The organism is Paenibacillus timonensis, from assembly GCF_022427145.1.
Taxonomy (GTDB): Bacteria; Bacillota; Bacilli; order Paenibacillales; family Paenibacillaceae; genus Fontibacillus; species Fontibacillus timonensis.
Genome location: NZ_JAKSXN010000001.1, coordinates 115,344 through 173,014, shown reverse-complemented (window position 1 = coordinate 173,014; position 57,671 = coordinate 115,344). Strand labels below are relative to the sequence as shown.

At 55.3% G+C, this 57,671-nt stretch carries 51 protein-coding genes and 1 tRNA gene (2 of these 52 cut by a window edge); 40 read left to right on the top strand and 12 right to left on the bottom strand.

Annotation, left to right across the window (positions count from 1 at the left end; translation table 11 throughout):
• The 5 genes in view from nifN to MJ257_RS00815 are tightly spaced (at most 39 nt apart) and all read left to right on the top strand, a layout consistent with a single transcriptional unit that may run on beyond the window.
• Window positions 1–365, top strand: the 3' portion of a protein-coding gene (gene nifN, locus MJ257_RS00835) for a nitrogenase iron-molybdenum cofactor biosynthesis protein NifN (protein WP_178022589.1). It extends 961 nt beyond the left edge of the window; the window shows 365 of its 1,326 coding nt (coding positions 962–1,326); its start codon lies beyond the left edge, outside the window; the stop codon is at window positions 363–365.
• Entirely contained in the window at window positions 340–750 is a 411-nt protein-coding gene (locus tag MJ257_RS00830) for a NifB/NifX family molybdenum-iron cluster-binding protein (protein ID WP_240267493.1), read from the top strand. Before nifN ends, MJ257_RS00830 begins: the two co-directional genes overlap by 26 nt.
• Window positions 751–752: 2 nt before the next feature.
• Entirely contained in the window at window positions 753–1,232 is a 480-nt protein-coding gene (locus MJ257_RS00825) for a DUF269 domain-containing protein (protein ID WP_240267492.1), read from the top strand.
• A gap of 39 nt (window positions 1,233–1,271) precedes the next feature.
• Window positions 1,272–2,054 carry a HesA/MoeB/ThiF family protein gene (locus MJ257_RS00820; RefSeq protein WP_240267491.1) on the top strand — a complete coding sequence of 261 codons (783 nt, stop codon included), beginning with the start codon at window positions 1,272–1,274 and terminating at the stop codon, window positions 2,052–2,054.
• Window positions 2,055–2,071: 17 nt separating this feature from the next.
• Window positions 2,072–3,205: a hydroxymethylglutaryl-CoA lyase-like TIM-barrel protein gene (locus MJ257_RS00815; protein WP_240267490.1), complete on the top strand. Its 1,134-nt coding sequence runs from the start codon at window positions 2,072–2,074 to the stop codon at window positions 3,203–3,205.
• Between the two features lie 65 nt (window positions 3,206–3,270).
• On the opposite strand, the gene modB is transcribed toward MJ257_RS00815, so the two are convergent.
• Window positions 3,271–3,945, bottom strand: a complete 675-nt coding sequence (gene modB, locus MJ257_RS00810) for a molybdate ABC transporter permease subunit (protein WP_178022584.1) — start codon at window positions 3,943–3,945, stop codon at window positions 3,271–3,273.
• A gap of 6 nt (window positions 3,946–3,951) precedes the next feature.
• Window positions 3,952–4,821, bottom strand: a complete 870-nt coding sequence (gene modA / locus MJ257_RS00805) for a molybdate ABC transporter substrate-binding protein (protein WP_240267489.1) — start codon at window positions 4,819–4,821, stop codon at window positions 3,952–3,954.
• A gap of 157 nt (window positions 4,822–4,978) precedes the next feature.
• Between modA and MJ257_RS00800 the strand changes: the two genes are divergently transcribed.
• The 12 genes from MJ257_RS00800 (at window position 4,979) to MJ257_RS00745 (ending at window position 21,534) form a co-directional block, all read left to right on the top strand.
• Entirely contained in the window at window positions 4,979–5,968 is a 990-nt protein-coding gene (locus MJ257_RS00800) for a substrate-binding domain-containing protein (protein ID WP_240267488.1), read from the top strand.
• A 49-nt stretch (window positions 5,969–6,017) separates the two neighbouring features.
• Window positions 6,018–6,755, top strand: coding sequence for a class I SAM-dependent methyltransferase (locus MJ257_RS00795; protein ID WP_240267487.1), 738 nt, complete (start codon window positions 6,018–6,020; stop codon window positions 6,753–6,755).
• Between the two features lie 181 nt (window positions 6,756–6,936).
• The gene (locus tag MJ257_RS00790; protein WP_240267486.1) at window positions 6,937–10,641 is read left to right on the top strand and encodes a dynamin family protein; all 3,705 of its coding nucleotides are present in this window, start codon (window positions 6,937–6,939) and stop codon (window positions 10,639–10,641) included.
• 234 nt (window positions 10,642–10,875) lie between these two features.
• Entirely contained in the window at window positions 10,876–12,645 is a 1,770-nt protein-coding gene (locus MJ257_RS00785; RefSeq protein WP_240267485.1) for an ABC transporter ATP-binding protein, read from the top strand.
• Entirely contained in the window at window positions 12,642–14,498 is a 1,857-nt protein-coding gene (locus MJ257_RS00780) for an ABC transporter ATP-binding protein (RefSeq protein WP_240267484.1), read from the top strand. The genes MJ257_RS00785 and MJ257_RS00780 overlap by 4 nt, the downstream gene beginning before the upstream one ends.
• Before the next feature lie 179 nt (window positions 14,499–14,677).
• Window positions 14,678–15,229, top strand: coding sequence for a GNAT family N-acetyltransferase (locus tag MJ257_RS00775; protein WP_240267483.1), 552 nt, complete (start codon window positions 14,678–14,680; stop codon window positions 15,227–15,229).
• Window positions 15,230–15,518: 289 nt separating this feature from the next.
• Window positions 15,519–16,733, top strand: coding sequence for a branched-chain amino acid ABC transporter substrate-binding protein (locus MJ257_RS00770; protein ID WP_240267482.1), 1,215 nt, complete (start codon window positions 15,519–15,521; stop codon window positions 16,731–16,733).
• A gap of 38 nt (window positions 16,734–16,771) precedes the next feature.
• Window positions 16,772–17,755: a branched-chain amino acid ABC transporter permease gene (locus MJ257_RS00765; RefSeq protein ID WP_240267481.1), complete on the top strand. Its 984-nt coding sequence runs from the start codon at window positions 16,772–16,774 to the stop codon at window positions 17,753–17,755.
• Window positions 17,756–17,765: 10 nt separating this feature from the next.
• Window positions 17,766–19,061 (top strand): branched-chain amino acid ABC transporter permease, encoded by a 1,296-nt coding sequence (locus tag MJ257_RS00760; protein WP_240267480.1) that lies wholly within the window; start codon window positions 17,766–17,768, stop codon window positions 19,059–19,061.
• Window positions 19,058–19,858, top strand: a complete 801-nt coding sequence (locus tag MJ257_RS00755) for an ABC transporter ATP-binding protein (protein ID WP_240267479.1) — start codon at window positions 19,058–19,060, stop codon at window positions 19,856–19,858. Before MJ257_RS00760 ends, MJ257_RS00755 begins: the two co-directional genes overlap by 4 nt.
• A complete protein-coding gene (locus MJ257_RS00750; protein ID WP_240267478.1) occupies window positions 19,855–20,559 on the top strand; it encodes an ABC transporter ATP-binding protein in 705 nt (234 codons plus the stop codon). Before MJ257_RS00755 ends, MJ257_RS00750 begins: the two co-directional genes overlap by 4 nt.
• A 3-nt stretch (window positions 20,560–20,562) precedes the next feature.
• The gene (locus MJ257_RS00745; protein ID WP_240267477.1) at window positions 20,563–21,534 is read left to right on the top strand and encodes a DMT family transporter; all 972 of its coding nucleotides are present in this window, start codon (window positions 20,563–20,565) and stop codon (window positions 21,532–21,534) included.
• A 246-nt stretch (window positions 21,535–21,780) separates the two neighbouring features.
• Here MJ257_RS00745 and MJ257_RS00740 read toward each other — a convergent pair whose 3' ends face one another.
• Window positions 21,781–22,311, bottom strand: coding sequence for a C40 family peptidase (locus MJ257_RS00740; protein WP_240267476.1), 531 nt, complete (start codon window positions 22,309–22,311; stop codon window positions 21,781–21,783).
• A gap of 273 nt (window positions 22,312–22,584) precedes the next feature.
• On the opposite strand from MJ257_RS00740, the gene MJ257_RS00735 reads away from it, so the two are divergent.
• The 9 genes from MJ257_RS00735 (at window position 22,585) to MJ257_RS00695 (ending at window position 33,755) form a co-directional block, all read left to right on the top strand.
• Window positions 22,585–24,252 (top strand): response regulator, encoded by a 1,668-nt coding sequence (locus MJ257_RS00735; RefSeq protein WP_240267475.1) that lies wholly within the window; start codon window positions 22,585–22,587, stop codon window positions 24,250–24,252.
• Window positions 24,249–26,039 (top strand): sensor histidine kinase, encoded by a 1,791-nt coding sequence (locus MJ257_RS00730; protein WP_240267474.1) that lies wholly within the window; start codon window positions 24,249–24,251, stop codon window positions 26,037–26,039. The genes MJ257_RS00735 and MJ257_RS00730 overlap by 4 nt, the downstream gene beginning before the upstream one ends.
• Window positions 26,039–27,025 (top strand): substrate-binding domain-containing protein, encoded by a 987-nt coding sequence (locus MJ257_RS00725; RefSeq protein ID WP_240267473.1) that lies wholly within the window; start codon window positions 26,039–26,041, stop codon window positions 27,023–27,025. Before MJ257_RS00730 ends, MJ257_RS00725 begins: the two co-directional genes overlap by 1 nt.
• A gap of 266 nt (window positions 27,026–27,291) precedes the next feature.
• The gene (locus tag MJ257_RS00720; protein WP_240267472.1) at window positions 27,292–28,329 is read left to right on the top strand and encodes a galactose ABC transporter substrate-binding protein; all 1,038 of its coding nucleotides are present in this window, start codon (window positions 27,292–27,294) and stop codon (window positions 28,327–28,329) included.
• Window positions 28,330–28,496: 167 nt separating this feature from the next.
• A complete protein-coding gene (locus tag MJ257_RS00715) occupies window positions 28,497–30,002 on the top strand; it encodes a sugar ABC transporter ATP-binding protein (protein ID WP_240267471.1) in 1,506 nt (501 codons plus the stop codon).
• Window positions 30,003–30,025: 23 nt separating this feature from the next.
• Window positions 30,026–31,036 (top strand): galactose/methyl galactoside ABC transporter permease MglC, encoded by a 1,011-nt coding sequence (gene mglC / locus MJ257_RS00710; protein WP_240267470.1) that lies wholly within the window; start codon window positions 30,026–30,028, stop codon window positions 31,034–31,036.
• A gap of 137 nt (window positions 31,037–31,173) precedes the next feature.
• Window positions 31,174–31,713 (top strand): CAP domain-containing protein, encoded by a 540-nt coding sequence (locus MJ257_RS00705; RefSeq protein WP_240267469.1) that lies wholly within the window; start codon window positions 31,174–31,176, stop codon window positions 31,711–31,713.
• 830 nt (window positions 31,714–32,543) lie between these two features.
• Complete coding sequence (locus MJ257_RS00700) at window positions 32,544–33,215, top strand: PspA/IM30 family protein (protein ID WP_240267468.1); 672 nt, start codon at window positions 32,544–32,546, stop codon at window positions 33,213–33,215.
• 33 nt (window positions 33,216–33,248) lie between these two features.
• Window positions 33,249–33,755, top strand: coding sequence for a DUF4178 domain-containing protein (locus tag MJ257_RS00695; RefSeq protein WP_240267467.1), 507 nt, complete (start codon window positions 33,249–33,251; stop codon window positions 33,753–33,755).
• A gap of 149 nt (window positions 33,756–33,904) precedes the next feature.
• Here MJ257_RS00695 and MJ257_RS00690 read toward each other — a convergent pair.
• Window positions 33,905–33,977, bottom strand: a tRNA-Lys gene (locus tag MJ257_RS00690).
• Between the two features lie 179 nt (window positions 33,978–34,156).
• Between MJ257_RS00690 and MJ257_RS00685 the strand changes: the two genes are divergently transcribed.
• The 6 genes from MJ257_RS00685 to MJ257_RS00660 all read left to right on the top strand — a co-directional run bounded on the left by MJ257_RS00685 (window position 34,157) and on the right by MJ257_RS00660 (window position 41,871).
• Window positions 34,157–34,960 (top strand): GDSL-type esterase/lipase family protein, encoded by an 804-nt coding sequence (locus MJ257_RS00685; protein ID WP_240267466.1) that lies wholly within the window; start codon window positions 34,157–34,159, stop codon window positions 34,958–34,960.
• Window positions 34,961–35,004: 44 nt separating this feature from the next.
• Window positions 35,005–35,991 (top strand): ABC transporter ATP-binding protein, encoded by a 987-nt coding sequence (locus MJ257_RS00680; RefSeq protein ID WP_240267465.1) that lies wholly within the window; start codon window positions 35,005–35,007, stop codon window positions 35,989–35,991.
• On the top strand, window positions 35,984–36,973 hold the full coding sequence (locus tag MJ257_RS00675; RefSeq protein ID WP_240267507.1) for an ABC transporter permease: 990 nt from the start codon (window positions 35,984–35,986) through the stop codon (window positions 36,971–36,973). The genes MJ257_RS00680 and MJ257_RS00675 overlap by 8 nt, the downstream gene beginning before the upstream one ends.
• Window positions 36,974–37,047: 74 nt before the next feature.
• Window positions 37,048–39,033: a DNA topoisomerase IV subunit B gene (gene parE / locus MJ257_RS00670; protein WP_240267464.1), complete on the top strand. Its 1,986-nt coding sequence runs from the start codon at window positions 37,048–37,050 to the stop codon at window positions 39,031–39,033.
• Between the two features lie 19 nt (window positions 39,034–39,052).
• Window positions 39,053–41,485 carry a DNA gyrase subunit A gene (gyrA, locus tag MJ257_RS00665; protein ID WP_275693611.1) on the top strand — a complete coding sequence of 811 codons (2,433 nt, stop codon included), beginning with the start codon at window positions 39,053–39,055 and terminating at the stop codon, window positions 41,483–41,485.
• A 92-nt stretch (window positions 41,486–41,577) separates the two neighbouring features.
• Complete coding sequence (locus MJ257_RS00660; protein WP_240267462.1) at window positions 41,578–41,871, top strand: RNA polymerase alpha subunit C-terminal domain-containing protein; 294 nt, start codon at window positions 41,578–41,580, stop codon at window positions 41,869–41,871.
• A 43-nt stretch (window positions 41,872–41,914) separates the two neighbouring features.
• On the opposite strand, the gene MJ257_RS00655 is transcribed toward MJ257_RS00660, so the two are convergent.
• Complete coding sequence (locus tag MJ257_RS00655; RefSeq protein WP_240267461.1) at window positions 41,915–42,790, bottom strand: LysR substrate-binding domain-containing protein; 876 nt, start codon at window positions 42,788–42,790, stop codon at window positions 41,915–41,917.
• A 146-nt stretch (window positions 42,791–42,936) separates the two neighbouring features.
• Here MJ257_RS00655 and MJ257_RS00650 point away from each other — a divergent pair, with 146 nt between their 5' ends.
• Entirely contained in the window at window positions 42,937–44,004 is a 1,068-nt protein-coding gene (locus tag MJ257_RS00650; protein ID WP_240267460.1) for a branched-chain amino acid aminotransferase, read from the top strand.
• A gap of 120 nt (window positions 44,005–44,124) precedes the next feature.
• Window positions 44,125–44,535, top strand: coding sequence for a MarR family winged helix-turn-helix transcriptional regulator (locus MJ257_RS00645; protein ID WP_240267459.1), 411 nt, complete (start codon window positions 44,125–44,127; stop codon window positions 44,533–44,535).
• A gap of 68 nt (window positions 44,536–44,603) precedes the next feature.
• Here the strand turns inward: MJ257_RS00645 and MJ257_RS00640 are convergent, their stop codons facing one another.
• The 3 genes from MJ257_RS00640 to MJ257_RS00630 all read right to left on the bottom strand — a co-directional run bounded on the left by MJ257_RS00640 (window position 44,604) and on the right by MJ257_RS00630 (window position 47,309).
• The gene (locus MJ257_RS00640; protein WP_240267458.1) at window positions 44,604–45,374 is read right to left on the bottom strand and encodes an RluA family pseudouridine synthase; all 771 of its coding nucleotides are present in this window, start codon (window positions 45,372–45,374) and stop codon (window positions 44,604–44,606) included.
• Between the two features lie 3 nt (window positions 45,375–45,377).
• Window positions 45,378–46,241: a class I SAM-dependent methyltransferase gene (locus MJ257_RS00635; RefSeq protein WP_240267457.1), complete on the bottom strand. Its 864-nt coding sequence runs from the start codon at window positions 46,239–46,241 to the stop codon at window positions 45,378–45,380.
• A 228-nt stretch (window positions 46,242–46,469) separates the two neighbouring features.
• A complete protein-coding gene (locus tag MJ257_RS00630) occupies window positions 46,470–47,309 on the bottom strand; it encodes a GNAT family N-acetyltransferase (protein ID WP_240267456.1) in 840 nt (279 codons plus the stop codon).
• A 143-nt stretch (window positions 47,310–47,452) separates the two neighbouring features.
• Here MJ257_RS00630 and MJ257_RS00625 point away from each other — a divergent pair, with 143 nt between their 5' ends.
• Window positions 47,453–48,229, top strand: coding sequence for an ABC transporter ATP-binding protein (locus MJ257_RS00625; protein WP_240267455.1), 777 nt, complete (start codon window positions 47,453–47,455; stop codon window positions 48,227–48,229).
• 3 nt (window positions 48,230–48,232) lie between these two features.
• Here MJ257_RS00625 and MJ257_RS00620 read toward each other — a convergent pair whose 3' ends face one another.
• From MJ257_RS00620 to MJ257_RS00605, 4 genes are read right to left on the bottom strand one after another with little or no spacing between them, the layout of a single operon-like run.
• Window positions 48,233–49,360, bottom strand: a complete 1,128-nt coding sequence (locus MJ257_RS00620) for a GerAB/ArcD/ProY family transporter (RefSeq protein WP_240267454.1) — start codon at window positions 49,358–49,360, stop codon at window positions 48,233–48,235.
• 24 nt (window positions 49,361–49,384) lie between these two features.
• A complete protein-coding gene (locus tag MJ257_RS00615; RefSeq protein ID WP_240267453.1) occupies window positions 49,385–49,600 on the bottom strand; it encodes a hypothetical protein in 216 nt (71 codons plus the stop codon).
• A gap of 12 nt (window positions 49,601–49,612) precedes the next feature.
• The gene (locus MJ257_RS00610) at window positions 49,613–50,806 is read right to left on the bottom strand and encodes a Ger(x)C family spore germination protein (protein ID WP_240267452.1); all 1,194 of its coding nucleotides are present in this window, start codon (window positions 50,804–50,806) and stop codon (window positions 49,613–49,615) included.
• On the bottom strand, window positions 50,803–52,398 hold the full coding sequence (locus MJ257_RS00605; RefSeq protein ID WP_240267451.1) for a spore germination protein: 1,596 nt from the start codon (window positions 52,396–52,398) through the stop codon (window positions 50,803–50,805). The genes MJ257_RS00610 and MJ257_RS00605 overlap by 4 nt, the downstream gene beginning before the upstream one ends.
• A gap of 192 nt (window positions 52,399–52,590) precedes the next feature.
• Between MJ257_RS00605 and MJ257_RS00600 the strand changes: the two genes are divergently transcribed.
• From MJ257_RS00600 to MJ257_RS00580, 5 genes are all read left to right on the top strand, one after another.
• The gene (locus MJ257_RS00600; RefSeq protein ID WP_240267450.1) at window positions 52,591–54,159 is read left to right on the top strand and encodes a spore germination protein; all 1,569 of its coding nucleotides are present in this window, start codon (window positions 52,591–52,593) and stop codon (window positions 54,157–54,159) included.
• Window positions 54,156–55,262 (top strand): GerAB/ArcD/ProY family transporter, encoded by a 1,107-nt coding sequence (locus MJ257_RS00595; RefSeq protein WP_240267449.1) that lies wholly within the window; start codon window positions 54,156–54,158, stop codon window positions 55,260–55,262. Before MJ257_RS00600 ends, MJ257_RS00595 begins: the two co-directional genes overlap by 4 nt.
• A complete protein-coding gene (locus MJ257_RS00590) occupies window positions 55,255–56,424 on the top strand; it encodes a Ger(x)C family spore germination protein (protein WP_240267448.1) in 1,170 nt (389 codons plus the stop codon). The genes MJ257_RS00595 and MJ257_RS00590 overlap by 8 nt, the downstream gene beginning before the upstream one ends.
• A gap of 18 nt (window positions 56,425–56,442) precedes the next feature.
• Window positions 56,443–56,580, top strand: coding sequence for a hypothetical protein (locus MJ257_RS00585; protein WP_240267447.1), 138 nt, complete (start codon window positions 56,443–56,445; stop codon window positions 56,578–56,580).
• 169 nt (window positions 56,581–56,749) lie between these two features.
• Window positions 56,750–57,671, top strand: the 5' portion of a protein-coding gene (locus MJ257_RS00580; RefSeq protein WP_240267446.1) for an HD-GYP domain-containing protein. The gene runs 125 nt beyond the window's last position; 922 of the gene's 1,047 nt are visible here — the first part of the coding sequence; its start codon is at window positions 56,750–56,752; its stop codon lies off the right edge, out of view.

The following is a 57,671-nucleotide window of genomic DNA, read 5'->3' as shown; positions in this document are numbered from 1 at the left end:
ATCATCTGCGTTCGTCCGTAGCCTGGCTGGAGGAGATGGGCGTGGAGTTTAACGCCCTGGTCGTATCCTATGATGCGCCGTGCCTGAGAGACGCCGATCGGGACATCTGGATCGGCGATTTCGAGGATGCCGAACGGCTGGCGCAAGGCGCCAAGCTCTGGATCAGCAATTCCCACGGCAAAAGCGGCGCCGCGCGCTGCGCGGCCGCGTTTATGGCGGCGGGGTTTCCGATCGTTGACGAGCTGGGAGCGTACACGTCCCTAACGGTCGGATACCGGGGAACGATGGAACTGATCTATAAGGCGGGCAACCGGCTAATCCAAAGGGAGGAGAACCGCCATGCGAGTAGCGTTCGCCACGAATGACGGGCGGCTTGTGAACGCCCATTTCGGGCATAGCCCGATGTTTTCCGTCTATGAAGTACGGCCGGGATCCGCCGTTTTCTTGGAGGATCGCAGCGTACCGGCGCAGATCGCGCAAGACGAGCTCGGCAAAATCGACACGCGGATCGCCCTGATCGAGGATTGCACGCTCGTGTTTTTGGTGCAAATCGGGGCCTCCGCGGCGGCGCGCGTCACCCGGCGGAAAATGATGCCGGTCAAGGTGGCGCCGGGCGTTAGTATCGAAGATCAGGTCGGAAAGCTGCTGGAACTGCTGCGCGGCAAACCGCCGATGTGGCTGAGCAAGGTGCTGCTGGCCGAGGAGGAAGCCGGGAACGGCGGGAACCCTTTGAACGCGAAGGAGGGATAACGATGGAAGAACCGTTAGACGAAGTTAACGAATCGGACCGGCGGCTGCTGCGGACGTTCAATCAATCCCTGTGCGGCCTGATCGACGCTTATGACGCGTTTGGCAGAGGCGCCGGACTTCATCCCGCGGAGAAGATCGAACGGATGTTGCTGTTTTCGCCGGAGGAGAAGCGGGCATCAGGTCAGGATTGCGCGCCCAGCCTCAAGCTGCGCCGGCAGGTCGAGCAAGTATTTCAGGCCATGGCGGTGACGTTGGAGGCCGAGACCCGCTGTCTCGTGCAAAGCATGGTGGAAATGAATGCGGAAGGATTCGGCAGGGCGATCGTCTCCAGCGGCCGGCTCATTCTGGTCTCGACGACGCTGAGGGCGGGGCTGCGCTTCCCGTTTGCCTCCCGGGCCAAGCTGGAGCGGTTTGCGTTAACCTGCTTGAAGGAAGCGCTTGGATGGCTGACGCGTCATCGGGATCTCGCCTCAAGCGGTTAACCGGATCGCGCGAAAGGGAGAGAGGGAGGGGACGAAGGCATGGCGAAAATAACCGCACAGACGGCGTTACCCGGACTTAACGGCTTCCTCGCCGCGGGAACGGAGGAGTCTCTCCGGTACGAACGCCAGCACAAACTGCTTGGAACGGCGGGCCAGCGAAAACTCAAAGAAGCGACCGTGCTGGTGGCGGGCATCGGCGGACTTGGCGGGACGGCCGCGCTCTACTTGGCCGCGGCCGGCATCGGCCGCCTGATTCTGGCGCATGAAGGCATTATCCGGGAGCCGGACCTGAACCGGCAAATTCTGATGGACGCCGGTTGCGTGGGTAAGGAACGGATTGCGACCGCGGTGCGAAACCTGAAGCGCATCAATCCGGACGTCGCCATCGAAGGGCACAATGCCAAAATTACGGCGGAGAGCGAGCCGTGGGTGAGGCGCGCGGATCTCGTGATCGACGCGCGTTACGATTTTCCCGAACGGTACGAGCTGAACCGGCTGTGCGTCGCGAATGGCAAACCGCTGGTCGAAGCGGCCATGTACGGTTTTGAGGTATCGTTGACGATGATCGTTCCCGGGTTAACCCCTTGCCTCGCTTGTTTATATCCGGAGCGCGAGCAGGAGTGGGAGCCGTTTGGGTTTCCGGTGCTAGGCGCCACCTCCGGCTTGGCCGGCTGCTTGGCCGCGATGGAGGCGGTGAAGTGGATCACCGGAGTAGGCCGGCCGCTAATCCATCGTATGCTGCGGATCAACACGTTGGATATGAGCCAATATGCCGTGTCGCTGCGCCGAAATCCGGATTGTGCTTGCTGTAAAGGAATGTAGGGGGAGGAAGTGATCCGATGGACTTGTTGCGGATTTGCGATACGACGCTGCGGGACGGGGAGCAGGCGGCCGGCGTCGCTTTTACGGCGGAAGAGAAGCTGGAAATCGCCAAAAGCCTGGCCGCTTGCGGCGTCGAGCAGGCTGAAGCGGGAATTCCCGCGATGGGAGAAGAGGAGCGCGAGACGATCCGCCGGATCGTCTCGCTGGGGCTTCCGATCCGGTGGATCGCCTGGAACCGGGCACGCCGCTCGGATATTGACGCTTCGCTTTCGGCCGACGTCGATTGGGCGCATATTGCGCTGCCCGTATCGTCCATTCAGATGAAGGCCAAGCTGGGCGCCGGTCCGTCCGAGGTTATGGAGCTGGGGAAGGCGGCGGCGGGTTATGCCCTGGAGAAGGGACTTGATGTTTCGATCGGGTTTGAGGACGCCTCGCGCGCTGATCTTTCGTTTTTGCACGAGCTGATTGACGCCTTCCGCCGGGAGGGAATCGGCCGCTTTCGTTATGCCGATACCTTGTCGGTCCATCATCCCGGGGACTTGCATGCGCGGATTTCAGAGCTGCTTGCCGGCTGCCCGCCGGATATCGAGCTGGAGATCCATTGCCACAACGATTTTGGGTTAGCAACGGCAAATACGCTCGCCGCCATACAGGCCGGAGCCAAATGGGCCAGCACGACCGTGCTCGGCATCGGCGAACGGGCGGGCAATGCGCCTTTGGAGGAAGTGGTGATGGCCTGGAAGCATCTCTACAACGGGACGTGCGCGGTACGCACCGAGAGGATGAAGCCGCTGGCGGAGCTTGTGGCCCGGGCCGCCGGAAGGGAGATTTCGGAAACCCGGCCGCTGCTCGGCAGGCTGGCGTTTGCCCACGAATCCGGGGTCCATGTCGACGGCCTGCTTAAAGATCGCCGCACGTATCAAACGTTTGATCCGGCGTTGCTGGGAATGAACCATGAGATTCTGCTCGGCAAACATTCCGGCCGCAGTTCGGTGCGTCAGGCATTGCTGAAGGAAGGCTTTGAAGTAAGCGAAGGGATTATCCCGTCGCTGCTGAAGCGGCTGCGGCAGACGGCGGGTGAGCGCAAGCAACCGGTAGCCGGCTCAGAGCTCAAGCAATGGGCGATCGAAGAACAGACGCAGCAGCGTTAAGCACGAAACAATAGCGTAGAAAAAAACTCCCCGTCAAGCGATCGGCCTGGCGGGGAGTTTTGGGTTTAGCCGCTTTTCAGGCGGGAAGAGATCAACAGCAAACCGAAGGAGAGCAGGATGGTGCAGCCCGTCAGCGCCCAAGCCAGCGGCAGGTTTCCGGCGTCGACGGCAAAATAGATCGCGGTCGGAATCGTTTGCGTCCGGCCGGGGATGTTGCCGGCGATCATCATGGTCGCTCCAAATTCGCCGAGCGCACGGGCGAACCCGAGAATAAACGCCGCTTGCAGCGAACGGGCGGCGAGGGGCAACACGATGTAGGCGAGCACCTGCCATTCGCCGGCTCCTTGCGAGCGTGCAGCGTCCTTCAGCTCTTGATCCACCGCCTGGAAGCCCGACTTCAGCGTTTGATAGATCAGCGGGAAGCTGACGACGGCTGCGGCAACCACCGCGCCGAGCGGTTGGAACACGAAGCTCAAGTGCAACAGGGCGTCCGCGGCTCGTCCGATCCAGCCGTTCTTGCCCAGTACTACGAGCAAAATAAAACCAACAACGCTAGGCGGCAGAACAAGTGGAAGAAGAAAGGCGGTTTCCACCAGCGTTTTCCCGTAGAAGGAGGCGGAGGACATGCGCCATGCCGCGATCAGGCCTGCCGCAAAAGCGATGACGGTGGCGGCGATGGACACTTCCAGCGACAATACGACCGGCTCCCAAAAGGACTCCGGAATCCCAAGTGCATTCATAAGCGTTTACTCCGCTGGGGTGAACCCATATTTGCTGAATACCTGGCGAGCTGGGTCGCTTAGCAAGAAGTCATAGAAAGCCTTGGCTTCGTCGGGATGGCTGCTGTCCTTGAGCACCCCGATCGGGTATTCAATCGGGTCATGGCTTTCGGCCTCCGCGCTTAGGGCCACCTTCACCTTGTCCGAAAGGGCAGCATCGGTTTTGTAAACGAACCCGGCGTCGACGTTGCCGGTTTCTACGTAGGATAACACCTGTTTGACGTCCTTCGTCAGGACAAGCCGGGATTGCAAGGGATCCCAAAGCTGATGGTAAGTAAGGGCTTGCTGCGCGTATTTCCCAGCCGGAACGGACTCGGGTGTGCCAATGGCGATATCGCCGAGGTTGATCAAATCTTCCATGGTTTGTACCTCTACGGAACCGTCTTTGGGAACGATCAGAACCAGCTCATTGGTCAACAGGTTGGCCGTCAGGCTGTCGTTCATGAAGCCTTTGTCGACCAAAACGTCCATTTGCTTGGTCCCGGCGGATAGGAACAAGTCAGCCGGAGCGCCTTGTTCGATTTGCTGCTGGAGCGTACCGGACGCGGCGTAGTTAAAAATAAGCTTCACCTGGCTGTGCTCGGCTTCGTATACCGTCTTAAGTTCATTGAGGCTCTCGGTTAAGCTGGCAGCGGCAGAAACGAGCAGTTCGACCTCTTTGGCAGGTTCGGTATCTTTCTCCGCCCTCGCCGAAGTGCTGTTCGTCCCTTGACTTCCATCGGCATGGACCGAGGTTGCATTGTTGGATGATGCAGGGTTGCCGCCGCATCCGGCGGATAAGACTAAAATGAAAACGGTGAGCGCCGCCATAAAGGGGAGCTTCCAATGTTTCAGCATGGTTGATCCTCCCTGGATATATCTAATTATAACTAGATTATACGAAACATAACGATTTGCAAAGGTGGTTGGGGAGATTCCATTGAAAAAAGGGGAAATCCCCGTTAAGATGAGTCTAGTTGCATGAACTCTGGTGAAACGGATGAAGGAGTAAGCTATGACCGAACCGATCTCTTATACGGCCGAGGAAATCGCCAAGCTATTGAAGGTGTCCAAGTTAACCGTCTACGACCTGATCAAAAAAGGGGAGCTTCCCGCTTACCGGGTCGGCAAACAGATGCGGGTGGATTCTACCGACCTGGAAGCTTATAAGCAAAAAGCGAAAGGCGGAGCCGCAGCTTCCGCTACCGCCGGAATGCCGGCATTTCAGGTTCCCTATTCCGTGCCGTCCCGCCCGGATGCTGATGGCGGAGAAACGCGGGACGGCGCAAGGACGTTGGTCATTACTGGGCAGGATCCGGGGCTCGACCTGTTGGCCAAAGCTTTGGAATCGAAAGGCCGGACGTACCGGCCGCTGCGTTCCTTTGCCAGCAGTATGGACAGTTTGGTGGCGATGTATAGCGGCTCCGCAGATATCGTTAGCACTCACCTCTACGACGGAGATACCGGGGAATACAATTTGCCGTATATCCGCAAACTGTTTATCTCTCTTCCTTATTTAGTGTTGAATTTTGCGGTGCGCAGGGCCGGATTTTACGTCAAGCAGGGCAATCCGCTGGGGATCCGATCCTGGGAGGATCTGGCCCGGTCCGGAATTCGGTTAATTAACCGTGAAAAAGGCTCGGGCGCCCGGGTGCTGCTGGATGAACAGCTGCGCAAGCACGGGATCTCGCCGGCTTCCATCAACGGGTACATCCAGGAGGAAACCTCGCATATGGGGCTTGGTGGCCGGATTGTCCTGGGGCAGGCGGACGTAGGCATCGGCAGTGAACGGCCGGCCCGGATTGCCGGACTTGATTTTGTACCGCTCACTCTCGAGCGGGTGGATCTGGTCGTACTTAACAAGCCGGAAAACCGCGAGTGGATCGCCAAGCTGCGTGAGGCGCTGGAATCGACCGAGCTGCGCGGGGTGCTATCGTCGTTGGGCGATTATGATCTGTCGCTCACCGGCCAGGTGCTGGCGGATCGGGAGGCCGGATTGTATTAAATAAGGGATAAGGCATTGTAACCATTCGATAGGAAAGGGGGCATTCGCGATGAAGCAAAATAAATATGATGAACCGGCGTTTTTCGCCGAATACGAAAAAATGCCAAGATCGGTGCACGGATTGAAGGCGGCGGGAGAATGGCATGTCTTCAAAACGCTGCTACCCGAGCTACGGGGGAAAAAGGTGCTTGATCTCGGCTGCGGCTTCGGGTGGCATTGTCGATATGCCCGCGAGCAGCAGGCGGATCAGGTGGTTGGGGTCGACATCTCCGAGAAGATGCTGCGGAAAGCCCGGGAATGGACGGACGATCCCGCGATCACGTACATCAACAGCCCCATCGAAGATCTCGATGTTCCAGGCGGCGGGTTCGACGTGGTGATCAGCTCACTGGCTCTCCATTATATCGAATCATTTGCCGCCGTTTGCCATAAAGTGTCCCGCTGCCTTGCGGCGAACGGAGCGTTTGTGTTTTCCGTAGAGCATCCGATCTTTACGTCCCTCGGCGAACAGGATTGGCATTATGACGAGAGCGGGCGGCCCCTGCATTGGCCGGTGGACGATTACCAAGCCGAAGGGCGGCGGGAAACGTCGTTTTTGACCGACGGCGTGATCAAATATCACCGGACGTTTTCGACTTACCTTAACGACCTGATCGCTGCAGGATTTCGCATCAAGGCAGTGAAGGAGCCCGGCCCCTCCGAGGAAATGCTGCGGAACGTCCCGGGCATGCAGGATGAGCTCCGCCGTCCGATGTTCTTGCTGATTTCGGCGGAGAAAGGGATTTAGCATTGCCGCCATAGATTACAACCGAACCGCCTCTTCGAGGCGTTTTTTTTTGGGGTTGCCTTGGATTGCGCGGGAAAACCCTCTGGGGAGCGTTTCCAAGCGAACAGGGAAATGTTAAAATGTGAATAATCAAAATGAAAATGAAACTTGATTTCGCAGCGTGGAAAACGGAGGGGCTTAGATGGATCGGACGATGACGGAAACGGAGCACACCTTACAGGAACGCCTGCATCGGCTGCGGGACCTGCTGGATGGGGAAGGAGACCTCGCCGCGGCGGCGGAACTGCGGGAGGTTGGCGATAAGCTGGGGAGGCGGGAATTGGTTGCGGCGTTCTGCGGCCATTTTTCGGCGGGAAAATCGAGTTTGATCAACGCGTTAAGCGGGAAGGCGGTGATGCCGGCCAGCCCGCTTCCCACCAGCGCCAATGTGGTGCTCATTCGGGAAGGGGAGCCGCGAGCGCTGTTGACGCCGGCCGATCCGGCCAAAACCAAGGTGGAAGTGCCGGTGGAGCAGGTCGCGGCGTATTGCCGCAACGGCGAGGAGTACGCCCGCGTTGAGTTATGGGACCGGGTGGAGCTGCCGCCCCGCGGCGGGGTTCTGCTGGATACGCCGGGGGTCGACTCCAATGACGCCGGCCATGCGATGGCCACGCATTCCGCGTTGCACCTGGCGGACGTCGTTTTTTACGTGATGGATTATAACCACGTTTCTTCGGAGACGAATTTAAGCTTTGCCAAATCGCTTAGCGATTACGGGAAACCGGTATACATGGTCGTGAATCAAATCGATAAGCACCGGGAAGAGGAGCTGGCCTTCGAGGATTATCAAGCGTCGGTTAGCCAAGCGTTCAGGGCATGGAATATTGCGGCTCAGGGGATTTTTTACATCTCTTTGAAGCGGGACGATGCTCCCGGGAATATGCTGCCTCAACTGAAGGAGGTGATCCGTGTCCTGTTTGATCGGGGAGACGGATTATTGGAATACGGCGCTTACGCCTCGGCGGCCCAGTCGGTTGAAGGATATTTGGCCCGGGCGGCCGAAGCGGAACAAGCTCGTCGCGAGCAGCTTGAGGCGGAGGTCGGCGGCGAAACGGATGTAACGGCGCTGGAGGAAGAGTTGAGGCAGCTGGAGTCGGCTGATTCGTCGGGGGATCAGGCCTGGGAATCGCGGAGGCAGGAATGGCTGCGACGCATCGGCAGCTTGCTGGAGACGGCCCAGTTGATGACGCCGCCGCTGCGGGAGCTTGCCGGTCGATTCTTGGAAAGCCGGGCGCCGGGCTTTAAGGCGAAAGGCTGGTTCACCGGCGGGAAGACGGAGGCGGAAAAGCTGGGGCGTCAAAGTGAATTTCTGCAAGCCCTGGGAGAGCAGGTGCAAGCGCAGCTGGACTGGCATGTGCGCCAAGAGCTGCGGACGATCGGCCAGGAGCTGGAGCTCTGGGGCGAGGACTGGGAACGGCAGCTCGACGAGTGGATGCCGAAGCCGGCGGAGGCTTGGATTACGGAGCCGCTTCCGGGCGGAGCGATGCTGTCCGGCGAGTCGACGCTGCACTACGCGGCGGCGGTGGGCGCCGGCATCGTCGCGCGCTACCGCCGGGCGGCCGCGGGCGTGATCGACGCGCTGCTCGCCGCGCCGTCGCCGCGCCGCGCCGCCGAGGCTGCGGCGGCGCTCGCCCGGCGCGCCGAGCTGGCGGCGCGCCTGCCCGCGGCCCGCGCCCTGGCGCAGCTGGACGCGGCCGCCGAAGCGCGAGCGGCGCGCTGTGCCGCGCTGCTGGGCGCGCCCGTGCCCCTCACCCCCGGCCTGCTGCCGGGGGTGAGGGCGGGGATGGCCGCGCCGCGCGCAACTGGCCGCGGCGCGGGAGCGCCTGCGGCGGCGGCGAAGGCGGCTGCGAGTACCACCGCTGCCGCACCGCCGCCGCAGGCTGAGGCCGCCGGGGGCCATGCCCCGGCGGCAACGGCGCCCGCGCCTGCGGCGCCGCCGGCCGCCCCGGCGCGCGGGCGCGCGCTCGCCGCTGCCGCGCGCCTGACGGCCGCGGCCGAGCGGCTGGCTCCCCACCCGGCTTTCGGCACCGGGGTGCGGGAGCTGACCCGGCGCGCCGCCGAGCTGCGCGGCGGCGTCTTCACCGTGGCGCTGTTCGGGGCATTCAGCGCCGGAAAATCTTCCTTCGCCAGCGCATTGCTGGGCGAAGCTGTGCTGCCCGTGTCGCCGCATCCGACCACCGCGGCGATCATCCGCGTGATGGCGCCGGCCGGCGGCCAGCGCCATAACACGGCGGCCGTCAAATTCAAGAGCGCCGAAGCGATCCGCGAAGACCTGTCCTATTCTTTCCAAGCCCTCGGCTTGGGAGCGTGGTCGGAAACGGCTTGGCTGGAGGCGGTACGGCGCTTGAAACCCGAAGACATTCCGGCGGCAGGCCGTGCCCATTACAGCTTCCTGAAAGCGGCGGAAGCCGGATGGGCAGCGTCAGCCGAGCGGCTCGGACAGGTGGAGATCGTGGAAGTGGAGCAGTTCCGCGGCTATGCCGCAAACGAAACGAAAGCCTGCTTCGTGGCTGAAATCGATTTTTACTACCGCTGTCCGTTGACCGAACAAGGCATCGTTCTGGTGGACACCCCGGGGGCGGATTCGATCCATGCCCGACATACGGGGGTCACGTTCCAATATATGAAGGACTCTGATGCGATCATTTTCGTGACGTATTACAATCACGCGTTTTCGCGCGCCGACAAGCAGCTGTTAAGCCAGCTGGGGCGGATGAAGGGCAGCTTCGCCCTCGACAAAATGTTCTTCGTCGTGAACGCCGCCGATCTCGCCGCCTCGGAGGAAGAGCTAGGTTCCGTCGTGGAGCATGTGCGGGACGGCCTTCGCTCGGCCGGCATCCAGCAGCCGAACGTGTTTGCGGTATCCAGCCTACGGGCCATGGCGGCCGGGCGGGAGAACGCCGCGGACGACCCGGGATTCTTCCTCTTCCGCCAGCGCTTCTCGGCTTTCCTGGAGCAGGATCTGGGAAACCTGGCCGTCTCGTCCGCTGCCGAGATGATGAAGCAGATGCAAGATCGGTTGTTCAAATGGACGGAGGCCGCCGGACAAAACGCGGAAAATGCGGAGCAGATGCTCGCCGCCTTGCGCGGACGCCGGGATATTTTTGAGCGGGCCGTTGCCGAGTTTGTCCAGGTTGATGTCGGCCGGGAGTGGAGTCAGGAGAACGCCGAGCTGTTGTTCCACGTCGTGCAGCGAGTACGGTTGCAGGCGCTGGAGCTGTTCGCCGAATTTTTCCACCCATCTCTGCTGCAGGAGCATAACGGTCCGCTCAAACGAAATTTTACCGTCGCGATGCGCGGCTGGCTAGATCAAATTTCAGGCGAATTGGAGCGCGAGCTGCTCGCCACCACGCTGCGCCTGGAACGGAAAGCGGAGGCGCTGCTTCGCCGCGAGGCGGAGGCTTGGTGCCGCCGGCATGAGGCGGCCCTGGATATGCCGCTTAGCTATGCGAAAGGGGATACGGGCTGGAACACGCCGGCAATCCCCGAGGGTTTGCTGGACGCCGGAACGCTGGCACCGGAGACGTATTGGTCTTACTTCAAAAATCCGAAAGCTTTTTTTGAGGGAGGCGGCCGCATGGTACTGCGTGCTAAGCTTGAGGAACCCTTGCTCGCCAAGCTGAAGGAAATCGTCGAAGGGATGGAGACGTTTTTCCGGGAGCATTATGAACGTGAAATCGCGTTTCGCAAGGAGCAAACCGCCGAAACGTTCCGCGGGCTGTGGGCGGAATGGGAGCAGAGCATCCAGGACTCCAAAGCCTCTCCGGAGGAGCTGGCGCACTGGAAGGGCATCCTCGGCCAAATCGGGCGGGATGTGGAGGAAATGGAAGCATTTTATGAAAAATAAGCCGGTTTGACCTGCGATAGAGGCCTAATATTCCAAATTTAAGGGATATTAGGCTTTTCTTCGCTTTGCCGCGGGAAAATCCTGATGATAAACTGCAAGGAGCTAAAGCCATGAAAGCGCATGCTTTCAGGCGGTGACAGGTTTCGCGGCGTTCAGACAGCTCCTCGTTGTATCGCAGCCAATACGTCCGGAACCGTTGGTTTTTTGATGACAAACGGATGTAGGAGGAGTGACATGGAGGTTCTCAGGCAACTTCGGGGATATTACCAGGCTAGGTTGAATTACTTGGTATTGTCGATTCTCTGTTTGGCGGCTGCTACCGGGCTTGGCTTAGTTTATCCGATGCTGCTGCGCAAGCTGATCGACGACGTGATTCGGCCGGGGAATTACGGGGAAGTGGTTTGGATTGCCGCGACGGCGGTTTCCGTTGTGGCCGTAAAGGCGCTGCTGCAGTTCCTGCACGGATTTTTCGGCGGAAGGCTGGGAAATTATCTCGCGTACCGGTTGCGCAACGCGTGTTACGAGAAGCTGCAGTTCTTATCGTTCCGCTATTACGACACGGCCAAAACGGGGGATTTAATGTCGCGGTTGACGGGGGATTTGGAAGCGATCCGCAACTTCGTCGGATTTGGCTTCGCCCAACTGCTGAATCTCATTCTGATGGTGACGTTCGGATCGGCGGTCATGTTGTCCATTCACTGGCAGTTGACCTTGGTAACGATGATTACGATTCCGTTCCTGGCCGGCGTGGCCCTCAAATTCGAGTCGAAAATTCATCCGGCGTTCCAGGAAATGCGCCAAGCGCTGAGTTCCTTGACGACCGCGGTGCAGGAGAACGTGACCGGTGTGCGTACCGTCAAATCGTTCGCCCGGGAGCCGCACGAAGTGGAGAAATTCTCGCACCGAAACGAGCGATACAAGGATAACCAGATTTTCGCGGCGACCTTATGGAGCAAGTTCTTTCCGGTGATGGAGCTGCTGGCTTCCGTCAGCGTCGCGGTGCTTCTATCGGTCGGCGGAGCCCTGGTGATCAAAGGGCAGTTGTCGCTCGGCGATCTGGTCGCCTTCTTCAGTTTAATCTGGTTTATCATCGGCCCGATGTGGGGTCTGGGCTTCCATATTAATAACTATACGCAATCCAAGGCGTCCGGGGAGCGGGTGCTGGAGATTTTGAACCAGCCGATCGACGTCAAGGACGAGGCGCAAGCCGAGGAGCTTGATCCGGAGCAGGTTCGCGGCGACGTTCGGTTCGAGCGGGTCACGTTTGCTTACGGGAACAAAATGCCGGCAGTGGTCGACATCGAGTTCCATGCCCCGCCCGGATCGGTGATCGGTTTCCTCGGCGGTACCGGTTCCGGCAAGTCGACGATCATCCAGCTGTTGATGCGCGCTTACGACGTGAATAAAGGTCATATCCGCCTGGACGGCAAAGATATCCGGGATCTCAGCGTGCGCAGCCTGCGCAGCCAAATCGCCACAGTGTTTCAGGAGACATTCCTGTTCTCGTCGACGATTAAGGGCAATATCGCTTACGGCATGACCAACGTATCCATGGAAGAGATCATTCGCGCCGCTCAATTGGCCAAGGCGCACGATTTCATCATGGAGCTGCCGGAGGGTTATGATACCGTGGTTGGCGAACGGGGCCTTGGTTTGTCCGGCGGGCAAAAGCAAAGGATTGCCATCGCCCGCGCCTTGCTCAAGAACCCGAAAATCCTGATCTTGGACGATGCCACCAGCGCGGTGGACATGGAGACCGAGCAGGAGATCCAATCCGGCTTTCAGGAGGTCATGCGGGGCCGAACGACGTTTATTATCGCCCATCGGATCTCTTCGCTGCGGCACGCCGACGAAATCCTCGTCTTGAACGAAGGGCGGGTTGTTCAACGCGGGAGACATGAGGAGCTGATTGAAGCTTCGGGTCCTTACCGGGACGTGTACCGTATCCAATACGCGGACCACTTGGCCGGAGCGGCCCGGCGCGAAGGGGAGGGGAACGCATGAATACGCAAACGGCAACCCGGCCTAAGCCGGCGTCCGGCAAGGAAGCCGCCCGGGGAAGAATCGAAGAACGTTTCGTCTACCAGGATGACGAGGTGATCGACAAGGCGTTTGACTGGCAGCAGTTCCGCCGGCTCTTCGCCTATATGAAGCCCTATGCCAAACAGATGCTGCCCTTGATCATCCTGATGACGGTGCTTGGTACGGTGACGAAGCTGACCGTGCCTTATTTGACGAGTTTGGCGATCGACCGCGCAATCGCGCCGGAGAACGGCCAGACCAGCTTAACGCTGCTGTACGGCATCACCGCAGCCGTCCTTATCCTGTATCTGATTCAATGGGCCTCCGGCGTATACCGGATCAAATACACGAACATCATCGGGCAGAAGGTCATCTATGACTTGCGCGCCGATTTGTTTAAGCATATCCAGAAGCTCTCGTTCAATTTCTTCGATAAGCGTCCGGCCGGTTCGGTGCTGGTACGGGTCACCAATGACGTCAATTCTCTGCAGGAGCTGTTCACCAACGGGGTCGTCAACCTGATGATCGACTGCGTGCAACTCGCGGGAATCGTCGTGATTTTATTGCTGATCAACTGGAAGCTGGGCCTTGCGGTGATGATCACCGTACCCATCATGTTCCTGATCTCCACGAAACTGCGGCAAAAAATCCGGATGGCCTGGCAGGAAGTCCGCATGAAAAACTCGCGGATCAACTCTCATCTGAACGAATCGATCCAGGGCATTCGCGTGACCCAGGCTTACACGCAAGAGCGGGAGAACATGCGTTACTTCGATTCGATGAACCTGAGCAGCAAGAAATCGTGGGACAAAGCGTCGGCGATGAACCAAGGGTTCGGTCCATTGATCGAAATCACCGGGGGCGTCGGTACGTTCGTGCTGTTCATGCTGGGCGTTTACCTGATTCAGTCCGGGGAATTGACGATCGGCTTGCTGGTGGCCTTCAGCAACTATGTGGGCAACTTCTGGGATCCGATCAATCGCTTGGGGCAGATGTATAACCAACTGCTGGTGGCGATGGCCTCGTCCGAGCGGATTTTTGAATTTATCGACGAGGAGCCGAATATCGCCGATAAGGCCGGGGCCAAGCCGTTGCCGACTATTACGGGGGAGATCCACTTTAACCATGTTGTTTTTGAATATGAAAAAGGACGCCCCGCCTTAAAAGGCATTGATCTGGACGTGCGTCCCGGCCAGTCGATCGCGCTCGTCGGCCATACGGGCTCGGGAAAAAGCACGATCATCAACCTCCTCAGCCGTTTTTACGATCCCAGCGGGGGTTCGGTCGTCATCGATGGTCATGACATTCGCGACGTCACCGTTCAAAGCCTTCGCAGCCAAATTGGAGTCGTGCTGCAGGATACGTTTATTTTCTCAGGCACGATCCGGGATAATATCCGGTTCGGCCGGTTGGACGCGACGGACGAGGAAGTGGAGGCTGCGGCCAGGGCGGTGGATGCCCACGACTTTATCATGAAGCTGCCGAACGGCTACGGTACGGAGGTGGAGGAACGAGGTAACGTGCTGTCGATGGGTCAAAGACAGCTGCTGTCGTTCGCCCGGGCGCTGCTGGCGAATCCGCGGATTTTAATCCTCGACGAGGCTACGGCCAGCATCGATACGGAAACCGAGCTGAAGATCCAGGAAGCGCTGAAGGTGCTGCTCAAGGGGAGGACATCGTTTATCGTGGCCCATCGGCTCTCCACTATCCGCAGCGCCGACAAGATCATCGTGCTGGATCATGGCGAGATCAAAGAAACGGGCAACCACCGGGAACTTATGGAACAAAAGGGAATCTATTGCGGCTTGGTCGAAGCACAATTTCGTTATTTGTAACTTTTTATCGAAAAATATTTACATTTTTAATTAGAACTATTGCAATCCTGCTCATAAAACCGGAAAATAGAATAGGATTGTTAACCTAGCGTTAAGGAGATCAAACCCTGCATGGGGGCTCCTGCATCAAACCGCCCAAAGCGATCCCTCTGCCGGTCAGCGGGGAGCTGGGCAACGAAGTGATCATTGGAGCACGGCGGAAGCTGTTGAATCAGGTCGCAGCCGCGCCTAAACAAAGCGGCAAATTTATTAAAGGTGGTTTGGTCCAATTGAGTATTGAGGCGTTAGCTCCGGCTTTGGTCATTCGCAACGGTTGTTGCGACGATGTTCAACACATGCTTCCTTTAATGCGTCAACTGCGCTACCCGATGACGGCTAGCGTGCTGAAGGAGCGCTTAGCGATGCTGGAAGGCCAGCTGCTGCTAGGCAATCTGGTTGCGGAACTCGACGGCGTGGTCGTCGGGACGGCTTTTCTCAAACAGCATCAGACGCATGACATGAGTAAACCGGTCACCCGGATTACGGCATTGGTCGTTGACGAGAAGCACCGCGGTGCGGGGATCGGGAGACGGTTGATCGAAGAAGCGGAGAAGTGGGCCCGCGAACGGGGCAGCACGGATTTGGTGTTATCCACGGCCCGCGAGAACCATCTGTCCGCCAAAATGTTCTATGAACATTGCGGCTTCGGCTGCACCGGCTACCGAATGAATAAGCCGTTAAATCAAGCCTGATACAAATAACTTTCCAGCAAACTGCGATTCAAGCTCCGCCCTGAAGAAGGGTGGAGCTTTTTTGTGTTTAGAGAGAGGCGGGACGCCTTTGAAAAATAAATTCACGTTCTTGTCTTAAGATCGAGTCGGAAATCGTAGGTTTTCGTAGCCGATAGAGTAAGGTGATTTCAAATGTCACGAATACTAACACGTGTAGGGTTGAGAATCGTTTAGTGTTAGTAAAGATGACGTACACATAACGCCGAGCGGGGGACGCCCTAGGGAAAAGACCTATATTAGGAGGATGTGTATGAAGGGGAAAAAATGGTTCGCATGGCTTGCATGTACTTGTCTCATGATCGGTTTGCTCTCGGCGTGTAATTCGTCCGGCGACAAGACGAAACCAGCGGATGGCAATGCTGCCGCTGCCGGAGGCGAACTCACGGTCATCAAGATCGCTTCGCAATCCCCGTTATCCGGAGGATCGGCCATCCAGGGGGAATCGATCAAGCTCGGGGGGCAGATGGCGTTAGAGGAGCGCCAAGCGGAATTCAAGGAACTGGGATTCGACCTGCAGTTCGTGCCTTACGACGACCAAGGGGACTCAAAGAAAGGCGTCGCCAACTCCGAATTGATCGGTGCCGACCAAGCGGTATTGGCGGTACTGGGGCATCTGAACTCCGGGGTATCGATTCCGAGCTCGGTGGTGTACGAGAAATACGGGATTCCGATGGTCTCCCCGGCCAGTACGGCAACCGACTTCACCGACCGGAAGCTGAAAGCGGCCAACCGGATTGTCGCCCGAGACGACTTTCAGGGACCGGCGGGCGCCGAATATGCCGTGAAAACGGTGGGAGCCAAAAATATTTTCGTCATCCAGGATAAAACGGCTTATGGGCAAGGGTTGGCCGACGCTTTCCGCAGCGCGGCCGAAGAGCTGGGCGCGACCATCGCCGGGTACGAGGGCATTACAGTTGGAGAAAAGGACTTTAACGGCGTACTGAACCAGGTGCTCAGCAAAAAGCCGGATTTTATTTTCTTCGGCGGGATGTATGCGGAGGCTGGATTGATCGTCAAACAGGCCCGGGAGAAGGGGATCACCGTGCCCATTATGGGTGGTGATGCGCTGGATTCCTCGGGCATGGTGGACATTGCCGGCGACAAGCTGACGGAAGTGGCTTACAGCTCCGTGTCTACCGACGTAACGAAGTCCAACAAGGAATGGGCGGACAAATATAAAGCGAAGTTCGGCAAATCCGTCGAGAACTATTCGGCATATGCCTATGATTCCATGAACGTGATATTGAATGCGGTGAAGAAAGCAATCGAGGACAATAGCGGCAAGCTGCCGACTCGCGAGCAGGTCCGTGATGCGGTTCGAGCCACGACGGACTTCGAAGGAATCGCTACGAAAGTCAGCTTTGACGACAAAGGCGATAATGAATTTGCCAAGGTCTTCATCTATAAATTCGACTCGCCAACCTACCCTGGCACGATGGTATCGGAAATCGAACAGCCGAAGTAATCGGATTTTCGGCAATAACGCAGAAGGGGTTAGGACTTATGGATATGATCCTGCAAACACTCCCTCAGGTATTGGTGGACGGATTCACTTTGGGCGCCGTCTACGCGGTGGTGGCCATCGGTTATACGATGGTTTACGGCATTCTCGAATTCATTAATTTTGCGCACGGCGAAATCTTTATGACCGGCGCGTTCGTAGGCACCGCAGCCTTGCTGACGATGAACTCGGCAGGTTGGTTGACGGGACTGCCTGCCGGACTCGCCTACTTCCTCATCCTGGCGACGGCGATGCTGTCGACCGGGATGTTGGGGATCGGAATCGAGCGGGTGGCCTATCGGCCGCTCCGCCGGGCGCCGAAGCTCATCTCGCTGATTTCGGCGATCGGGGTCTCTTTCCTGCTGCAGGATATCGTCCGATTTATCGCGGATATCCGTACCGGGAATTTTATCGTGACCGGCATTTCGCTGTACGGCGATAACCTGAAGCTAGGCGCTTCTTCCTTATGGAGCGGGTTTGACGACGCGTTTCTGAAGACAAATACGATCATCGTTGTGGCGGTGGCTGTCGTTCTCATGGTGGGTCTCGATTTTTTCGTGAACCGCACCAAATGGGGAACCGCCATGCGGGCCGTAGCCCAGGACCGGGATACGGCGTCGCTGATGTCGATTAACGTGAATAAAGTGATCGCGCTGACTTTCTTTATCGGATCGGCGCTGGGCGGCGGGACCGGCGTCCTGTTCGCCCAGCAGTATGGAACCATCGATCCGTACATCGGGTTTATCTTAGGGATGAAAGCTTTCACCGCGGCTGTCCTAGGCGGCATCGGCAATATCCGGGGCGCCATGTTCGGCGGGTTGTTCATCGGCCTATTGGAAATGTTCTCGTCCGCCAACCTGTCGGTCATGACGGGCGGCGCACTCGGCGGGGAGTATAAAGACGTCGTCGCTTTTCTGATCCTGATCGCGGTGCTGATTTTCAAGCCGGAGGGGTTATTCGGCAAAGCCGTGAAAGAGAAAGTGTAGGTGGTCTCCCATGAATCAACTGAAGCTCAGGTTAGGGCGGAGCCAACCCGCCCAAGCCTTGTTGTTAACGCTGTTTGTCCTGGTCACGTCGGCCAGCGTGTATTTTTCGGACAAATCGGTAGTTGCTTTTCTGCTCCTGCTCGGCTCCTTGCTGCTGCTGTATTTGACGACCTTCCGAACCTCGATCAAATGGGGGATCGGCGCGGTACTTCTGCTGGCCGTCATCCCGTTTGCTACTTCCGGCGGCCCGGCCCATCAGTCGTATATGGAGGTGGCCACGCAGTGCGGCATTTACATCGCCATGGCGTTAGGGCTTAACATCGTGGTCGGATTCGCCGGACTGCTCGATCTTGGATTTGTGGCTTTCTTCGCAGTTGGGGCTTATACGTACGCGATATTTGCTACTCCGCAGGCAAACGAGTTCATCTCTGGCCAGCTGTTTCCGCTGCCCGGAGGTGCGTTCTGGATATTTATCGTGCTTGGCGGCTTTATGGCTGCGTTGTTTGGGCTCTTGCTCGGGTTGCCGGTACTTCGGGTCAAGGGCGACTATCTGGCGATCGTCACGCTGGGGTTCGGGGAAATCATCCGGATTATCTTTAACAATCTGGATAAACCGGTGAACATCACGAACGGGGCGATGGGGCTGTCTTCGATTCAACCGCCGAGTTTGTTTGGCCTCTCCTTCACGTTTCCCAACCAGTTTTACTTTATCGTCCTTTTTATCTTGGCAATCGTTATTTTCAGCGTGAAACGGTTGGAGCATTCCCGGCTTGGGCGGGCCTGGAAGGCGATTCGGGAGAACGAGATCGCCGCGCAATCGATGGGCATTCCGCTCATTCGCACCAAATTGACTGCTTTTGCGATCGGCGCATCTTTTTCCGGCATGATGGGGGTGGTATTTGCGGCGAAACAAACGTTCATCGATCCGACCAGCTTTACGCTGCTCGAATCGATCACGATTCTGGTCATGGTGCTGCTGGGCGGGATGGGCAGCGTGCCCGGCGTCATTCTCGGCGCGGCTTTGGTGACGATCCTGAACCTGCAGGTGCTTACGGAGCTCACTAACTGGTTAAACCAGTTGACGCTGCAAGGGGTCATTCATCTCCCCAACTCGATTTCGCCGTCCAAGATGCAGCGGCTCATCTTCGGCGCGATCCTGGTGCTCGTCGCCATCTTTAGGCCCAACGGGCTGATTACCGCCAAGAACAAGAAAGTGGATGTCGAGCGGCTTAAGGCGCAGCGTTCCGGCAAAACGTTATCCGTTGTGCCGCCGGCGAACCAACAAAGCGGAGGTGTAGGTCCATGACGATTCTGAAAGTCGGCAAGCTGGTCAAACGCTTCGGGGGATTGACGGCGGTTGGAGGCGTCGACTTTTCGTTCCCCTGCGGCAAGATTTCCGCCGTGATCGGTCCCAATGGGGCGGGGAAAACGACCTTCTTTAACATGATCACCGGTATTTATACCCCCGATGAAGGCACAATTGAACTGGACGGGGTGTCTATCGTTGGCGTCAAGCCCCATCAGATCGTGAGCCTGGGGATAGCTCGGACGTTTCAGAACATTCGTCTGTTCGGCAGTATGACCGTGCTGGAAAATGTCATGGTCGGTATGCACATCCATTTGAAGGCGGGGATCCTCGGCACGCTTCTTTCCCTACCGACCGCCCGGCATGAGGAAGAGTTGGTGCAGCAGGATGCTTACCGTTTACTCGAGTTCGTCGGTTTGCAAGACTTGTTGAATGAACAAGCGGCCAATCTGCCGTACGGCGCTCAGCGGCGGCTCGAGATCGCCCGGGCGCTCGCGGCAAAGCCGAAGGTGCTGCTCCTGGACGAACCGGCAGCCGGGATGAATCCGCGCGAGACGGCCGAGCTGATCGGGCTGATCCGGCGGATTCAGAAGGAGACGGGGATGACGATTATCCTCATCGAGCATGACATGAAGCTGGTCATGGAGTTATCCGACCATATCCTTGTATTGGATTACGGTACGAAAATCGCCGAAGGCGGGCCGGAGGATATACGTTCCCACCCTAAAGTGATTGAGGCTTACCTGGGCAAAAGCGCGGCCCAACACGAAACCGTCCGACTCGAGGTGATCTCATGAGCCTGCTGGAGCTGAGTGGGGTACACGCGTATTATGGGGCGATCGAAGCGTTGAAAGGCGTCACCTTAACCGTGGAGGAGGGGGAGATCGTTTCGCTGATCGGCTCCAATGGGGCCGGAAAGTCCACCACGCTCAAGGCGATTTGCGGCCAGGTGAACATGACCGGCACCATCCGTTTTAACGGGACCGAAATGTCGAGCTTGCCGCCGCACCGCGCGGCGTTGGAAGGGATCGCGCATGTGCCGGAAGGACGGCGCATTTTCCCGCGGTTGACGGTGAAGGAAAACCTGGAGATGGGCGCTTTTTCCGTAAGGGACAAAAAGACGATCAAGCAGCGGATGGAGAGGGTGTTCGATCATTTCCCGCGGCTCCGGGAACGGCTGGCGCAAACGGGCGGGACGATGAGCGGCGGGGAGCAGCAAATGCTGGCCATCGGCCGGGCGATGATGATGCAGCCGAAAATCCTATTGCTGGATGAGCCATCGATGGGGCTCGCTCCGATTATCGTCGAGCAGATTTTTGACATCATCCAACAGTTGAACCGCGAAGGGATGACCGTGCTGCTCGTCGAGCAAAACGCTTTTCAGGCTTTGCAGATCGCCCACCGCGGCTATGTGATGCAAACCGGGGAAATTTTGATGGAGGACGAGGCCGATTTGCTGCTCGCCAACGAGCAAGTCAAGGAAGCTTATTTGGCTTAACCGATGCGGCCGATGATGTATGGTCTGCTAGCCTCTTTGTTCTTCTCGTCAACGTTTGTGTTGAACCAGACGATGAAATGGTCGGGGGGTGACTGGTTGTATACGGCTTCGCTGCGTTTCTTGTTTATGATTCCGCTGCTGCTTGCCGCCGTTACGATGCGGAGGAAGTGGACGCCGCTTTGGGCGGAGATGCGCAAGCGGCCTTGGGCTTGGGCGGGTTGGAGCTTCGTCGGTTTCGGGGTGATGTACGTTCCCGTTTGCTTTGCTGCCGAATATGAGCCTGGCTGGCTGATTGCCGGCACGTGGCAAACTACGATCGTGGCCGGCCTATTGGTGGCGCCGGCCTTTTCCAATGTCCGCTTCACGCCGGCAGGCCCGGTCAAGGTCCGGGAACGGATTCAATGGAAAGGATTGGGGTTGTCCGTTATCATTCTGCTAGGCGTCTTCATCATGCAGTTTAGCCAGGCTCGTACCCTCTCGGTTCGAGATCTTCTGCTGGGGGCCGTGCCGGTCATCGTGGCCGCCTTCGCGTATCCGCTGGGCAACCGCAAAATGATGGAGATTTGCGAAGGAAGGCTGGACGCGTACCAGCGAGTGCTCGGGATGGCGCTGGCTACCCTGCCGTTATGGCTGCTGCTTGCGGCTGCCGCATTTTGGCGCAGCGGACCGCCTAGCGCGGACCAGGCCGGCCAAGCCCTCGCGGTTGCCGTGTGTTCCGGCCTGATCGCAACGGTGTTGTTTTTTGCCGCCACGGATATGGCCAAAGGTTCCCCGCATCGCCTGGCGGCCGTCGAAGCGACGCAAGCCGGGGAAGTCGTTTTTGCGACGGCCGGCGAGTTGCTGTTATTGCCCGTTCCGAGGCCTTCGACTGTGTCCATAATCGGCATGGGGTTGGTCATCGGGGGGATGGTCCTGCATAGCCTGTTATCTCGGAAGAAGCCCCCCCTTCGCGAGGGAGCGCCATTTGCAGGATAGGTCTATGCCTATCCTGTTACAATTAACGCCACAAAATCACCTTATTTGCCCGAGAATTTCGAGAAACGGCAAAATAGGGTGATTTTTTCGTCTTATCTCATATGAAAACAGCCTATCCAGGCTTTATAGATGCAAATAAGGTGATTTACTCACTCTATTGATCAAAAATAGCGCTATTTCCACCGAATAAGGTGAAAAAATAGCGCTATTTATACGCGATCGGTTTGGCTCTCCTATCCCTCGAGCTTAATTCGCCGCATAATACCGGCTCTGCTCATACGCCAATGCCGTACGGCGCGAATAGCAGTACAGCTCGCGGTACGTTTCGAGGCGCCCGCGGAACTCGAGCTGGAGATGCGAGCAGCCGCAAAGATCGGACGGGGTCGTTAATCCCGCGGATTTCTCCAGAAGCTTGACGCCGGCTTCTTGGAACACCCGGCTGACGAATTGGGAACAGAAGTAAGAGTTTTCTCCGCCAAGCTCCATGTTGAGGATAATGCCCAAGAGGCCCAGAAAGTTATAATTGTATAGTTCGCCGTTATCCTCGAAGGTTTTCACGAAATTTCTCATGCGCATGTAGTTCTCCGCGCTAACCTTGCAGCTGTATACGGCGCAGGTCGCTTTCTCGAATACTCCGCAGTGAATGTCCTCCTTGACGAAGCCGCCGAAGATCGGAATGAACGGGTGTTTGCGCCCGAAGCTATAGACCTCCCGCAGTTCGGGATCAAACGCGATGGAAGCGTGATTATAAGGCGCTCGGGTATATAATCCGATCATTTTGGCAACCTACGTCTTCGGATTGCTGAGCAGGACATAGATTTTCATCTCATTATTCATAAATTCGACCACCATTTAGAGTTGATGATAGTTCCTTTGGATAATAACATGGTACTTGGTTTATGGGAATCCCAAAACGGACCGAAGGCGGAAAACAAACTGGACTAAGGTCTTGGTTCCTTCCGTCCGCTCCGGGTGATCCGCGATTTACTTTTGCGGACCGATACGTTAAAATCGGGGGGAAATCAGGGCATAGAAGAGGATGGTCCATCGATGTATAAATTGATATTGGCCGATGACGAAGAGGATGTACGGGAAGGTTTGCTAAGCCTGATCGATTGGGAAAGTCTCGGTTATGCCGTCATGGAGACGGCGGAGAACGGCAAGGAAGCGGCAGAGCTGGTGGAGAAGCATACGCCGGACGTCGTCGTGACGGATATTCAAATGCCGTTCATGAACGGCTTGCAGCTCTCCGAGTGGATTCGCGAGCAATACCCGGCAACGAAAATCATTATATTGACTGGATACGAGGAGTTTGAATATGCGCAGAAAGCCATCCGTCTTGGCATCGACGAATATGTGTTGAAACCGTTTTCGGCAGGGGAATTAGCCGAGATCTTGAGAAAAGTCAAAATGCAGCTCGACGAGGAGATGGCCGCGAAGGAAAACGTGCAGTTATTGACCGAGCACTACCGCAAGAATCTGCCGATCCTGCAGAGCCTGTTTTTATCTTCGCTCGTATCCCGCCGGCTGCAGGAAGCGGAAATCCGCGAAAAGTGCGAGCATTATGATCTGGACCTAAGCGGTGACCGGTACCTGGTCTCCGTCATCCGTATCGATTCTGCGGGGGCAGCCCGGCGTGAACCCGCCGAAAGCGGGGAAGCGGGAAAAGGGCTGGCGTCCGTATCCCTCAAGAATACGAACGATACTCAGCTGCAGCTGTTTGCCGTGTTTAATATCGCCGAGGAGATCGTTCGTCTCCATCCGGGGGATCGGGCGTTTATCCATCATGACGAGGTCGTGGTACTCAGCTTAGCGGAACCTAACAGGGAGGAGCAGCTGGCTAACCGAACGCTGCAGTTATTGGAAGAGATCCGTTTTAGCGTGGAGCGGTTTCTCAAACTGACGGTGACCATCGGCGCCGGTTCGGAGGTGGAACGGCTCAGCGAGCTCGCCGGCTCCTATGAGGAGGCGGTCAAGGCGCTGGATTACCGCGTGATTCTCGGCGGAAATAAAGTGATCTGGATCGAAGACGTGGAGTCGCGGCAAACCGTGCCGTTATCGATGGACGAGCTGAAGGAGAAGGAGCTGGTCCGTTGCCTCAAGGTCGGCAGCGACCAGGAACTGATCAACCTGCTGGAAGAACTGTTCTCGGCATTGACCGACAGCAAGGCGTCGTATCAGGATTTTCAGGTATATCTGCTGGAGATGTTGACCTCGGTGATCAAGGTAGCGAAGGACATCCGCGTCGACCTCGACAAATTGTTCGGCGAGGGAGCCGGATTCCTGGGTCAATTCGTCAAATTCTCGCATGCCGATGAAGCGAAGGCCTGGTTCCTGGATATCTGCATGAAGCTGAAGCATTCGATCGCCTCCGACCGGCAATCCAGCTATAACAAACTGGTGGATGAAGCGAAGGAGTACATTTTGGCGAATTACAGCGACAATGACATCTCCATCGCCAAGGTATGCCAGCACCTTCATATCAGTACCGGATACTTCAGCAACATCTTCAAGAAAGAGACGAAGACGACCTTCGTCAACTATTTAATGGGCGTACGAATGGACGCGGCACAGGACCTGCTCGCCACAACGGACCTGAAAGCTTTTGAAATCGCCGAGCGCGTCGGGTTTGCCGATCCGAACTATTTCAGTTTTTGCTTCCGCAAAAAATTCGGCATTTCCCCGAAAGAGTATCGGACCGGAGCGAAAAGCCAATGAAGCTGTGGCGCACCGTCAAACGACTGGTTCAAGGATTCCATGTGCGCAACATCCAGGTGTTGATCTCCTTGTCATCGATTGCCGTTACCGTTCTGGCGGTCGTGCTGGTCAGTACCTTGCTGTACAACCGTTTCTCCCGGGCCGCGGAAGAGAACGCCTACTTAAGCCTAGAGCAGATCATCGAACAGGTTCATTCCAACCTGGAGCTTTACGTTAGCGGAATGCAGGACATTTTTGACCTGGTGGAGCAAAAAATCGCCGTCGTCCCGGATCTCCCCACCAACGATCAGTTGGGAGAGCAGCTGGAGACCGTGCTCAGCACGCGCGAGGACCTGGTTTCCATGGCGCTGTTTACCGAGGACGGGAAGCTCGTGCGCAATATGCCAACCCTGCCGATGCGCCAAAACACGCGGCTTCAGGAGCAATTGTGGTTCGAATCCGCGATTCAGAACCCCGGGAAGCTGCAGTTTACTCCGCCGCATATCCAAAACCTGTTCAAATGGCAATACCGCTGGGTCGTTTCGATGAGCAAGACCGTGACCTACCGGGATCAGGGGAAGCTGAAGCAAGGCGTGCTGGTGATCGACATTAACTTCCGTACCATCGACGAGTTAAGCGGACGCATCAGCCTGGGCAAAAAGGGTTACGTGTATATCATCGATGCGGTAGGGAACATCGTATACCATCCGCAGCAACAGTTGATCTATGCCGGGTTGAAATACGAAAATTTGGAACCGGTGCTCAATTACGCGTACGGACGATACTCCGACGAGTCGGACGGGGAGCAGCGGATCATTACGATCCAGACGGTGAAGCCGGCCGAATGGAAAATCGTCGGGGTGGCCTATGCGGATGAGTTTTTGACGACCAAAAGGGAAGTCGGGGACTTTCTGTCCTGGTTCCTGCCCCTTGCCATCGCGATCATCCTGGTCATTAGCATTTATGTTTCGGCCCGAATCTCGCAGCCGATCCGCAGGCTCGAACGCTCCGTACAAATGGTGGAACGCGGGGATTTCGGGACGAACGTCTACGTGAGCGGCGCCTACGAAGTCGAACAGCTGTCCAAGCGGTTTAACTTGATGCTGCGCCGAATCCGCGAGTTGATGGATCAAATTATCCAGGAGCAAGAGGCCAAACGCAAAAGCGAGCTGGACGTGCTGCAGTCGCAGATCAATCCGCATTTCCTCTATAATACGCTGAATTCGGTCACCCGGCTCGCCGAGCTGGGCCGTAACGAGGAGGTCGTCACGACCATTACGTCGCTTTCGCGCTTCTTCCGGATCAGCTTAAGCAAGGGGAACCACATCATCAGCGTGCAGGACGAGTTGGAGCATGTACGCCATTACTTAATCATTCAAACGATCCGGTTCAAGAACAAGTTCCGTTACGACATCCAGGCCGAGGAAACCGCGCTGAAATGTTCGACCTTGAAGCTGATTTTGCAGCCGCTCGTCGAGAATGCGATCCACCACGGAATCGAGAAATCGGCCGAGGAGGGGTTCATCCGCGTGGAGGCCTGCTTAGAGGGGGACAACCTTGTTTTCCGCATTTGGGATAACGGAATCGGGATGTCGCCGGAAACGGTCGAGAAGCTATTCAGCGGGACGATCCGCAGCGAAAGCGGGTCGGGCGTTGGCGTCCGCAACGTGCAGGAGCGCATCGCGTTGTATTATGGCGCGGGCTACGGGCTTCATTTCGAAAGCGAACCGGAGGAAGGAACGACGGTGACGATCACAATCCCGGCCGTATTGCCGGAAAGTCTGGAACAAAGCGGGGGGGAGGCATGATGCGGTTGACGAAATACGTGAAGCCGGCCTGCTTGCCGTTGATCGCAGTGCTGATAATTACACTGCTGTCTTCCTGCGGCAGCCCTGGAGCCAGAGGAGACGATCATCAGGTGACTGACGTGGATATGATCGTCAAGATGGACCGCGGCGATTATTGGAAAACAACCAAGCTGGGTGCGGAGATTGCAGCCAAGGAGTACAACGTGCGGTTGAATTTTCTGGCACCGGAGAACGAAAACGACGTCGAAGGGCAGATTCTCCTGATGGAGGAGTCGATTGAGCGGCGACCCGATGCCATTATATTGGCGGCTTCCGATTATGAAGCGTTGGGTCAGGTGACGGACCGGACGTCCTATTACGACATTCCGGTCGTTTCGATGGATTCGGAGGCAGCCTCGACCAAGGTGAAAACCTTTGTGGGTACTAATAACTACGAGGCGGGTCAAAAAGCGGCCGAACGGCTGGTCGAGCTAACCGGGCCGGAAAGCGAAATCGGGATCATCAATTTCGTGAAAGGCGCCCGTAATGCGAACCAGCGCGAGGAAGGGTTCCTAGATTACGTCGCCCGGTTTCCCAATGTCCATGTCGTTGATATCCAATACTGCGGCTCAGATGAGAACCTGGCCTACAGTCTGACGGCAGACATGCTGAAGCGTTTCCCGGACCTGGACGGCATCGTGTCGCTCAGCGCCGAATCTTCGATCGGCGCAGGGCGCGCCGTTGACGAGCTCGGTTACGGCGGCAAGGTGAAGATGATCGCCTTCGACAATCCGCCTGAAATGCTTGAGCTCCTGCAGGAGGAGAAGGTACAGGCCATGGTCGTGCAGAACCCGTTCAACAACGGGTATATGGCGGTTGCCGCCGCCGTCCAGGCTGCCCGCGGCGAGAAGCTGGAGGATCGGATTCCGACGGATACGAAGCTGATCGATCTGAACAATATGCTGTGGCCGGAAAACCAGAAGCTGTTGTTCCCGTTCGTGAAGTAAAATCAGTGGCGGGCGAGACCTTCCAATCTAATAGTTGCTGGAATGAACTAAACAGCAAGCGGTTTCCGGAGAGGCCGGGAAGCTTGCTGTTTTGCCGTTTTTTAAGCTTATCGAAAAATATGCCGTAAATCCTCAAATGGACATCATCAGAATTTTGATAGAAACACCTTAGAATTTTGGATTCGCAATCCTTGAAAAACCATGCATAATGAAAACGTATCCAAGAGGATAACTCACAGAAATACATTTTTCAGGAGGTCAAAGATATGAAGAAGTTGACGACAGTCATGCTGGCCGCAGCGATGCTCGGAGCAACCATGGTAGGATGTTCCAACGGCGGGGATAAAGAGAGCAGCGGAGGAAATGGCGGATCCACTCCAAGCGTAGGCGTGGCGATTTACAAATTCGACGATACGTTCATGACGGGCGTACGGAACTCGATTGAGAAGAACGCGGACGGAATCGCCAAAGTGGATGTCGTAGACAGTCAAAACTCTCAGCCGACGCAAAACGATAAAATCGACTTGTTCTTGACGAAAAAGACGAACGCGTTGATCGTAAACCCGGTTGACCGGACGGCGGCTGGCGTAATTATCGATAAAGCGCAAGCGAAAGAAACGCCGGTTGTATTCCTGAACCGCGAACCGCTGCCGGAAGATATGAAGAAATGGGATAAAGTTTACTACGTAGGCGCGAAAGCCGAAGAATCCGGCACCCTGTCCGGACAAATCGTCGTAGACTACTGGAAAGCCCATCCGGAAGCCGACAAGAACGGCGACGGCGTTCTGCAATACGTCATGCTGAAAGGCGAACCTGGACACCAAGACGCCGAACTGCGTACGCAATATTCGATCCAAGCGATTGAAGATGCCGGCATCAAGGTTGAAAAAGTGGCTGAAGACACAGCGATGTGGGATCGTGTAAAAGGTCAAGAGAAAATGGCGGCTTTCCTGGCTGCTAACGGCGACAAAATCGAAGCCGTGCTTGCAAACAATGATGACATGGCTCTCGGCGCTATCGAAGCTTTGAAAGCTGCCGGATACTTCACAGGCGACAAATACATGCCGGTTGTAGGCGTAGACGCAACGGCGCCAGCACTCCAAGCGCTGGAGCAAGGCACGATGCTGGGTACGGTATTGAACGATGCCGAAAACCAAGGGAAAGCAGCGGTTACTCTGGCTTCCTTGCTGGCTAAAGGCGAAGCCATCAGCAAAGACAGCGTAGGTTTCGATATTACCGACAACCAATATGTATGGATTCCTTACCAAAAAGTAACGAAGGAAAACGCTGCTGACTTTAAATAAGAGGACGGCAAGCAGGTAATCAGCAGGACTTCTCATATTCGCAAGGACTAAATGGGAGGTTCGATGCCGAAGGGTACGGACCTCCCGGTTTTTTCGCAGGGATAGGAACACCGGAGGAAACCATGCTGTGCCTCTAAAGCGAAAGAAATGATCAGGGGGCGAAATCAATGTCTGAATACATGCTCGAGATGAAGGGCATCACCAAGGAATTTCCCGGCGTCAAAGCGCTGGATGGCGTAACGCTGCAGGTTAGACCCGGTACCGTTCATGCGCTGATGGGCGAAAACGGGGCCGGCAAATCAACGCTGATGAAATGCCTGTTCGGGATTTACAAGCCGGACGGGGGCGAAATTGTTCTGAATGGTCAGAAAGCGGAAATCAATAATTCCAGCGATGCGCTGAAGCTCGGGGTTTCGATGATTCACCAAGAGCTGCATCCGGTGCCTTTCCGCAATGTCATGGAAAATATCTGGCTCGGACGTTTCCCGTTGAAAGGATGGGGGCCTCTCCAATTCGTTGACCATAAGAAGATGTACCGGGATACGGAAGAGCTGTTTAAACAGTTAGATATCGATTTAAATCCGGAAACGATCGTCGGCAAACTGTCCGTTTCGAAAATCCAGTCGATCGAGATCGCCAAAGCGGTATCGTTCAACTCGCAGATCATCGTCATGGACGAACCAACCTCCTCTTTGACCAGCGTCGAGGTGGAGCACCTGTTCCGGATCATTAATGATTTGAAGAAACGCGGCGTGTCGATCATTTACATCTCGCACAAAATGGAGGAAATCCTGCGGATCTCCGACGATGTGACGATCATGCGTGACGGCAAGAAGATCGGCACCTGGCCGGCGGCGGAAATGACCACCGACCTCATTATTTCCAAGATGGTCGGCCGCGATTTAACGCAGCGGTTCCCGGACCGGCATAACGTGCCGAACGGCGTCATTATGAAGGTGGAGAAGCTTACTTCCAGTAACCCGAAATCGTTCAAGGATGTATCGTTCGAGCTGCGCAAAGGGGAGATCCTTGGCGTAGGTGGCCTGGTCGGAGCCCAGCGTACCGAGCTGATCGAAGCTTTGTTCGGCCTTCGCGAAATCGAGTCGGGCACGATTTCGATTAACGGCAAAGCGGTTAAGATCCGCAGTGCCGGCGAAGCTAAAAAGCACGGATTGGCGCTGTTGACGGAGGAACGCCGCACGACCGGTATTTTCCCGGTACTGTCCGTGCATGAAAATGCGGCGATCGCCAATCTGGATCGTTATGTGACGCCTTACGGCTTGCTGAATGACCGGAAGAAAAAAGCCGAAGCCAACCAAATGGTCGAGAAGCTGCGGACGAAAACGCCGTCACCGAAAACGCTGATCATGAACCTTTCGGGCGGGAATCAGCAAAAAGTGCTGCTGGCCCGCTGGCTGCTTACCGAACCGGATATTTTATTACTGGACGAACCGACGCGCGGGATCGACGTCGGGGCAAAATACGAAATTTATTCCATTATTGCGGATTTGGCACAGCAAGGCAAAAGCATCATCATGATTTCATCCGAGATGCCTGAACTGCTTGGGATGTCCGACCGTGTCATGGTAATGTCCGAAGGCCGTCTAACGGGAATCGTGGATGGAGACAAGGCTACGGAAGAAGAAATTATGCGTCTGGCAGCCCAGCACTAAGGATTTCGGAGGAGGAGAAAATCATGAATACCAAAAAAATGCAAAGTTTTGTAACCGAAAATGCCATTTATATCGTTTTAGCCGTGCTGCTCGTCGGCATCGCTGTTTATGATCCAAGCTTTATCGGATTGAATACGTTACGCGATATTTTGATTCAATCGTCTACCCGGGTCATTATCGCCCTCGGGGTAGCGTTTATCCTGATCACGGGCGGCACCGACTTGTCCGCCGGCCGGATGGTCGGGTTGACGGCAGTCGTCTCCGCATCCATGCTGCAAGAAGCCGATTATGCCCGTCGCTTCTTCCCGAATTTGCCGGAGCTCCCCATGTTCGTTCCGGTTTTGATCGCCATTGCGGTAGGCCTGCTCTTTGGTCTGATTAACGGCGTCATCGTTGCCAAATTCAAAGTTCCTCCGTTTATCGCCACGCTGGGCACGATGGTTGCGATTTACGGGATCAACTCGCTGTACTTCGATACCGAGCCGAACCAATCCCAACCGATCGGCGGCTTGCGCAGCGACTTTACGAACCTTCTTGGTTCGGGTAGCATCGGCAAGGGAGATTTCTCGATTCCTCATATTGTCATTATCGCCATCGTTGTCTGTGCCATTGTTTGGGTGATGTTTAACAAAACACGTCTCGGTAAAAACATGTACGCCATTGGCGGTAATGAGCAAGCGGCTAAAGTGTCCGGGATCAACGTATCCAAAAACTTGATCCTCATTTACTCCATCGCAGGCGCTTTGTATGGCTTGGCAGGTGTGATGGAAGCAGCTAGAACCGGCGGTGCAACAAACAACTATGGTAACATGTATGAGCTTGACGCGATCGCAGCCTGTGTCGTAGGCGGCGTCTCCACTACAGGCGGTATCGGTACCGTTCCGGGCATCATGGCCGGCGTGCTGATCTTTACGGTTATCAACTATGGCTTGACCTTCGTTGGCGTAGGTCCTTACTGGCAGCAAATCATCAAGGGCGCGATTATCGTCGCTGCCGTAGCATTCGACATGCGCAAATACGCAAACAAGAAATAAGATAGGTTAAGGTGTTGAAAGAGCGACTCTTGAGTCGCTCTTTTTCCATTTTTTAAGCAAGCGGATCTCCTCGAAATATGTTAAAATGTGACAAGAAACGGCAAAACGGGGAAAACGGCTAGGAGGAGCAAACCATCATGAAGAAATGGAGCAAAAAAATCGGCTCGGCCGGGCTGCTGATGGCGGTCTTGGCATTGACTTTGACGACAGCGCAAGGAGGCGGAATTCTCGGCATGAGCACCGCGCAGGCAGCGGCGAAGGCCGGCGGCACATCGAAGTCGCTTGCGGTTGTATACGCGGAAATCCAGACGCAAAACGCGTCCAAGGTCGTCGCGCTCGTGAACAAGGAGCGGAAGAACGCCGGGCTGAAGCCATTGATGGTGCATACTAATTTAGGGAAAATGGCTAAGACTAAAGCCATCGACATGTTCAAAACCGGGTATTTCAGCCACACGTCCCCCCAATACGGCTCTCCTTTCGATATGATGGATGCGTCCAATATCACGTATCTCTACGCGGGCGAGAACATCGGCAAAGGCCAGCGCTCCGCCGAGGAAGTGGTCAAGGACTGGATGGACAGCCCCGGCCATAAGGCGAATATCCTCAACCCTAAATACAAGCTGATCGGCGTCGGGTATTATAATGGGTACTGGGTGCAGGAGTTTATCGGGAAATGAGAAGTTTCCTTCGTCCTATTGCGGACCAATGAAAAAGATAACGACCACGGGCCGCTCTTGTCCGCCGCTTGCCCAATGATGAGATGGAAGGAAGACAAGCGGCTCTCAAATGCGGACGTAGACTCCCTTAGGTTCGTTATTCTTTTTCTTCAAGCAATAGGACATCGGAATTGTAGGTGGAATTTGTAAGAGCCTGGCGAGTCGCCAGGCTCTTTGTCGTTAGCGGAGTCAGCGAAAGCGAATATCGACCACGGGCCGCTCTTGTCCGCCGCTTGTCCAATGATGAGTTAGAAGGGAGACAAGCGGCTCCCAAATGCGAACGTAAACTCCTTTAGGGTGTGTTTTTAACGGAACTGAGAGGCGTTATTTGGGTGCATACGCAAGATCAGGAACTCTAACGGAACGAGGAGACCTTATTTGCGCCCAATATGCTCCTGTAGCTCCATTTTAAGGGGAATAACGGCCGCTGGTTCCGTTAGAACGGGAAATGACCGGGAAATGTCCTAATAGCGGCTCTACGTTCCGTTAGAAAGCAGATGGAACTGCAAACGACAAGGTTGAAAGAGCGTAAAAGGCCAGAGGGTGAAATGATTCTGAAGAAACGAAGTGGTCGCCTTTGCGAGAGGATTTCTACTGTGTATGAATTTACTGGATCATAGAAATCCGCGAGCAACAGCGATCGTAAGAACATTTCACACGGCGGCCTTCCGGAGCTCATATCCAAGAAATCTTCCATGCGACCCCAATCCGAGATATTTTATTGAAACCTCCCGAATTCTGCAGCGTAAACATAAGCATAATCTGATATTTCAATCGGGAGGAAAAAACAAATGTCCATTTTTAAAAGATTGCGCGATTTGACGATGTCCAATATCAACGCTTTGATCGACAAGGCGGAAGATCCGATCAAGTTGACCGACCAATATATCCGCGATATGTCGGAAGATCTCGAAGACGCGGAGAAGGCGGTTGCCGCCCAGATCGCCATCGAGAAGAAGTTTAAGGGTTTGTTCGAAGAGCAGGAAGCTTTGGTGGAGCGCCGCACCCAGCAAGCGCATCAGGCGGCTCAAGCGCAGAACGTTGATTTGGCTCGCCGCGCGTTGGAGGAGAAGAAAGCGGCCGAAACGAAGATGGCGGAATACAAGGCCAGCTATGATCAAAACAAAGCCGCGGCCGACAATCTTCGTGCGAAGCTCGAGGAAATGCGCAAACAGCTGACGGAGATGAAAAATAAACGCGAAACGCTGGTCGCCCGTTACAACGCGGCCAAGGCACAGAACGAAATCAACAAGACGATGTCCGGGTTTAACGCCGATTCCGCGTCAAGCGGCCTGAAGCGGATGGAAGAGAAAATGCTGCAGATGGAAGCCCAGGCTGAAGCCAGCAATGAACTGAACGCCAAAGGCAAGTCCCTCGACGAAGAATTCGAAGGCTTGAACAAGGACGCCGCCGTGGAAGCGGAATTGGCCGAGCTGATGAAGCAATACGAGGATAAAAAATAAGCGAATCGATCCTAAAGCGAGGCTAGACTTAACATGAGCGTATGGAAAAGAATCGGCAACCTGTTTGCCAAACCGGAACCGCCGATCGCGGAGAAGAGCATGCTTGCCTTGGCTCCCGGCGATATCTGCGAGGTATCGCTCGTCTCGTACGAGGTGACCGGCCGGGTCGGTAACCGGAGCCGCAATGCGGTCGTCCTGACGCTTCAGGACGGCAGCCGCATCAGCTATCTGCTGGTCGAAGAGCGCGAGACGCTGCAGTACCAGCTGTATCAGCCGATCGACGGACGGCTGGACGATCCGTCCGAGGTGCCGTCGCAAATGGAACTGGACGGAACCTTGTATTTCCTGGAGGAAGAGTACGGCGGTTATGTATCCGTCGTCGGCAAGACACCGTTCCTGCAAGGCGGGGAGCAGCATGTCTGGCAGTACCAATCGGACGACGGCAAGCTGCTGCGCATCGAGTGGCAAAACGGGCGGTTTATGTTGTACGAAGGCGTCAAGGTGATTCCGGCCGACGTTAAAGTCATTCGAGCCAACTAAGGCGACACCGTTGGGCGGGAACCCTTGGCAAGCTGCGCGATCAAGCGCGAGAACGAGGCTACAACCTCGGTTCCCGCGCTTTTTTGCGCCGTAGGCGGACAAAAAATAACATCCCCCAGGCTGCAGTTTGCAGTGGAGGATGCTATAAATGGGTTATGCAGGGGTCGAACCTGCGACCTGCCGATTAAGAGTCGGCTGCTCTACCAGCTAAGCTAATAACCCGTAATGTGAAGTTTTTTAGGAACGATTAATATTATAACTCCGTAACTTACAAAAAGCTAGTCCTTTTTTCGTGAAAATTTGCATCTCTTCACAAGAAGTTTTATGTTATTTACATAAGTTGGAGAGTTTATCTAAGTGAGCGTAGATGAGGGGACTCAGACGGAACAGGGGGAAGTAGCATGAACAGGACGTCCCGAATCTGGAGATGGGCGGGGATGGCTTCCGCCGCATCAACCATACTACTGCTGGCCGGCTTCGTTTATGCGGTGTCGGATATTGCCAATCCGTCGGCGGCAGCCGGAAATCAGGCAGTATCGCCGCCCCGTACGGAACAGGCCGCAAAAGCCGGAGCTTGGGATGTGACGTCCATCGGAGATTCTTTGGCCAAAGGAACCGGAGACGATACGGGCAGCGGATTTGCCCGCCGGACGGTGGATTTATTGAATAAGGAAGGCGCGACCTCCAAACTGGTCAATAACCTGGGAATCAACGGGTTAACCACGGAAGAGCTTCTGCCGATGCTGGAGGATCCCGGTGTGAAGTATGCCTTGCAGCAGGCGGGAATCATCCTGTTGTCCATTGGAGGCAATGATCTGTTTAACGGCACGGAAGCGTTGACTTCGGGAGAGCAGGTCCCGACCCAAGCGGAAATCGACGCGGCGATCGACAAAAGCTCGGCGAATTTCGAGCAGGTCGTTGTTCAAATCAAGAAGATAAACGTTCAGGCACTGCTCGTCTACGTTGGTTTATATAATCCGTTCAGCGACCTGGAAGGGATGCGGGAAATCGGCAATGATGCGGTGGCGCGCTGGAACGCGATGGCGATGAAAGCGCTCGGGGAATATGAGGGTACCTTGGTGGTGCCGACCTATGACTTATTCACGAATAACTCGTCCCGTTATTTGTCGAGCGACCATTTTCACCCGAACGGTGATGGCTATCAAGCGATTGCCGATAGGATGGCTCAGGGCATCGCGCGCTAAAACGCGGTCTATTGCCGGAGAAATAAGGAAGGAGTGAGGCGGCGATGGGAGCACGGCAGCCGATCCAAGCCGAGCAGCGCCAACCTGTCCTAAAGGTGCAGGGACTCAAAAAGAAAATCGGAACAAAGTGGATCGTACACGAAGTGAATTTCGAGGTATATGCCGGGGAGATCTTCGGGTTTCTCGGTCCCAACGGGGCCGGTAAAACGACCACGATCCGCATGCTCGTCGATTTGATTCGGCCGACCGAAGGCCAGGTGCACATTTGCGGTTACGACGTGCAGCGAGAACCCGAATCGGCGCTTCGCTGCGTCGGGTCCATCGTGGAAAATCCCGAGGTATACGGTTATTTGACCGGACGGGAGAACCTCGAGCATTTCGCTCGCATGATCCCGGGCATCGACGCGAAACGGATCGAGGAAGTCGTTCGAATGGTTGGCCTAACGGGCCGGATCGACGATAAAGTCAAAACCTACTCGCTGGGCATGCGGCAGCGGCTGGGAATTGCCCAAGCGCTGCTAGGCCGGCCGAAGCTCCTGATTCTGGATGAACCGACGAATGGCCTCGATCCCAAGGGAATCAAAGAGATGCGCGGTTTCATCCGCCGGCTGGCGGAAGAAGGCATGGCCGTATTCGTATCGAGCCACCTGCTCAGCGAAATTCAACTGTTATGCGACCGGGTGGCGATTATCGGGCGGGGCCGCGTATTGGCCGTCGGCAAAGTCGAAGAGCTGATTCAAGCGAATAGGAGTTACGTGGTATGGGAACTGGAGCCTCGGGAACCCGGAGAGCGGCTGCTGCGTTCAGCGGCCGGGGTCAACGTGGTGAACGAAGCCGCAAACGTACTGGACGATACGATCATGGCGGGAATCCGTGGTCAGGCGATCGTGACCCAAATGCAGCCGGAGTTAATCCCAGGCCTCGTACAGCGGCTGGTGCAGGAGGGGGTCCGGGTAGAAGCCGTGCAGAAGGTCAATCCGACGCTCGAGCAGCTGTTCCTGGAGATGACGGAAGGTGAAAGCATTGAATAACATTCTTCCTTTAGTAAAAAATGAAACGATCAAGATGATCAAAAAGAAACGTTTTTACGTTATTTTGCTTGTCCTGATCGTGTTGGTTCCGATGTTTGCCTACGCACAGCTGCGGCAGGCCGAGGACAAACGGGAGAAGTTCGGGACGGATTGGCGCCGGGAGGTGCAGCAAGCGATCACCGACAACCAGAATTCGCTGGGCAGCGACCGGGTGCCGGAGGAATGGAAGAAATACCGCCAAATTTATATTCAACAGATGAAATATTATTTGGAACACGACGTGAACCCCAAAGAGCCGGGCGGTGTTTCGTTTACCCGGGAGTTCTTGGATAACGCGGCCACGCTGTTCATTCCCTTATTAATTATGGGCGTGGGGTCGGATATCGTGTCTTCCGAGCGGACGAACGGAACGGTGAAAATGCTGCTGACTCGGCCGGTAAGACGGTGGAAAATCCTGCTGAGCAAGCTGTTGACCCTGATGATGTTCGTGTCCTTGATCATTGTATCAACCTGTTTGATATGCTATTTCATCTCAGGGCTATTTTTCGGTTATCGCGGATGGAATTTGCCGGTATTTACCGGTTTTCAGCTGCGTGGGGCCGAGGTGGACATCTCGGGCGTGCACGTGGTGCCGCAATGGCAGTATATCTTCATGCAGGCTGGCTTGATCTGGTTTGTGAGCATTGTCGTGGCCGCTCTGGCGTTCATGGTGTCCGTGCTCGTGCGCAGCACGTCGGCGAGCATCGTGATTATGATGGCCACGCTGATCGCCGGCAACATTTTGACGAATATGGCTTCCTCCTGGACGAGCGCCAAGTACCTGTTTATGGTGAATCTGGGTTTAACGAATTATTTGGCGGGAACGCCGGCACCGATCGAGGGGATGACGCTGGGATTTTCGCTGCTTGTACTAGCGGTTTGGGGCGTTTGCTCGCTAGTCGTTTCATTCCTTGTCTTTACGAAACAAGATATTTTGAATTAAAATGGACAAAGGCACCAAAACATCTGTTCGACTACATACAAAGGTAGACTACAAGAAATAAAGGGGGAGCATGAATGGCCGAACAAATCGATTTGTTCGAGGACGTACCCGGCACAAGTTCCGGAAGCGCGTCTTCGGGATACGACGCGGACGACATTCAAGTGCTCGAAGGGCTTGTCGCGGTACGCAAACGGCCAGGGATGTATATTGGCAGTACGAGCTCGTCGGGACTTCATCATCTGGTATGGGAGATCGTCGATAATGCCGTCGACGAGCATCTGGCAAAGTACTGCTCCAAAATCGACATCACGCTGAATAAGGACGGATCGGTCACCGTAATCGACAACGGCCGGGGAATTCCGACCGCCATGCACAAAACCGGTGTACCGACGCCGCAAGTCGTTTACACGATTTTGCACGCCGGCGGCAAATTTGGCGGAGGGGGCTACAAGAAATCCGGCGGTCTGCACGGTGTCGGGGCTTCGGTCACCAACGCCTTGTCCGAATGGCTGGAAGTACACATTTACCGAGACGGTAAGATCCACCGGATGCGATTCGAATATTGGGTTGACGATCAAGGCATCGAACACGTCGGCGAGCCGGTTACGGGACTGGAGATTCTAGGCAACACGAACAAGACCGGCACGAAGGTGACGTTTAAGCCGGATATTCGCGTGTTCACCGGCGGCATCGGATTAAACTATGATACGCTCGCGGAACGTTTACAGGAGATCGCTTTTCTGAATTCGGGCCTGAAGGTGACCTTGAAGGACGAGCGGACCGACCGTTCCGACGAGTTTTTTTACGAGGGCGGAGCCAGTCAGTTCGTTCAGTTCCTCAACGACGGGAAGGACGTGCTGCATGACGTCGTCCATTTCTATGCAGAGCGGGAAGATATCGAGGTAGAGGTCGCGCTGCAGTACAATGCAGGGTATACCGAAACGCTGGTATCTTTCGTCAACTCCATCCCGACGCGGGGCGGGGGAACGCATGAAACCGGATTCAAAACGGCGTATACCCGCGTGATGAACGAATATGCCCGGAAGAACGGGATCCTCAAGGAGAAGGAGAAGAACCTCGAAGGCAACGATTTGCGCGAGGGGATGATGGCCGTCATCAGCGTCAAGATGTCCGAGGTGGAGTTCGTCGGTCAAACGAAGGACCAGCTCGGCAGCGCGTCCGCGCGCAGCGCCGTGGAATCGGTCGTTGGCGAGAAGATGGCGGTGTTCCTGGAAGAGAATCCGCAGGTCGCCCAAACGTTGATCAAGAAGGCGGTACAAGCCTCCAAAGCGCGTGAAGCTGCCCGTAAGGCTCGTGATGAGATGCGTTCGGGCAAGAAACGGAGCGAAAGCTCGAACCTGGGCGGCAAGTTGACGCCTGCGCAATCGAAGGATTATACGCGCACCGAGCTGTTTATCGTGGAAGGCGATTCCGCCGGAGGTTCGGCGAAGCAGGGGCGCGATTCGAAGATTCAGGCGATTTTGCCGCTGAAGGGTAAGCCGATGAATCCGGAGAAGGCGAAGCTCGCCGATATCCTGAAGAACGACGAGTATCGGGCCATCATTTCGGCCATCGGTGCCGGTATCGGGCCGGAATTCGCCGTCGAGGACAGCAATTTTTCCAAAATCATCATTATGACCGACGCCGATACGGACGGCGCGCACATTCAAGTGCTGCTGCTGACGTTCTTTTACCGTTACATGAAGCCGCTGATCGATGCGGGACGGGTCTACATCGCCCAGCCGCCTTTGTATAAAATCACCCGTCGTTCCGGCAAGCTGGAAACGGTAAGATATGCCTGGAGCGACGAGCAGCTGCAGAACTACCTGAAGGAATTCGGTAAAAATTTCGAGCTGCAGCGCTACAAAGGTTTGGGGGAAATGAACCCCGAGCAGCTATGGGAAACGACGATGAATCCGGAAACGCGGACCATGCTGCAGGTGCAGATCGAAGATGCCGCCAAAGCGGAACGCCGCGTGTCTACGCTGATGGGGGACAAGGTCGATCCGCGCAAACGCTGGATCGTGGAAAACGTGGATTTCACGGAGTTTGAGGAATAGAAGGTGAATTGATGTGGGCATGCTTGAAAACTTTTTGCCGGCGTTTCTCGAAGAGGTTGTAGGCGACCGCTTTGGCCGGTATTCCAAATACATTATTCAGGACCGGGCGATTCCCGATATTCGCGACGGGTTGAAGCCGGTGCAACGGCGGATTTTGTACGCGATGTACGATTCCGGCAATACGCCGGACAAGCCGTACCGCAAATCGGCCAAAACCGTCGGGGACGTGATGGGCAACTATCATCCGCACGGGGATTCCTCGATTTACGAGGGCATGGTGCGGATGGCTCAGCCGTGGAAAATGGGCCATACGCTCATCGACGGCCATGGCAACTGGGGCTCGCAGGACGATGACCCGGCAGCGGCAATGCGGTATACCGAGGCGCGCTTGTCGGCGATCGCCATGGAGCTGCTTCGCGACATCGAGAAACGTACCGTACCGTTCAAAGACAACTTCGACAACACGGCGAAGGAGCCCGTCGTGCTGCCGGCGCGTTTTCCGAACCTCCTGGTCAACGGGGCCAGCGGGATTTCCGCAGGGTTTGCGACGGAAATTCCTCCGCATAACCTGCGTGAAGTGATTGACGCCTGCATCGCCTTGATGGAGAAACCCGAAATGACGCTGGAGGAAATCCGTTTGTTCGTCAAAGGACCGGATTTTCCGACGGGCGGCATCATCATGGGCGAAGAAGGCATTCAGGAAGCGTATCAGACCGGAAAGGGCCGGATTTATCTGCGTTCTAAAACGGAAATCGAGACGCTTCGCGGCGGGAAGCAGCAGATCGTCATCACCGAAATTCCTTATCAGGTGGTCAAATCCCGTCTCGTCACGGCGATGGAGAATATCCGCCTGGAGAAAAAGGTGGACGGCATCGCCGAGGTTCGCGACGAAAGCGGACGGAACGGGCTGCGCATCGTCGTCGAGCTGAAGAAGGATGCGGACGCGCAGGGGATTTTGGCGTATTTACTGAAAAAAACCGACCTGCAGGTCACCTACAACTTCAACATGGTGGCGATCGTCAACAAGGCGCCGCGCCTGTTGGGCCTCAAGGCGATGCTCGAAGCCTACATTGCCCACCAGCGCGAGGTCGTCACGTACCGGACGCAATATGAGCTGGAGAAGCTGGAGGACCGCGCGCACGTCTTGGAGGGCTTGGTCAAAGCGCTCAACATTTTGGATGAGGTCATCGCGGCGATCAAAGCGTCCAAGAACCGTCAGGATGCCCAAAACAACCTGCAATGGATGTTCGGGTTCACCGAACGCCAAGCGGATGCGATTTTGACGTTGCAGCTGTATCGTTTGACGAATCTTGAAATTACGACGCTGCAAAAAGAGCTGGAGGACATCCAGAAGAAGATCACGGTTCTGCGCGGCATTCTGGAAAGCGATAAGAAATTGATCGCTTTGATCAAGAAAGAGCTGATCGAGATCCGCGATAAGTACGGGATCGACCGCCGCTCGCATATTCAGGACGAGGTTGAGGAGCTCAAGGTCAACCTTGAAGTGCTGGTTGCCCAGGAGGACGTGCTGGTCACGATTTCGAACGAGGGATACATCAAGCGCACCAGCATGCTGTCGTTTACCCGATCCGGCGGGGAGCGGGACAGCTCCGGGGTCAAGGAAGGCGACTACATCAAGCATTTGCTTGAGCTGGATACGTTGCAAAATCTGCTGATCTTTACGCAGCGGGGCCAATACTTCCTCTTGCCGGTCCACCAGATTCCGGAGTTCAAATGGAAGGACAACGGGACCGCGATCGTCAACGTGATTCCGCTTGCCAAGGAAGACCGCATGATCAGCGTCGTTCCGGTAAGAGGCTTCGATGAGAATCCGGAGCTAAGTCTGGTGTTCGTCACGAAGAACGGCCAGGTGAAGCGGACGGAATTGAAAGAATACGAGACGAAGCGCTCCGGCGCGATCGCCGCCTGCAAAGTAGGCGACGGCGATGAAGTGCTGAGCGTCACCGTCAGTCGGAACAATCAAGAGGTCTTGCTGCTGACGAAGCAGGGGATGGCGATCCGGTTCGCCGAAGACGAAGTGAACCCGATGGGCCGCGTTTCCGCAGGGGTACGCGGGATTAATCTGAAGGACGACGACGAGGTTGTCGCCGCGCTTTGGGTCGAAGGCGAGGAAGGCGAAGTTCTCGTCTTGTCGGATCTGGCCTACGGTAAGCGAAGCCTGCTGCTGGATTATCCGCTCCAAAGCCGGGGCGGCAAAGGGGTGCAGACGTTCGAATTCAAGGAAGGCAAACGCGTCAAGCCGAACGGCAGCCGCTTGATCGGCGGCATTCATTGCAAGGAGCCGGTCCTGCTGCAGGCGGTCACGAAGGAAGGGCAGATGCACGCTTTCAGCTCGGAGGAGGCTCCGTTAGCCGACCGGAAATCGATCGGGAAAGCGCTGATGCACATGGGCAAAAACGACGAGATCGTTGATCTTTTCGTCAGAGAATGAGAGGTGTAACTAACTCCGGGCGAGCGCATTAGACTTTCCCGGAGTTTTTTAAATCTTCTTAAAAATCAACGGCGAAGGGATGGAATCGAACGATGACGGAACGAGCAAAAACGCGAAGGATTTGCCCGAAGGGGCACACGTACTACAAAAGCAGCGATTGTCCGACTTGTCCTGCCTGCGAGCAGGAGCGCAAACCGGAAGCGGACTTCCTATTGCGGTTATCCGCGCCGGCTAGACGGGCCTTGGAAGCGAATGGCGTGACGACTTTGGAGAAGCTAGCCGGGCTTAGCGAGCAGGAGGTACTGCAATTCCACGGCATGGGGCCGTCTTCCATCCCTAAGCTTAGGGAGGCTTTGCACGCGAAAGGTTTCAGATTTAAAAGCTAAGGCCTGAATCTTCGTTGGCGTATGATAGCGACGAATCTGCGGCTTAATCCGTCAAATGGCGGATAAACGCCTGAAGCGTAGGGTCCATGTACGTGCTGTTGCGGTAAACCAAGCCGACGTTTTTGCGCGGCACGGGCTCCGCCAGCGGGACGACGGCGATTCCGCCGCGGCGGTTCGTCCCGGTCAGCGTGCGGGCATAAGAGCTGGGCAGCACGGTTCCCCCGACATGATGGTGAACCATCTGCACCTGCGATTCCATCGTCGACAGCTCCATGACCGGCCGGATCTCGATCCCCTGATCGGCGCAGGCCGTATCGAGCAATTGCCGAACGTAAAACTTCGGCGGAAATAAGACGAGCGGGAGCCGGGCTACCTGCTCCAGCGTAACCTCGGGCAGCTCCGCATAGGCGTGCAGGTTGGAGACGGCCAACGCCAGCTCTTCGTCGTACAGCGGGCGGCTGACGATTTGCTCGTCCTGGAGCGGCAGAAACACCACGCCGAGATCGAGCTGATTGGCGAGCAGGCCGGCCTGGGTTTCCTCGGTGGCCAGTTCCAGCACCGTCAGCTCGATGCTGGGGTGCTGGCGATGGAAAGAGATCAGCTTGTTTTCCAGCAGGTGGTTGCCGGAGCAGCCAATGCGGAGGTGGCCCCGTTGCACGCCGCTGATTTGACCGATTTCCAATTTGGCCTGCTCCACTTCGTAAACGACCCGGCGGGCATGTTCCAGCAGGATGGATCCGGCTTGGGTCAGATAGTTCTTTTTGCCGATACGGCTGATCAGGGCGGTTCCGAGCTCCTGTTCCAGCAAGCGAATCTGGTGGCTTAAGGTGGGCTGGGAAATCCCTAGCCTTTCGGCGGCTCTGGTGAAATGCAAATCCTCTCCGACGGCGATAAAATACTCCAACAGTCGATGCTCCATCCTGGATTCTCCCTCCTCATTTCATAGATATTGTCAATGATTATAATCGAAACTATGTTATTGATCAATGAACGAAGAATCGGTATAGTGAAAGCAGGAAAACAAGCGATTCGTATAATTGAGACTTGGAAAAGAGGAAATGAACCATGGAAAAATGGCCCATCACGTTAACTGCCGTCAAAAAAACGAAACCTTCCGCCGATCGGCTGGGTTTTGGCAAATATTTTACCGATCATATGCTGCTGATGGATTATTCGGCCGGTCAAGGCTGGCACGATCCGCGCATTGTTCCGTACGGCCCGATTTCGCTGGATCCATCGGCGATGGTGTTTCATTACGGGCAAGAGGTTTTTGAAGGAATGAAGGCGTACCGAACACCGCAAGGCGAACTCGTGTTGTTCCGGCCCGACATGAATTTGCGTCGGTTGAACCAGTCGTGCTCGCGTATCGGTATTCCTCAGGTAGATCCGGAGGAAGTGCTTGAGGGCATTTGCCGTTTGCTTTTGCTGGAGGAAGAGTGGATGCCGGAGGGTGAAGGCAACTCCATGTACATCCGCCCTTTTATTATCGCAACCGAGGCGGGGCTTGGGGTGCGGGCGGCCCAAGAGTACCGGTTGATCGTCATCTTGTCGCCGGTCGGGGCTTATTATCCGGAGGGGATTCATCCGGTACGCATCTACGTAGAGGACCGGTACGTTCGGGCAGTTCGCGGCGGGACCGGGGAAGCCAAAACCTCCGGCAATTATGCGGCAGGAATCAAAGCGCAAGAAGACGTCAAATCGCAGGGCTATTCGCAGGTGCTTTGGCTCGACGGAATCGAAAAGCGGTATATTGAGGAAGTTGGCAGCATGAACGTGTTCTTTAAAATCGACGGAAAAGTGGTCACGCCGGAGCTGAACGGCAGCATTCTGGCCGGCGTAACGCGCGATTCGGTCCTTCGTTTGCTCCGCGAATGGGGCGTGTCGGTCAACGAACGGCGGATCTCGGTGGAGGAACTGTTCGAGGCTCATCGCGAAGGTCGGCTCGAAGAAGCGTTTGGCACCGGCACTGCGGCGGTGATCTCCCCAATCGGCAGCATGACCTGGGAAGGGCGCGACATCGTGATTGCCGGAGGCGAAACCGGGGAATTGTCGGCCAAATTGTACGACACGCTGACGGGAATTCAGCGCGGGGAACGTGAAGATTCGTTCGGATGGCGGTATCCTGTCCATTAATGTAAAGCTAGTCTTGCCTCTAGAGCCGTTAACGCCCGGATAATTGCGCAAAGCCAGCAGGAATTTGCCAAGGAAGCAGCGAATTATCCAAGTGGTGATGTAAGGCAAGGAGGGATAAGATTGCATACCGCTGAATTTGCCAGATTGCTGGATCTCATCGTGAAGGATTATCAGGCCCACATGGAAGAGGAGCTGGCTCCAACGCTAACGACGTCGCAATTGACCGTTCTGGAGCTGCTGGAGCAGCAGGGCAATCTGAAACCGTCCGATTTGATCCCGTTTCTCTCTACAACGCCGGCCGCCGTGACCATGCTGCTGGACCGGATGGAGCGGGGCGAGTTGATCCGCCGCGACCGGGACGAGAACGACCGACGCAACGTTTGGGTGTCGATCACGGATAAAGGACAAACGGAAGTCGAGCGGGGCATTGCGGTTCGGAACGCGTATCTAAGCGGCGTATTAGACCGCATTTCCACTCATAATCAACAACTGCTGGTTTTTTTGCTGGGCAAAATCTCCGGAACGAAATAAGGGACGGTATCAACGAAAAGGCGGGACCTCTGGTGAGCTGATCATTCAGCTTCAGACGTCCCGCCTCTTTACATTTCCATCCCGTTCTCCCCGGCCTGCAATAGAGCTGCTAGCCGGGTATACAATCCGTCCTCCCACAGGTCCCAGGGATACGCGCGCGGCGGGAGGGAAACCAGGTCAACCGGTTCCTTGGTTACCGGGTGCGGGAAACCGACGTACAATGACCACAGCGCGATTTGCTGGCCCGGCTTATTCAACGTCGCCCCGTATTTCTGGTCGCCGTACAAGGGACAGCCGATTTGGCTCATTTGTACGCGGATCTGGTGCGGTCGCCCGGTATGCAACTCCACCTGCACGAGGCTGAGCCGTTCCGCTGCGGAGCTGCCGAGCACCCTGTAATCGAGCCGAGCCTCTTTCCCGCCCGGCGTCCCGGCAGGAACGACGGAGACCGTGTTGGTGCGCTCGTCCTTAAGCAGCGTATGAGTTAAGCGGCCTTGCTGCTGCGAGGGTGTCCCGTGCACGACGGCGACATACGTTTTGCTGAACCGGCGGCTTCGCACCGTTTCCGCCAGCCGCGAAGCGGCTTTTGACGTCTTGGCAAAGATCATGGCGCCGCCGACGGGACGGTCCAGCCGGTGGACAAGCCCGAGATACACGTTGCCGGGCTTGCCGTACCGCTCCTTAATATCCGCCTTCAGCAGATTCAGCAGATCGGGGTCGCCGCTCGCATCCTCCTGGGACGGAATGTTCACCGGTTTCTCGATCCCGAGCAGGTGGTTGTCCTCGTAGAGGATCGCCATCGCCGGCTGTCCCGAGGTCCGCTTGGCTCCGGAATCCATCGCTTATTCCTCCCAGCGTCCGAGAATGCCGCAGGGGAGATGAAGTCCCGTACGAGTGATCGGAAGTCCCAGTTCGCCTGCCGAGATTCGTCCGCCGTAACGCCGCTTCACCGTCATCGAGAGAATGTTGTGCAAGACGGTCGGGGAAATGCCGGTCGTATAGGAGTTGATCAGGAAAAAGAGCGGCTTGTCCGACAGGATCGACAAACAGGACTCCACAAACGGGTAAAGGCTGGTCTCCAGCTTCCACATCTCACCGCCGGGACCGCGTCCGTACGAAGGCGGATCCATGATAATTGCGTCGTAGCGGTTGCCGCGGCGCTGCTCGCGCTGCACGAATTTGAACACGTCGTCCGTGATAAAGCGAACGGGACGGTCGGCCAGCCCGGAGAGCGCCAGGTTCTCTTTGGCCCATTGAACCATTCCCTTGGCGGCGTCGACGTGAACGACCGAAGCGCCGGCCGAAGCCGCGGCTACGGTTGCACCTCCGGTATAAGCGAACAGGTTCAGCACCTGAACGGGCCGTCCTGCGCCGGCGATCTTGTCCATCATCCAGCGCCAGTTCGCCGCTTGTTCCGGAAACAATCCGGTATGCTTGAAATTGGTAGGGCGAATATAAAATTTCAGCCGGTCGTAGGAAATCGTCCAACGGTCGGGAAGCTGCTTCTTCATTTCCCATTGTCCGCCGCCGGCGGAGCTGCGGTGGTAATGGCCGTGCACCTCGCGCCACTTGCGGTCTTCATCGGCAATCGGCCAGATGATCTGCGGGTCGGGGCGGCGCAAAACGACGTCTCCCCAGCGCTCCAGCTTTTCCCCGTTTCCGGTGTCCATAACTTCATAATCTTGCCAATCATTAGCTACGTACATGTGTTGATCCTTCCTTCCGCCGCCTCATGCGGCCTGCCCGTTCGGGCATTTCCATGGGTTCTGTTGATTCGGTAGTTATTGTACCTTATTTTTCTATCCGCATGCCACCTTCTTGGCGAAAACTTCTGCATGAATATTACCTCAAGTTGGATCAGGCCCGTTTGCCTATATTAACAAAGACCGCAGGATTCCTTAAAGGAGGAACCTGCGGTCTTTCATTTTCGAGGATTATCGCAAATAAGCGTAATAGTCCTGGGAGCGGCATACCCGAAAACCGGCTTGTTCGTACAGTTTTTTGGCTTGGGGATTGTTCAACGCCACTTCTAGCCAGACATCGTTGCCGGCAGCCTCCTCACGAGATACAACCAGACGCAGGGCCTTGCCGCCGATCCCTTGTCCCCGGCACGATGCCGTTACGACGAAACCGTAGATCCAAGCCTCCTTCGCACGGCGGGAAACGCGGATTTTACCGACTGCTTCGTCCTCGTGAACGATCAGTTCGTTCTGACGAATCTCATCCTCGTTCAACGTTTCGTAAAATTGCCGGGTATCCTCCGCGGTGAGGCCAAATCCTTCTTGGTCGAGGCGAGCGAGCAGCGGTCGATCCGCTTCCTCGGCTTGACGAAGCGTGACCTGGACCGCACTTGGGGACGAGTCCGCCGAAACGGCTTCCTGGGCATACTTCATCTGATATTCGCTGAAGTCGAAACGGCAAGGATAGGTTGTCAGGAATTGTTTTCCCGGTTCCGAGTTGCCGGGGGCATTCAGTAGAATCGTCGAATACGAAACCACGGTAGCCGAATTCAGCCCGCGTCGTAGCAGCGAGGTAAAAATGCCTTGTCTGCGGTAATCCGGATGAACCATGCCGCACACCTCCAGCGTGCTTCCGAACGGATACAGCCCCAGGAAGGCAATCAACTGACCCTCGCGGAACTCCACCAGATCTGCCGCACTATCTTCCTTACGGGCATGGAGCGTATCCCAATTCAACTTCAAAGCAACGCCGTCGTGCTGCTCGACGAGGCGTTGGAGGGCTTCCACGTCAGCCCAAGTCCATGTTGGATGCATGATGCCTCACTTCCTTTCACTAGTATTCTAGCTGATCGGTGGTGAATTGGCACGCAAAAATCATCGCCGTCGCGCTTGACAAACCGTAGAGACGGGGGTAGCTTGAGAGTACTGCAAACCTACTTCTTTCGGAGGTAATCGTGATGAATATCATTGAGATGAACCAGGTGACTTGGTTCCGAGAAGGAAAAGCGGTTTTGAACGGCATCGATTGGACGGTCCGGGAGGGCGAGCATTGGGCGATGTTGGGCTTAAACGGTTCCGGCAAAACGACGCTGCTGAACATGATTAGCGGCTATCTCTGGCCGACGTCCGGCGAGATTAGCGTACTGGGGAACCGGTTTGGCGAGGTAGATTTGCGGGAGCTGCGCAAAACGATCGGGTGGGTCAGTTCTTCGATGCAGTCCAGGCTGCACGGGGAGCAGAAGGCCGAGGATCTCGTCGTAAGCGGCAAGTTTGCATCGATCGGACTCTACGAGAAGCCGAGTTCTGAGGACTATGACCGGGCCGCTGCCTTGATGAGTCAGCTGCGTTGCAGCCATTTGCAAGGCCGCACCTACCAGACCTGCTCCCAGGGGGAGCAACAAAAGCTGTTGATCGCCCGGGCGTTAATGGCTTCCCCGAAGCTGCTCATTTTGGATGAAGCGACTAACGGGTTGGATTTCATCTCCCGGGAGGGGCTGCTGGAAAGCATCGCGCAACTGGCCGCCGAACCCGGTACGCCGCACATGCTGTATGTGACGCACCATACCGAGGAAATCTTGCCGATATTTAGCCAAACCTTGCTGCTTCGGCGAGGCGAGGTCTATTCGCAAGGGAAAACGGCCGAAGTCCTGAACGAGACGGGGTTGTCCGACTTCTTCGAAACGCCGGTCGCCTTGCGATGGAATCAGGAACGGGCTTGGTTGTCAACGAAATAAGCCTTAACCCGCCGGGGTTCTCTCGGTGGGTTTCGTCGTTTTAGAGGCTGGAGACTTCATGCGTATGGCTCCCATCAGCCAATAAATGGCCGGAATAAGAAATTCGGCGATGTACAAAAGCGGCAAACAGTCCCGGGTCAAAAATTGATAGATTTCCGGCGGGGTTCTGGCGATGGATAAGGCGTAGATGGATACAAAGGCAACAACCGGCAAGGTAAAAGGCTTATGGTCTTTAACGCCGGTCAGTTGGGCAAGGCATATGACCGCCGTAAACACAATAAACGAAATCTTCACGAAGATGCTGGTTAACCACAGGATGATTAAGATCGGATCCATCGTTTCGATAAACGAGCCGACGCGAATGAATCGCACCAGTTCCATGTCAGGGTACATCAGATTGGCCCCCAGGTTCGGCCCAAAGGTCAGCAAAACCGGAATAAGATGCAACAAGATGAACATAAGCGAAGTGCCTGTGGCCCAAAAGAGGGTGCGGTACACCCTTATCGGCGCTTTTAAATAAGGGAAAAGCAAAAACAAGAAGGCCATCTCCCCAAAAATGGCCATGGTTTCAAAAATGCTGGGCCACATTTCTTGCATCGATAAGTGAGTAAACAAAGCGTTAAACATATCCAACTCCATCTCCTGGAACCCGATGAACGGAAAAAAGAAGAAGGCGACCGCAAAGAGGAGAAAGAAGCCTTCCGCCGTCCGGAATATCGTCGAGATGCCGCAACGTACGGCATAGGAGACGCAAACCCCGAAGATGGCTACGACGGCCCACCCCGGCGTACCGATCAAATACTCCGAGAGCAAAAAGTCGGTGAGCTCTCTTAAATCGAGGGCGGCGAGGAAGAGATGGGTCAGCAGGAGGTAGAGGATGAAAAAGATATGAAGGGGGCGGCCCACCAGTTTGCTCCCATATTGCACGAGGAACTCGTCAGGGCGGGAGGAGCCGACCTTGTAAGCCGGATAGGCTAACACCAAGCCTAGGAGGCCGCCCAGCAAGATGGCTACCGGAGTGGAATATTTGCTTCCCCCGATCAGCATCCCCGAATAAAAGGCGATGACCGTGGTGAAGAGCTGTAAGCTGTAAAGCGTGAATACCTGATTAGAAGTAATGTTTTTGAGCATGCTTTCCGCCTCCTATTGCCCGTATCAAAACAATCTGCCTAACATCGTCTCACTTAAATAGCGGAATAAGACGGGGAGATTCCACTGGTCTTTTAATTTAAATACGACTTCAGAGGTAATGAAAAAACAGATTGAGACGAGCAGTACGGTCATTCGGGTCCGCAGCTTGACCCCCTCTTTTTTTTGCATAAACCAGTCTGCCAGCATAATCAGCGTAAACAGGATACCAATCCAGAACACGCCTATCCCTCGCTATCTATTGGTTTCTTGAACGACCGAACGATAAACGCCGCCCGTAGGGTTGAGTTGGATTTCAACATCAACTTCAATGGGGAGTTCTTTGGCGTAGAAATTTTTCCATTGGTCCCGCATCGAATGCCAAATTTTCGGATATCTCCAATCCAGGTATTGGCTCATGATAAAAGCGTCGGATCGGGTTTGGCGGGTCTTGGCCAGCACGCCGAGGAATTCCTCTTCCACTTTCTTATTGAGGATCTCCTCCAATTGTTGAAGGACTTTCGGGTCCTTCAAATCGATGCGAGAGAGGGACGTTTCCACGAAGGCTTTGGCGTTGCTCTTGACCCGAAACGAGAGCTGATCGCCCCGAACAACCGGATTGATGCTCGTCTTGACTCCCTCGATGAAAAAACTAATTTCCTTCTCATCGCTGGGTGAGGAGATGGAGATCGTCGTATTTTTGAGCTGGGAGCTGATCCACAGTGCGGTCCGATGCTCCGGGGGGGTAAGCTCAATCTTCGCCATCTTTCCTCCGCTGAATATCGCCGCGCCGCCGGAACCCATCCAGCGATTCTTCTTGGGGTCCTCCATCGCCACCCCCGGCAGTTCCCCGAAATTAAGCAGAGGGATCAGAATATCCCCGCCTTGGTACAACGCCAGCTTGAAATCCTTTACGGTCGTGTCCAAGGTAAAATGATTGTTGACGTATTTGCGCAGGATATCGCTAAGGATTCGCTCAAATACCGTCGGGGAACGCGTAATTTCTTTAACGTTGCCGGGCGTTACGAAGAGACTCGCGCTGAGCCGGAACGACGGCTGGCGGAATACGAATTCGACGACATTGTCCAAGCCCTGCTCCGCCTGTCTACGGCCAACCACGATGATCCGGGTTTGACCGAACGAGATGTTGCGGGACAGGTCGGCTTGAATCAAATTTAAAGCATGGCTTAGGTTATCCGCCCGTTTCGTCACGAAGCTGAACGGATCCCCTTGGGGTTGGCCCGTGCCGCCGGCCTGTCCCGGAATCATCCGGTTAGGCAGCGGAATTCCGAGGGTTAGCTCCGTCTGTCCATCTTCCGTCAGATCGATCAACACGGTGTTAACGAACGCGCGGTTGTTTAGCTCCTCGGCAGACCAGCAACCGCTTACGCCAATGAAGAGCAAGAACACCAGCGTTGCCGTTACGATAGCGCGATGGTTTCTCGTCACTCCAAATCACCTTTCTCCTTTACCCAAGCCCGTAGATCCTCGGTTTGGCGGGCTTGGTTGTTCGTGAGCTGTACCGGGCGTTTGTGCATTTTCCACCAGGGAGCCCGAAGAAACGTATCGCCTAAATCCTCGGTAACGAGCGGAGCGATCGGGGAGAGGTAAGGTACCCCGAAGGATCTCAAATTCACCAGATGAATATAGATCAGAATCAACCCGCAGGTCACGCCGTATAGGCCGAACATCGAAGCTAAGATCATGATCGGAAAACGCAGCAGCCGTAAAGCCAGTCCTAAATCGAAATGAGGGATGATAAATGAAGCGATCCCCGTCAAGGACACGATAATCACCATTGCCGCCGAGACGATGCCTGCTTGGACCGCAGCCGTGCCGATGATTAATGCCCCGATAATGGACACGGCTTGCCCGATCGACTTGGGGATCCGGATCGAAGCCTCGCGGAGCGCTTCAAACGCCAGCTCCATGGCAAAAGCTTCCCATAACGCCGGAAAAGGGACGATTTCTCGGGAAGCAGCAATCGTGATAAGCAGCTGCGCCGGGATCATCTCCGGATGAAACGTAGTGACTGCGATATAAATCGATGGAAGCGTTAAGGAAGCCAATACGAAAAAATAACGGATCCAGCGGATCCAGTTGGCCGCGATATATCGCTGGTAATAATCCTCGGCCGATTGAAGCAGCATGGGCAGCGTCACCGGAGCGAGCAGCACGATCGGTGTACCATCCACGAGGATGGCAATTCGCCCCTCAAGCAACGCCGCACTGACGACGTCGGGGCGTTCCGTGTACTGAATCTGCGGAAACGGCGAATAAGGATTATCTTCGATAGTTTCTTCCAAGTAGGACGAGCCAAGTACTCCGTCCATGTCGATGTGGGATAGTCGCCGCTTCATTTCTCTCAGCAATTCCGGCTTGCAAACGTCCTCGACGTAAGCCAACACGATACTGGTTCGTGTTTCCCGGCCTCTGTTGATCGCTGGTGTCTTGAAATGCTTCGATTTGATTCGGCGGCGAAGCATCGTCAAGTTTTTCTCGAGATCCTCGATAAAAGCTTCCCTCGAACCTCGAATGACGGATTCGTTAGGTGCTTCGTCGATTCCACGCGTCGGGTAAGCCGAGATGGAGAACGTCAGCATCCGCGTGTCTCCGTCGATCAGCAGCAATGCTCCGGCGTTCAGCACGGCCTGGACCGCTTGACTCAGGTCATCTATTACGGAAGCTTGGGATACGCTTAAAGCCTCGTCTTCGAACAAGAGTTGATAAATATCTTTCTCATGCAGCTGCGCGGATTCCCGCTGCAGGCTTCTTACGATAAATTGCTGGGCCGTTTCCTGCGCAATCATGCCGCGCACATAGACCAAAGCACAGCGCTGCCCGGAGCTGATCGTAAATTCCCGATAAATGATATCCGAGCTGTCCTTGAGCTCCTGCTTCATCCAATTCAGCCGCGCCGACAAGCTTTCGCCTGTAGCGGGGCCGGGCGAATCCGTATGTCTTGGGGGATTAACCGGAGTCTTGCTGGACGTTCCCCCTCCGGAGAGCTTCCGGCGCTGCAGCTTTCTGATGAAAGGCATGGAACTTCCTCCTTCCTCGACCGATGATTCCCAGTTATGATGCGCGATGCGCAGGAAATTTATTCTTTTTCCCCCTGCAGGGGGAGATCGATGAAAAACGAAAAGGGGATTATTTTCGGAGCAAGTTGGTAATAAAGGGTAACGACATCTAGATCATCAGACAATTGGGGATGAGCCATTATGCCAAGATTTATGTTCCGGAATCATCAAATCAAACGAATTCTTCTTCGAGAGGACGGAGCATCGCGGGGAGAAGCCATGAACTCGGCCGAATTCGGCGGCAGCGTTCATGAGGCGATTGCGAGAATCGTCCGCATCCTGGACGCTCCGGACGATCTGGTTACCCGATTCGTCAGCGGCGGAGACGGAATCCCTCAATGCGCGATCCTTTGCATCGCGGGGTTGTCGGATTTGAATATGATCAACGAACAGATCGTGCCCTCCTTGCAACAGGCATTCTCCGCGATTGGGCATACCGTGAAGATGTCCGGAAAGGAACTGTTTAGTCTATTAAACAAGCAATTTTTATCGGTTCAAAAATATAAAACGACCCAATCGCTCGATGATATTCTGGTCTCTGTGTTGTCGGGGGATACGGCGTTGTTTATCGACGGCCTGGACCAGGTGCTATTGATCGGCAGCAAGAAATGGACGGGGCGGAGCGTCGAGGAGCCGCAAACGGAAGCGTTGGTCCGCGGCCCGCGCGAAGGCTTCAACGAAAGCATTGAAACGAATGTCATTCTCTTGCGCCGGGCGATTCGCGACCCGAAGCTTCGATTTGACACTTACCGGGTCGGAGCAAGGGGCAAAAAAGAACTGATTATCGCCTATATCGATAACATCGTGCATCCAGACCTTATCCAAGAGGTCAAGCGAAGAGTGGAGACGATCGACATTGACGATGCCCCGGAGAGCGGAACGATCGAGCAGATGATCCAGGACAGCTTCTTGTCTCCGTTTCCTCTGATTTTGCATACGGAGCGCCCCGATAAAGTCGCCTCCGCGATTCTGCAGGGCAAGGTCGTGATTTTGCTCGACGGAACTCCGTTCGCGCTGATCATGCCAACCACGTTCGTTTCACTCGTGCAATCGCCGGAAGACTATTACGAGCGTTGGTTGATCGGAACTTTGATTCGCATCCTGCGCTATACGGCGGTCGTCATTTCCTTGACGTTTCCATCGCTGTATATCGCGCTCGTTTCGTTTCATCAAGGGATGATTCCGTCCAAGCTGGCCTTTTCGATCGCAGCTGCCCGGGAAGGGGTCCCTTTTCCGGCCGTAGTCGAAGCTTTCTTGATGGAATTCACACTGGAATTGCTGCGGGAGGCCGGGGTTCGCTTGCCGAAGCCCATCGGGCAAACGATAGGGATCGTAGGCGGCCTGGTTATCGGCGAAGCCGCCGTGCAGGCGGGAATCGTGAGTCCGATCATGGTTATCGTGGTGGCGGTGACGGCTGTCTCTTCCTTCGCGATTCCATCCTACAGCGCGGGAATCGCCTTCCGTATCTTGCGTTTCCTTACGATGATCGCGGCATCCGTGTTTGGCCTTTATGGCATCATTCTGACGTTGATCATGATCTGCATTCACCTATCCAGGCTGCAAAGTTTCGGGGTGCCTTATTTGACGCCGCTGTCTCCCGGCTTCTATCGCGATTGGCGGGATATGATCATCCGGGCGCCTAATACCATGCTGTCGAAGCGGCCGCAATTTATGCAAACCAAAGACGACTCCAGAATGGGGAAAAGGAGGAGTGGTCCATGAAATCCTTCGAGTACGGGGATCGGGAAGTAGGAACCTATGAAGTATTCGCTTCGGTCGCGAATATGGTCATTGGCTTTGGCGTGCTGACCTTGCCCCGATCCATTGTCGAAACGACGCGTTCGGTCGACGGGTGGGTATCCATTCTCATCGGCGGACTGGGCGCTTTGGTGTTTACCTGGATGGTTGCCAAGTTAGTATCCCGATTTCCGAAACGGAACCTGCACGACATAGCCGGCGCGGTTATCGGGAAACCGTTGGCCGTCCTTTTTACGTTGATGTTTGCTTGCTATATGCTGACCTTTGTCGCCTACGAAACTCGGGGCGTAGCCAGCATCTCCCGGATTTACTTGTTTGACCGGACCCCGGTGGAAGTCATTTGCCTGGTATTCCTGCTGGTTCTCATTTATGGCGTAGCCGGACCAAGCGTAGCGCTGTTTCGCTTGAATACCTTATTTTTGCCGATCGTGATCCTGCTGTTGTTTGTCTTGTTTCTCATGAACATCAGTTTCTTTGAGTTTAATAATCTCATGCCGTTTTTTGTAACCGATTGGCGGGATGTGGTCTTGGCTTCCAAGGAATCGGTCTTTTCTTTTATTGGGTTCGAGATTTTGTTGTTCTATAATGCGGTGATCAATCAGCCCCAAAAAATCGTTAAAGCCTCGACATTCGGCATGCTGGTTCCTTTGGTGCTCTACTTGCTCGTGTTTTTCTTCACCCTTGGCGTCTTTGGTCTCGAGGTAACGGCCAACACGCTTTATCCTACTGCGGAACTGGCGAAGCAGGTTGAGGTTCCCGGCGGCTTCTTCGAGCGTTTTGAATCGATCTTCTTTTCGGTATGGGTGCTCACCCTGTTCAACACGGCGGCGATGGCCTTTGACGTATCCTTGCAGGCTCTGGAGGCTATATTCAAGAAAGCGAAGCGTACGACATTGGCGTTCTGGTTAGGCCCGTTCCTCTATCTGGTCGTGATGCAGCCGCAAAATCTGATCGAAATTCGGCAATTCGGCGAATGGATCAGTTATGTCGGCCTCGGGCTCGGCATGATTTATCCAACTCTTCTGCTGCTATTGTCCATGATGCGGGGGGTGAAGGGACGTGCGTAGGGTTCGCTGCGGATGGTTGCTTGCGATATCCCTGGCCGTATTAACGACCGGTTGCTGGGACCGCACTGAAATTGAAGAAAGAGGTTTTGTGGTCGGGGCCGGGATTGATCTCGCCGAGGATGAAGAAGCCGAGAAGGGCCAATATGTTTTGACGTTTCAATTCGTCATCCCCGGGGGATTGCAGGCCAAGGAGGGTGGAAGTAAAAACGGAAGTAGGAATGCTGCTTACTTTAACCTGTCTTCATCGGCAAATACGATGTTTACGGCGGCTAGGGATATGTCATATTTAACAAGCCGAAGCCCTTATTTGCAGCATTTGCGCATGATCCTGATCTCCGAGGAAATGGCCGCCAGCGGCGATCTCGCTAATGAGCTGGATCTGTTTCTTCGCGATCATGAAATGCGTAGAGCAACAAAAATCATGGTAACCGAAGGGGAGGCGCGCAAACTGCTGGAAACGAATCCGAAAAACGAGAAGCTGCCTGTCATGTATTTCGAATCCACGGCGCTAAATCCCACCAAGAGCTCCCGAATTTATCCTCCGACCAGTATCGGGGATGTGCAAGGCTTTACTCTGTCCAAAAGCAGCTTTGCGCTCCCGGTAATCCGTAAAATGAACGATGAGGTTTCCGTTTCCGGGGCAGCGCTTTTCGACGGCTCCCAGAAGCTGAAGGGATTCCTTGACGACGACGAAACGTCCGGTCTCAACGTACTCCGGGGAACTGCCCAGGACGGGGTCCTGGAGTTTCATTTGAATGAGCATTTCATGGCTTACGAAATCAAGGGCTTGCGGCGCACCATTCAAGCGGATGTGTCCAATCCGGAGCGGATCCGGTTCACCATCCGGCTCGAAATGGAGGGGAATGTCGGGGAAACCCAGGAGGGAATCGATCTGCTTCATCCCGGCCAACTGGCGGAAATCGAAGAAAGAACCGCGGAACGGTTAACCCGATTGACTTCAAGAACCCTAAATAAGGTACAGCAGGAATACGGGGTGGATGTTCTCGGGTTAAGGGAGTATCTGAACCGCAGGCATCACGCGGTTTGGGAGGGAATCAAGGACGACTGGGAGCAGGGGGAGCGGTATTTTATCCGATGCGATATCGTTGTTGACGTGCGTACCAAAGTCCGCATTGTCGGCTCAACGCTGGAAACCAATTAATCGAAGGAGGGTTTGCCTATGTGGGATCTTTTATTGGACCGGCTTCCTACCGCAAAGACATGGATCTGCGCGGGACTTACGGCCGTCATTCCCTGGACGATCTATTCAATGAATCAAGCGTTGCACCGTTACGGAGACCCACCGTGGAAACGTTAGCGCCAACCAAGGGCCTTTTGGCCCGTATCCAACGAAGAAGGAGCGGATTGCCTTCACTTAAAACACGCCTTTAGGACTATTCAGGGCTTGCCAAATTTGCGCGATATTTATAGGTAAAGATAGAAATTCCGGCGATTTGCGCGCAGATGAAGAAGGGAGGGGCATTCATATGAAAACTCACGTCATGGAGCTTCAGGAAGGGGATCGGCTAAGAACCGATGTGTTTAACCGAGCCGGTTTGCATGTTCTTCCAAAGGGGACAAGCATTCATACGGAGGAAATCGCCCTGTTGATCCGGCAGAGTATCGATTACGTCGATATTGAACTGCGCATAGGGGAAGACGCCCTAAATTCCGGGAAGAACCCTAGCTTCACGCAGCGATTACGCGATAACTTTTATTTTACGGTAAAAGGTTATCAGGCGTTGTTCTTAGAGGCTCTCACGACAGGGAAATTCAATCAAGACATGGTGGAGCAGCATTTGGTGCCCATGCTTGAGGTCCTTGACCGGAATAAAGACGTCGTTTCGTTCTTGATCGCCTTCACGGAAGAGGACGTTAATATTTATAATCATTCGCTTCAGGTAGGCCTATTGTCCTATTACATCGCCACTTGGCTTGGACATTCGCCTAACGAATGTTATGAAATCAGTAAAGCCGGTTATTTGCATGATATCGGCAAGAGCCGGGTCCGCCAATCCCTGCGTAATCGCGAGCAGGAATTAATCGGGGAAGAACGGGAAGAAATGAACCGCCATACCTCCTACGGTTACGAGATCATTCGCAAGTCGTCAGGGGAAGAGGTGACGGCTCTCGTCGCACTTCAGCATCATGAACGGGAAGACGGCTCCGGCTATCCCGCCGGCCTCCGGAAAGAAAAAATTCATCCTTATGCCGAAATTGTAGCGGTAGCGAACGAGTACATAGCGATGACTTCTCCCGATGCTTCGGGAACGCGGCAAGATCTCTTGACCGTCCTGCGGAACATTTACATGATGGGGTTCGGCAAGCTGAACGAAAAGGCGGTTCAGGCGCTGACTTCCAATCTCCTGCCGAATTTCATCGGCAAGAAAGTCAAACTCAGCAATGGCG

Bases quoted from the DNA above. Each gene is read 5' to 3' on its own strand.
- MJ257_RS00830 (WP_240267493.1), top strand. From the start codon at position 340: ATGCGAGTAGCGTTCGCCACGAATGACGGGCGGCTTGTGAACGCCCAT.
- MJ257_RS00825 (WP_240267492.1), top strand. From the start codon at position 753: ATGGAAGAACCGTTAGACGAAGTTAACGAATCGGACCGGCGGCTGCTG.
- MJ257_RS00820 (WP_240267491.1), top strand. From the start codon at position 1,272: ATGGCGAAAATAACCGCACAGACGGCGTTACCCGGACTTAACGGCTTC.
- MJ257_RS00815 (WP_240267490.1), top strand. From the start codon at position 2,072: ATGGACTTGTTGCGGATTTGCGATACGACGCTGCGGGACGGGGAGCAG.
- modB (WP_178022584.1), bottom strand. From the start codon at position 3,945: ATGAATGCACTTGGGATTCCGGAGTCCTTTTGGGAGCCGGTCGTATTG.
- modA (WP_240267489.1), bottom strand. From the start codon at position 4,821: ATGCTGAAACATTGGAAGCTCCCCTTTATGGCGGCGCTCACCGTTTTC.
- MJ257_RS00800 (WP_240267488.1), top strand. From the start codon at position 4,979: ATGACCGAACCGATCTCTTATACGGCCGAGGAAATCGCCAAGCTATTG.
- MJ257_RS00795 (WP_240267487.1), top strand. From the start codon at position 6,018: ATGAAGCAAAATAAATATGATGAACCGGCGTTTTTCGCCGAATACGAA.
- MJ257_RS00790 (WP_240267486.1), top strand. From the start codon at position 6,937: ATGGATCGGACGATGACGGAAACGGAGCACACCTTACAGGAACGCCTG.
- MJ257_RS00785 (WP_240267485.1), top strand. From the start codon at position 10,876: ATGGAGGTTCTCAGGCAACTTCGGGGATATTACCAGGCTAGGTTGAAT.
- MJ257_RS00780 (WP_240267484.1), top strand. From the start codon at position 12,642: ATGAATACGCAAACGGCAACCCGGCCTAAGCCGGCGTCCGGCAAGGAA.
- MJ257_RS00770 (WP_240267482.1), top strand. From the start codon at position 15,519: ATGAAGGGGAAAAAATGGTTCGCATGGCTTGCATGTACTTGTCTCATG.
- MJ257_RS00765 (WP_240267481.1), top strand. From the start codon at position 16,772: ATGGATATGATCCTGCAAACACTCCCTCAGGTATTGGTGGACGGATTC.
- MJ257_RS00760 (WP_240267480.1), top strand. From the start codon at position 17,766: ATGAATCAACTGAAGCTCAGGTTAGGGCGGAGCCAACCCGCCCAAGCC.
- MJ257_RS00755 (WP_240267479.1), top strand. From the start codon at position 19,058: ATGACGATTCTGAAAGTCGGCAAGCTGGTCAAACGCTTCGGGGGATTG.
- MJ257_RS00750 (WP_240267478.1), top strand. From the start codon at position 19,855: ATGAGCCTGCTGGAGCTGAGTGGGGTACACGCGTATTATGGGGCGATC.
- MJ257_RS00745 (WP_240267477.1), top strand. From the start codon at position 20,563: ATGCGGCCGATGATGTATGGTCTGCTAGCCTCTTTGTTCTTCTCGTCA.
- MJ257_RS00740 (WP_240267476.1), bottom strand. From the start codon at position 22,311: ATGATCGGATTATATACCCGAGCGCCTTATAATCACGCTTCCATCGCG.
- MJ257_RS00735 (WP_240267475.1), top strand. From the start codon at position 22,585: ATGTATAAATTGATATTGGCCGATGACGAAGAGGATGTACGGGAAGGT.
- MJ257_RS00730 (WP_240267474.1), top strand. From the start codon at position 24,249: ATGAAGCTGTGGCGCACCGTCAAACGACTGGTTCAAGGATTCCATGTG.
- MJ257_RS00725 (WP_240267473.1), top strand. From the start codon at position 26,039: ATGCGGTTGACGAAATACGTGAAGCCGGCCTGCTTGCCGTTGATCGCA.
- MJ257_RS00720 (WP_240267472.1), top strand. From the start codon at position 27,292: ATGAAGAAGTTGACGACAGTCATGCTGGCCGCAGCGATGCTCGGAGCA.
- MJ257_RS00715 (WP_240267471.1), top strand. From the start codon at position 28,497: ATGTCTGAATACATGCTCGAGATGAAGGGCATCACCAAGGAATTTCCC.
- mglC (WP_240267470.1), top strand. From the start codon at position 30,026: ATGAATACCAAAAAAATGCAAAGTTTTGTAACCGAAAATGCCATTTAT.
- MJ257_RS00705 (WP_240267469.1), top strand. From the start codon at position 31,174: ATGAAGAAATGGAGCAAAAAAATCGGCTCGGCCGGGCTGCTGATGGCG.
- MJ257_RS00700 (WP_240267468.1), top strand. From the start codon at position 32,544: ATGTCCATTTTTAAAAGATTGCGCGATTTGACGATGTCCAATATCAAC.
- MJ257_RS00695 (WP_240267467.1), top strand. From the start codon at position 33,249: ATGAGCGTATGGAAAAGAATCGGCAACCTGTTTGCCAAACCGGAACCG.
- MJ257_RS00685 (WP_240267466.1), top strand. From the start codon at position 34,157: ATGAACAGGACGTCCCGAATCTGGAGATGGGCGGGGATGGCTTCCGCC.
- MJ257_RS00680 (WP_240267465.1), top strand. From the start codon at position 35,005: ATGGGAGCACGGCAGCCGATCCAAGCCGAGCAGCGCCAACCTGTCCTA.
- parE (WP_240267464.1), top strand. From the start codon at position 37,048: ATGGCCGAACAAATCGATTTGTTCGAGGACGTACCCGGCACAAGTTCC.
- gyrA (WP_275693611.1), top strand. From the start codon at position 39,053: ATGCTTGAAAACTTTTTGCCGGCGTTTCTCGAAGAGGTTGTAGGCGAC.
- MJ257_RS00660 (WP_240267462.1), top strand. From the start codon at position 41,578: ATGACGGAACGAGCAAAAACGCGAAGGATTTGCCCGAAGGGGCACACG.
- MJ257_RS00655 (WP_240267461.1), bottom strand. From the start codon at position 42,790: ATGGAGCATCGACTGTTGGAGTATTTTATCGCCGTCGGAGAGGATTTG.
- MJ257_RS00650 (WP_240267460.1), top strand. From the start codon at position 42,937: ATGGAAAAATGGCCCATCACGTTAACTGCCGTCAAAAAAACGAAACCT.
- MJ257_RS00640 (WP_240267458.1), bottom strand. From the start codon at position 45,374: ATGGATTCCGGAGCCAAGCGGACCTCGGGACAGCCGGCGATGGCGATC.
- MJ257_RS00635 (WP_240267457.1), bottom strand. From the start codon at position 46,241: ATGTACGTAGCTAATGATTGGCAAGATTATGAAGTTATGGACACCGGA.
- MJ257_RS00630 (WP_240267456.1), bottom strand. From the start codon at position 47,309: ATGCATCCAACATGGACTTGGGCTGACGTGGAAGCCCTCCAACGCCTC.
- MJ257_RS00625 (WP_240267455.1), top strand. From the start codon at position 47,453: ATGAATATCATTGAGATGAACCAGGTGACTTGGTTCCGAGAAGGAAAA.
- MJ257_RS00620 (WP_240267454.1), bottom strand. From the start codon at position 49,360: ATGCTCAAAAACATTACTTCTAATCAGGTATTCACGCTTTACAGCTTA.
- MJ257_RS00605 (WP_240267451.1), bottom strand. From the start codon at position 52,398: ATGCCTTTCATCAGAAAGCTGCAGCGCCGGAAGCTCTCCGGAGGGGGA.
- MJ257_RS00600 (WP_240267450.1), top strand. From the start codon at position 52,591: ATGTTCCGGAATCATCAAATCAAACGAATTCTTCTTCGAGAGGACGGA.
- MJ257_RS00595 (WP_240267449.1), top strand. From the start codon at position 54,156: ATGAAATCCTTCGAGTACGGGGATCGGGAAGTAGGAACCTATGAAGTA.
- MJ257_RS00585 (WP_240267447.1), top strand. From the start codon at position 56,443: ATGTGGGATCTTTTATTGGACCGGCTTCCTACCGCAAAGACATGGATC.